At 62.9% G+C, this 54,015-nt stretch carries 61 protein-coding genes and 3 pseudogenes (1 of these 64 running past the window's edge); 46 read left to right on the top strand and 18 right to left on the bottom strand.

The features are described from left to right. Positions 1 to 163 precede the first annotated feature (163 nt). From rplJ to V6E02_RS03955, 38 genes and pseudogenes are all read left to right on the top strand, one after another. On the top strand, positions 164 to 688 hold the full coding sequence (gene rplJ / locus V6E02_RS04140; protein WP_347307436.1) for a 50S ribosomal protein L10: 525 nt from the start codon (positions 164 to 166) through the stop codon (positions 686 to 688). A 35-nt stretch (positions 689 to 723) separates the two neighbouring features. Then, positions 724 to 1,104 (top strand): 50S ribosomal protein L7/L12, encoded by a 381-nt coding sequence (gene rplL, locus V6E02_RS04135; RefSeq protein ID WP_347307435.1) that lies wholly within the window; start codon positions 724 to 726, stop codon positions 1,102 to 1,104. Between the two features lie 171 nt (positions 1,105 to 1,275). Next, positions 1,276 to 5,352: a DNA-directed RNA polymerase subunit beta gene (gene rpoB / locus V6E02_RS04130; protein ID WP_347307433.1), complete on the top strand. Its 4,077-nt coding sequence runs from the start codon at positions 1,276 to 1,278 to the stop codon at positions 5,350 to 5,352. 80 nt (positions 5,353 to 5,432) lie between these two features. Continuing rightward, positions 5,433 to 9,635 (top strand): DNA-directed RNA polymerase subunit beta', encoded by a 4,203-nt coding sequence (gene rpoC / locus V6E02_RS04125; protein WP_347307432.1) that lies wholly within the window; start codon positions 5,433 to 5,435, stop codon positions 9,633 to 9,635. Between the two features lie 183 nt (positions 9,636 to 9,818). Next, entirely contained in the window at positions 9,819 to 10,196 is a 378-nt protein-coding gene (rpsL, locus tag V6E02_RS04120; protein ID WP_347307431.1) for a 30S ribosomal protein S12, read from the top strand. 53 nt (positions 10,197 to 10,249) lie between these two features. After that, a complete protein-coding gene (rpsG, locus tag V6E02_RS04115) occupies positions 10,250 to 10,720 on the top strand; it encodes a 30S ribosomal protein S7 (RefSeq protein WP_347307430.1) in 471 nt (156 codons plus the stop codon). 110 nt (positions 10,721 to 10,830) lie between these two features. After that, positions 10,831 to 12,921, top strand: coding sequence for an elongation factor G (fusA, locus tag V6E02_RS04110; protein WP_347307429.1), 2,091 nt, complete (start codon positions 10,831 to 10,833; stop codon positions 12,919 to 12,921). A 27-nt stretch (positions 12,922 to 12,948) separates the two neighbouring features. After that, positions 12,949 to 14,139: an elongation factor Tu gene (tuf, locus tag V6E02_RS04105; protein ID WP_347307428.1), complete on the top strand. Its 1,191-nt coding sequence runs from the start codon at positions 12,949 to 12,951 to the stop codon at positions 14,137 to 14,139. Between the two features lie 78 nt (positions 14,140 to 14,217). After that, complete coding sequence (rpsJ, locus tag V6E02_RS04100; protein WP_347307651.1) at positions 14,218 to 14,526, top strand: 30S ribosomal protein S10; 309 nt, start codon at positions 14,218 to 14,220, stop codon at positions 14,524 to 14,526. 75 nt (positions 14,527 to 14,601) lie between these two features. After that, positions 14,602 to 15,261 carry a 50S ribosomal protein L3 gene (gene rplC, locus V6E02_RS04095; protein WP_347307427.1) on the top strand — a complete coding sequence of 220 codons (660 nt, stop codon included), beginning with the start codon at positions 14,602 to 14,604 and terminating at the stop codon, positions 15,259 to 15,261. Beyond that, positions 15,261 to 15,881, top strand: coding sequence for a 50S ribosomal protein L4 (gene rplD, locus V6E02_RS04090; RefSeq protein WP_347307426.1), 621 nt, complete (start codon positions 15,261 to 15,263; stop codon positions 15,879 to 15,881). The genes rplC and rplD overlap by 1 nt, the downstream gene beginning before the upstream one ends. Further along, positions 15,878 to 16,177 carry a 50S ribosomal protein L23 gene (gene rplW, locus V6E02_RS04085; RefSeq protein ID WP_347307424.1) on the top strand — a complete coding sequence of 100 codons (300 nt, stop codon included), beginning with the start codon at positions 15,878 to 15,880 and terminating at the stop codon, positions 16,175 to 16,177. The genes rplD and rplW overlap by 4 nt, the downstream gene beginning before the upstream one ends. A 35-nt stretch (positions 16,178 to 16,212) precedes the next feature. Further along, on the top strand, positions 16,213 to 17,040 hold the full coding sequence (rplB, locus tag V6E02_RS04080) for a 50S ribosomal protein L2 (protein WP_347307422.1): 828 nt from the start codon (positions 16,213 to 16,215) through the stop codon (positions 17,038 to 17,040). Positions 17,041 to 17,055: 15 nt separating this feature from the next. Then, a complete protein-coding gene (gene rpsS / locus V6E02_RS04075; protein ID WP_347307420.1) occupies positions 17,056 to 17,334 on the top strand; it encodes a 30S ribosomal protein S19 in 279 nt (92 codons plus the stop codon). Between the two features lie 13 nt (positions 17,335 to 17,347). Then, positions 17,348 to 17,680 carry a 50S ribosomal protein L22 gene (rplV, locus tag V6E02_RS04070; protein ID WP_430626763.1) on the top strand — a complete coding sequence of 111 codons (333 nt, stop codon included), beginning with the start codon at positions 17,348 to 17,350 and terminating at the stop codon, positions 17,678 to 17,680. Positions 17,681 to 17,691: 11 nt separating this feature from the next. Continuing rightward, positions 17,692 to 18,369: pseudogene (rpsC, locus tag V6E02_RS04065) on the top strand (30S ribosomal protein S3); the annotation flags it as partial. A 16-nt stretch (positions 18,370 to 18,385) separates the two neighbouring features. Further along, entirely contained in the window at positions 18,386 to 18,802 is a 417-nt protein-coding gene (rplP, locus tag V6E02_RS04060) for a 50S ribosomal protein L16 (RefSeq protein ID WP_347307418.1), read from the top strand. Between the two features lie 31 nt (positions 18,803 to 18,833). After that, positions 18,834 to 19,028, top strand: a complete 195-nt coding sequence (gene rpmC / locus V6E02_RS04055) for a 50S ribosomal protein L29 (RefSeq protein ID WP_347307416.1) — start codon at positions 18,834 to 18,836, stop codon at positions 19,026 to 19,028. Then, complete coding sequence (gene rpsQ / locus V6E02_RS04050) at positions 19,025 to 19,291, top strand: 30S ribosomal protein S17 (protein ID WP_347307414.1); 267 nt, start codon at positions 19,025 to 19,027, stop codon at positions 19,289 to 19,291. The genes rpmC and rpsQ overlap by 4 nt, the downstream gene beginning before the upstream one ends. Positions 19,292 to 19,490: 199 nt before the next feature. Beyond that, entirely contained in the window at positions 19,491 to 19,859 is a 369-nt protein-coding gene (gene rplN / locus V6E02_RS04045) for a 50S ribosomal protein L14 (protein WP_347307412.1), read from the top strand. A gap of 9 nt (positions 19,860 to 19,868) precedes the next feature. After that, positions 19,869 to 20,186, top strand: coding sequence for a 50S ribosomal protein L24 (rplX, locus tag V6E02_RS04040; protein WP_347307410.1), 318 nt, complete (start codon positions 19,869 to 19,871; stop codon positions 20,184 to 20,186). Positions 20,187 to 20,195: 9 nt separating this feature from the next. Next, entirely contained in the window at positions 20,196 to 20,735 is a 540-nt protein-coding gene (gene rplE, locus V6E02_RS04035) for a 50S ribosomal protein L5 (RefSeq protein ID WP_347307408.1), read from the top strand. A gap of 7 nt (positions 20,736 to 20,742) precedes the next feature. Then, on the top strand, positions 20,743 to 21,048 hold the full coding sequence (gene rpsN / locus V6E02_RS04030) for a 30S ribosomal protein S14 (protein ID WP_347307406.1): 306 nt from the start codon (positions 20,743 to 20,745) through the stop codon (positions 21,046 to 21,048). A gap of 11 nt (positions 21,049 to 21,059) precedes the next feature. Further along, a complete protein-coding gene (rpsH, locus tag V6E02_RS04025; protein ID WP_347307404.1) occupies positions 21,060 to 21,455 on the top strand; it encodes a 30S ribosomal protein S8 in 396 nt (131 codons plus the stop codon). Positions 21,456 to 21,467: 12 nt separating this feature from the next. Continuing rightward, the gene (rplF, locus tag V6E02_RS04020) at positions 21,468 to 22,001 is read left to right on the top strand and encodes a 50S ribosomal protein L6 (RefSeq protein ID WP_347307402.1); all 534 of its coding nucleotides are present in this window, start codon (positions 21,468 to 21,470) and stop codon (positions 21,999 to 22,001) included. 12 nt (positions 22,002 to 22,013) lie between these two features. Beyond that, the gene (gene rplR, locus V6E02_RS04015) at positions 22,014 to 22,367 is read left to right on the top strand and encodes a 50S ribosomal protein L18 (protein ID WP_347307400.1); all 354 of its coding nucleotides are present in this window, start codon (positions 22,014 to 22,016) and stop codon (positions 22,365 to 22,367) included. Positions 22,368 to 22,379: 12 nt separating this feature from the next. Further along, entirely contained in the window at positions 22,380 to 22,886 is a 507-nt protein-coding gene (rpsE, locus tag V6E02_RS04010) for a 30S ribosomal protein S5 (RefSeq protein ID WP_347307398.1), read from the top strand. A gap of 3 nt (positions 22,887 to 22,889) precedes the next feature. Next, complete coding sequence (gene rpmD / locus V6E02_RS04005; protein ID WP_347307396.1) at positions 22,890 to 23,078, top strand: 50S ribosomal protein L30; 189 nt, start codon at positions 22,890 to 22,892, stop codon at positions 23,076 to 23,078. Positions 23,079 to 23,080: 2 nt separating this feature from the next. Next, a complete protein-coding gene (gene rplO, locus V6E02_RS04000; protein ID WP_347307394.1) occupies positions 23,081 to 23,515 on the top strand; it encodes a 50S ribosomal protein L15 in 435 nt (144 codons plus the stop codon). A gap of 8 nt (positions 23,516 to 23,523) precedes the next feature. Beyond that, entirely contained in the window at positions 23,524 to 24,849 is a 1,326-nt protein-coding gene (gene secY, locus V6E02_RS03995) for a preprotein translocase subunit SecY (protein WP_347307392.1), read from the top strand. Between the two features lie 17 nt (positions 24,850 to 24,866). Beyond that, positions 24,867 to 25,085, top strand: coding sequence for a translation initiation factor IF-1 (gene infA / locus V6E02_RS03990; RefSeq protein WP_347307390.1), 219 nt, complete (start codon positions 24,867 to 24,869; stop codon positions 25,083 to 25,085). A gap of 52 nt (positions 25,086 to 25,137) precedes the next feature. After that, the gene (gene rpmJ / locus V6E02_RS03985; protein ID WP_347307388.1) at positions 25,138 to 25,251 is read left to right on the top strand and encodes a 50S ribosomal protein L36; all 114 of its coding nucleotides are present in this window, start codon (positions 25,138 to 25,140) and stop codon (positions 25,249 to 25,251) included. 84 nt (positions 25,252 to 25,335) lie between these two features. Further along, positions 25,336 to 25,698: a 30S ribosomal protein S13 gene (gene rpsM, locus V6E02_RS03980; RefSeq protein ID WP_347307385.1), complete on the top strand. Its 363-nt coding sequence runs from the start codon at positions 25,336 to 25,338 to the stop codon at positions 25,696 to 25,698. Between the two features lie 37 nt (positions 25,699 to 25,735). After that, positions 25,736 to 26,128, top strand: a complete 393-nt coding sequence (gene rpsK, locus V6E02_RS03975) for a 30S ribosomal protein S11 (RefSeq protein ID WP_347307383.1) — start codon at positions 25,736 to 25,738, stop codon at positions 26,126 to 26,128. Positions 26,129 to 26,143: 15 nt separating this feature from the next. Then, on the top strand, positions 26,144 to 26,773 hold the full coding sequence (gene rpsD, locus V6E02_RS03970; RefSeq protein ID WP_347307381.1) for a 30S ribosomal protein S4: 630 nt from the start codon (positions 26,144 to 26,146) through the stop codon (positions 26,771 to 26,773). 70 nt (positions 26,774 to 26,843) lie between these two features. Further along, positions 26,844 to 27,833, top strand: a complete 990-nt coding sequence (locus V6E02_RS03965; RefSeq protein WP_347307378.1) for a DNA-directed RNA polymerase subunit alpha — start codon at positions 26,844 to 26,846, stop codon at positions 27,831 to 27,833. Between the two features lie 26 nt (positions 27,834 to 27,859). After that, positions 27,860 to 28,258, top strand: coding sequence for a 50S ribosomal protein L17 (rplQ, locus tag V6E02_RS03960; RefSeq protein WP_347307376.1), 399 nt, complete (start codon positions 27,860 to 27,862; stop codon positions 28,256 to 28,258). A gap of 94 nt (positions 28,259 to 28,352) precedes the next feature. Then, positions 28,353 to 29,081 carry an SAM hydrolase/SAM-dependent halogenase family protein gene (locus V6E02_RS03955; RefSeq protein WP_347307374.1) on the top strand — a complete coding sequence of 243 codons (729 nt, stop codon included), beginning with the start codon at positions 28,353 to 28,355 and terminating at the stop codon, positions 29,079 to 29,081. 114 nt (positions 29,082 to 29,195) lie between these two features. Here the strand turns inward: V6E02_RS03955 and V6E02_RS03950 are convergent, their stop codons facing one another. From V6E02_RS03950 to uvrA, 6 genes and pseudogenes are all read right to left on the bottom strand, one after another. After that, positions 29,196 to 29,441, bottom strand: coding sequence for a MoaD/ThiS family protein (locus V6E02_RS03950; RefSeq protein ID WP_347307372.1), 246 nt, complete (start codon positions 29,439 to 29,441; stop codon positions 29,196 to 29,198). Positions 29,442 to 29,443: 2 nt separating this feature from the next. Continuing rightward, positions 29,444 to 30,060, bottom strand: a pseudogene (locus V6E02_RS13035) (GspE/PulE family protein). 292 nt (positions 30,061 to 30,352) lie between these two features. Next, positions 30,353 to 30,856 (bottom strand): annotated as a pseudogene (locus V6E02_RS03940) (GspE/PulE/PilB domain-containing protein); the annotation flags it as partial. Positions 30,857 to 31,074: 218 nt separating this feature from the next. Then, on the bottom strand, positions 31,075 to 31,452 hold the full coding sequence (locus V6E02_RS03935; protein ID WP_347307370.1) for a hypothetical protein: 378 nt from the start codon (positions 31,450 to 31,452) through the stop codon (positions 31,075 to 31,077). 179 nt (positions 31,453 to 31,631) lie between these two features. Further along, on the bottom strand, positions 31,632 to 31,820 hold the full coding sequence (locus tag V6E02_RS03930; protein WP_347307368.1) for a hypothetical protein: 189 nt from the start codon (positions 31,818 to 31,820) through the stop codon (positions 31,632 to 31,634). 448 nt (positions 31,821 to 32,268) lie between these two features. After that, complete coding sequence (uvrA, locus tag V6E02_RS03925) at positions 32,269 to 35,091, bottom strand: excinuclease ABC subunit UvrA (RefSeq protein ID WP_347307366.1); 2,823 nt, start codon at positions 35,089 to 35,091, stop codon at positions 32,269 to 32,271. Positions 35,092 to 35,187: 96 nt separating this feature from the next. Here uvrA and V6E02_RS03920 point away from each other — a divergent pair, with 96 nt between their 5' ends. The 3 genes from V6E02_RS03920 (at position 35,188) to V6E02_RS03910 (ending at position 38,407) form a co-directional block, all read left to right on the top strand. After that, complete coding sequence (locus V6E02_RS03920; RefSeq protein WP_347307364.1) at positions 35,188 to 36,582, top strand: MFS transporter; 1,395 nt, start codon at positions 35,188 to 35,190, stop codon at positions 36,580 to 36,582. Next, positions 36,566 to 37,021 carry a single-stranded DNA-binding protein gene (gene ssb, locus V6E02_RS03915; RefSeq protein ID WP_347307362.1) on the top strand — a complete coding sequence of 152 codons (456 nt, stop codon included), beginning with the start codon at positions 36,566 to 36,568 and terminating at the stop codon, positions 37,019 to 37,021. Before V6E02_RS03920 ends, ssb begins: the two co-directional genes overlap by 17 nt. Before the next feature lie 486 nt (positions 37,022 to 37,507). Continuing rightward, complete coding sequence (locus tag V6E02_RS03910; RefSeq protein WP_347307360.1) at positions 37,508 to 38,407, top strand: HDOD domain-containing protein; 900 nt, start codon at positions 37,508 to 37,510, stop codon at positions 38,405 to 38,407. On the opposite strand, the gene xth is transcribed toward V6E02_RS03910, so the two are convergent. The 3 genes from xth to V6E02_RS03895 are packed head-to-tail and all read right to left on the bottom strand — an operon-like array spanning position 38,397 to position 40,179. Further along, entirely contained in the window at positions 38,397 to 39,164 is a 768-nt protein-coding gene (gene xth / locus V6E02_RS03905; protein WP_347307358.1) for an exodeoxyribonuclease III, read from the bottom strand. The two genes, V6E02_RS03910 and xth, sit on opposite strands and share 11 nt — an antisense overlap. A gap of 26 nt (positions 39,165 to 39,190) precedes the next feature. Continuing rightward, on the bottom strand, positions 39,191 to 39,712 hold the full coding sequence (locus V6E02_RS03900) for a glutaredoxin family protein (protein ID WP_347307356.1): 522 nt from the start codon (positions 39,710 to 39,712) through the stop codon (positions 39,191 to 39,193). Continuing rightward, complete coding sequence (locus V6E02_RS03895; protein WP_347307354.1) at positions 39,712 to 40,179, bottom strand: SH3 domain-containing protein; 468 nt, start codon at positions 40,177 to 40,179, stop codon at positions 39,712 to 39,714. Before V6E02_RS03895 ends, V6E02_RS03900 begins: the two co-directional genes overlap by 1 nt. 157 nt (positions 40,180 to 40,336) lie before the next feature. Between V6E02_RS03895 and V6E02_RS03890 the strand changes: the two genes are divergently transcribed. Next, positions 40,337 to 43,942, top strand: a complete 3,606-nt coding sequence (locus tag V6E02_RS03890; protein ID WP_347307352.1) for a hydantoinase B/oxoprolinase family protein — start codon at positions 40,337 to 40,339, stop codon at positions 43,940 to 43,942. A gap of 57 nt (positions 43,943 to 43,999) precedes the next feature. Here the strand turns inward: V6E02_RS03890 and folE are convergent, their stop codons facing one another. The 9 genes from folE to V6E02_RS03845 form a co-directional block, all read right to left on the bottom strand. Next, complete coding sequence (folE, locus tag V6E02_RS03885; RefSeq protein ID WP_347307350.1) at positions 44,000 to 44,638, bottom strand: GTP cyclohydrolase I FolE; 639 nt, start codon at positions 44,636 to 44,638, stop codon at positions 44,000 to 44,002. Between the two features lies 1 nt (position 44,639). Continuing rightward, positions 44,640 to 45,248: a nitroreductase family protein gene (locus tag V6E02_RS03880; RefSeq protein WP_347307348.1), complete on the bottom strand. Its 609-nt coding sequence runs from the start codon at positions 45,246 to 45,248 to the stop codon at positions 44,640 to 44,642. 67 nt (positions 45,249 to 45,315) lie between these two features. Further along, positions 45,316 to 46,506, bottom strand: coding sequence for a radical SAM family heme chaperone HemW (gene hemW, locus V6E02_RS03875; RefSeq protein WP_347307346.1), 1,191 nt, complete (start codon positions 46,504 to 46,506; stop codon positions 45,316 to 45,318). A gap of 65 nt (positions 46,507 to 46,571) precedes the next feature. Continuing rightward, entirely contained in the window at positions 46,572 to 47,912 is a 1,341-nt protein-coding gene (locus V6E02_RS03870) for a nicotinate phosphoribosyltransferase (protein WP_347307344.1), read from the bottom strand. 10 nt (positions 47,913 to 47,922) lie between these two features. Further along, complete coding sequence (locus tag V6E02_RS03865) at positions 47,923 to 48,507, bottom strand: nicotinamidase (RefSeq protein WP_347307342.1); 585 nt, start codon at positions 48,505 to 48,507, stop codon at positions 47,923 to 47,925. A 99-nt stretch (positions 48,508 to 48,606) separates the two neighbouring features. Next, the gene (gene rdgB, locus V6E02_RS03860) at positions 48,607 to 49,209 is read right to left on the bottom strand and encodes an RdgB/HAM1 family non-canonical purine NTP pyrophosphatase (RefSeq protein ID WP_347307340.1); all 603 of its coding nucleotides are present in this window, start codon (positions 49,207 to 49,209) and stop codon (positions 48,607 to 48,609) included. 75 nt (positions 49,210 to 49,284) lie between these two features. Beyond that, complete coding sequence (rph, locus tag V6E02_RS03855; protein ID WP_347307338.1) at positions 49,285 to 50,001, bottom strand: ribonuclease PH; 717 nt, start codon at positions 49,999 to 50,001, stop codon at positions 49,285 to 49,287. 58 nt (positions 50,002 to 50,059) lie between these two features. Beyond that, positions 50,060 to 50,980, bottom strand: coding sequence for a PP2C family protein-serine/threonine phosphatase (locus tag V6E02_RS03850; protein ID WP_347307336.1), 921 nt, complete (start codon positions 50,978 to 50,980; stop codon positions 50,060 to 50,062). Positions 50,981 to 50,989: 9 nt separating this feature from the next. Beyond that, positions 50,990 to 51,931 (bottom strand): serine/threonine protein kinase, encoded by a 942-nt coding sequence (locus tag V6E02_RS03845; protein WP_347307334.1) that lies wholly within the window; start codon positions 51,929 to 51,931, stop codon positions 50,990 to 50,992. A 110-nt stretch (positions 51,932 to 52,041) separates the two neighbouring features. Here V6E02_RS03845 and V6E02_RS03840 point away from each other — a divergent pair, with 110 nt between their 5' ends. The 4 genes in view from V6E02_RS03840 to V6E02_RS03825 are tightly spaced (at most 39 nt apart) and all read left to right on the top strand, a layout consistent with a single transcriptional unit that may run on beyond the window. Further along, on the top strand, positions 52,042 to 52,905 hold the full coding sequence (locus V6E02_RS03840) for a YicC/YloC family endoribonuclease (protein WP_347307332.1): 864 nt from the start codon (positions 52,042 to 52,044) through the stop codon (positions 52,903 to 52,905). Between the two features lie 10 nt (positions 52,906 to 52,915). Next, positions 52,916 to 53,527, top strand: a complete 612-nt coding sequence (gmk, locus tag V6E02_RS03835) for a guanylate kinase (protein WP_347307329.1) — start codon at positions 52,916 to 52,918, stop codon at positions 53,525 to 53,527. Between the two features lie 34 nt (positions 53,528 to 53,561). Further along, positions 53,562 to 53,768, top strand: a complete 207-nt coding sequence (gene rpoZ, locus V6E02_RS03830) for a DNA-directed RNA polymerase subunit omega (RefSeq protein WP_347307327.1) — start codon at positions 53,562 to 53,564, stop codon at positions 53,766 to 53,768. Positions 53,769 to 53,807: 39 nt separating this feature from the next. Next, positions 53,808 to 54,015, top strand: partial view of a RelA/SpoT family protein gene (locus V6E02_RS03825; protein ID WP_347307325.1) — the beginning only. The gene runs 1,898 nt beyond the window's last position; only the first 208 of its 2,106 coding nucleotides appear in the window; it begins with the start codon at positions 53,808 to 53,810; the stop codon falls past the right edge of the window.

The following is a 54,015-nucleotide window of genomic DNA, read 5'->3' as shown; positions in this document are numbered from 1 at the left end:
GGTCAAGAGGTTTCTCTGCCTCGGCTTTTGGCCTCTGTCTTCTGGACCCTACGCAGATGGCGTACCCAAGACAGGATGATCGTTCTTTTACAGATGTTCTCCTATCGGAAGGTCGCCGATTCGCGGTGCAATACCGGCCGCATTCGACGTAAGGAGTAAGACCGTGGCTCTCAACATGGAGAAAAAGCAGGAAGTGGTGGCCGAGGTGAGCGCCCAGGTGGCGCGGGCCCAGGCCATCATCCTGGCTGAATACCGCGGCCTGGAAGCGGGAGACATGACCGCCCTGCGGGCACAGGCGCGCAAGGCGGGTGTCTACTTCCGCGTGCTGAAGAACACGCTGGCGCGCCGCGCCGTGGCGGACACGCCGTTTGCTCCCCTGGCGGAGAAAATGGTGGGACCGCTCGCGTTCGCGATTTCCGCCGATCCGGTGGCTGCCGCCAAGGTGCTCAACGAGTTTGCCAAGGGCAACGAAAAGCTCGTGATCAAGGGGGGTGCGATGCCCAACACGGTCATGGGCCCACGGGAGGTGGCGAGTCTTGCCGCCCTGCCCTCGCGCGAAGAATTGCTCGCCAAACTCCTGGGCACCATGCAGGCGCCGATCGCGCAGTTCGTGCGCACCCTCAACGAGGTGCCGGCGCGCTTCGTGCGGACGCTGGCTGCCGTGCGTGACAGTAAACAGGCTGCTTGAACCAACCCCTTTTCGTGTTTCGACTGGAGAACATCATGGCCGTATCCAAAGCTGAAATCCTCGATGCCATTGCCAACATGAGCGTGCTGGAGTTGTCCGAGCTCATCAAGGAAATGGAAGAAAAATTCGGCGTGTCCGCCGCTGCCACCGCCGTGGCCGTGGCCGCTGCGCCTGCTGCCGGTGGGGCCGCACCCGCCGAAGAGAAGACTGATTTCACCGTGATGCTGACCGCAGCGGGTGAGAAGAAGGTGGAAGTGATCAAGGTGGTGCGTGCCATTACTGGCCTGGGCCTGAAGGAGGCCAAGGACCTGGTGGACGGTGCCCCGAAACCCGTGAAGGAAGGGATCCCCAAGGCGGAAGCCGAAGCGATCGCAAAACAGCTCCAGGAAGCCGGCGCCACTTGCGAAATCAAGTAAGCGCGGCTTGATGGCGACTGGCTGGCAGCCCGTGAGGGCCGCCAGCCTTTTGGCGCTTCTGGAGGCCGATTCCGCAATCGAGGTCAGAACTGAGCGGATGCCGTCCGCTCACTTGTGATTTCGCCGGGCTGCCCGCCCGGGCCGATTTCCGCTTTCTAGACCGGAGATGCCATGACCTACTCATTCGCCGAGAAGAAACGTATCCGCAAGAGCTTCGCCAAGCGCGCCAGCGTGCTCGACGTGCCGTATCTGCTCGCTACGCAGCTGGATTCCTACCGCGCCTTCCTGCAGGAGGGCGTGCCCCCCGGCGAGCGCAAGGTGGAGGGTCTAGAAGCGGCGTTCCGCTCCATTTTCCCGATCGTGTCCCACTCCGGCAATGCCCGCCTCGAATACGTGAGCTACACCCTGGGCGATCCTCCGTTCGACGTGAAGGAGTGTCAGCAGCGGGGACTGACCTATGCCGCACCGCTGCGGGTTAAAGTGCGCCTGGTGATCATGGACCGCGAGGCTTCCAAGCCCACCATCAAGGAGGCCAAGGAGCAGGAAGTGTACATGGGCGAGATCCCGCTCATGACCAATAACGGCTCCTTCATCATCAATGGTACCGAGCGGGTGATCGTCTCCCAGCTGCATCGCTCGCCCGGGGTCTTCTTCGAGCACGATCGCGGCAAGACCCATTCCTCGGGCAAGCTGTTGTTCTCGGGCCGCATCATCCCGTACCGCGGCTCCTGGCTGGACTTCGAGTTCGATCCCAAGGATTACCTGTATTTCCGGGTCGATCGCCGACGCAAGATGCCGGTGACCATCCTGCTCAAGGCGCTGGGCTACACGCCGGAGCAGATCCTGCAGATTTTCTTTCAGTTCGACACCTTCCATCTCGGCAAGAAGGGCATCGAGTTCGAATTGGTGCCGGAGCGCCTGCGCGGGGAAGTGGCCCGCTTCGATATCACTGCCAAGGGCAAGGTCATCGTGCCCAAGGACAAGCGCATCACCGTCAAGCACATCCGCGAGATGGAAGCCGCGGGCCTGAAGAAGATCGTCGTCCCCGAGGACTTTTTGATCGGCCGCGTGCTCGCGACCAATGTGATAGACAAGGAAACCGGCGAGCTCATCGCTCGTGCCAACGACGAGATCACCGAGGAGGTGTTGAACAAGCTGCTGGATGCCGGCATCGACAGCATCCAGACCCTCTACATCAACGATCTCGACCACGGCCCATACATTTCTCAGACGCTGCGCATCGACGAGACCGCCGACATGATGGCGGCGCGGGTGGCGATCTACCGCATGATGCGTCCGGGCGAGCCGCCCACCGAGGAAGCGGTGGAGGCGTTGTTCAACCGCCTGTTCTTCTCCGAGGAGACCTACGACCTGTCCAAAGTGGGACGGATGAAGTTCAACCGCCGCGTGGGTCGAACCGAACTCACCGGTCCCGGCACCTTGACCCCGGAAGACATCGTGCAGGTGATCAACCTGCTGGTGGAGCTGCGCAATGGCCGCGGCGAGATCGACGACATTGACCATCTGGGTAACCGGCGCGTGCGTTCCGTTGGCGAGCTGGCGGAGAACCAGTTCCGCGCCGGCCTGGTGCGTGTGGAACGCGCCGTGCGCGAGCGTCTGGCCCAGGCCGAATCGGAAAACCTGATGCCCCATGACCTGATCAACGCCAAGCCGGTATCGGGGGCGGTGAAGGAGTTCTTCGGCTCGAGCCAGCTTTCTCAGTTCATGGACCAGACCAACCCGCTGTCCGAGATCACCCACAAGCGGCGCGTCTCCGCCCTAGGCCCGGGCGGCCTCACCCGCGAACGTGCCGGCTTCGAGGTGCGTGACGTCCACCCGACCCATTACGGCCGGGTGTGTCCCATCGAAACGCCGGAAGGTCCCAACATCGGCCTGATCAACTCGCTTGCACTCTATGCTCGCACCAACGAGTACGGCTTCCTGGAGACACCCTACCGCAAGGTGGTCAACGGCAAGGTGACCGACGAGATTGAGTACTTGTCCGCCATCGAGGAAGGCCAGTACGTGATCGCCCAGGCAAATGCCGAGCTGGACAAGCAGGGACGTTTCAAGGAGGAATTCGTCTCCTGCCGTCACTGGAACGAGTTCACCATGGCGCCGCGGGAGAATGTGCAATACATGGACGTGGCACCGGCGCAGATCGTGTCGGTGGCGGCCTCGCTGATTCCCTTCCTGGAGCATGACGACGCCAACCGCGCCCTGATGGGCTCCAACATGCAGCGCCAGGCCGTCCCCTGCTTGCGGCCGGAGAAACCGCTGGTGGGAACCGGCATCGAGCGTACCGCTGCGGTCGATTCCGGCACCGTCGTCACCGCCACGCGCGGCGGCGTGGTGGATTACGTGGACGCCACTCGTATCGTGGTGCGTGTCAACGACGACGAAACGGCGCCAGGCGAGGTGGGCGTGGACATCTACAGCCTGACCAAGTTCACCCGGTCCAACCAGAACACCAACATCAACCAGCGACCGCTGGTGAAGATCGGTGATGTGATCAGCCGCGGCGACGTGATCGCGGATGGCGCGTCCACCGATACCGGCGAGCTGGCGCTGGGGCAGAACATGTTCGTGGCCTTCATGCCCTGGAACGGCTACAACTTCGAGGACTCCATCCTGATCAACGAGCGGGTGGTGGCCGAGGACCGCTATACCTCCATCCACATCGAAGAGCTGTCCGTGGTGGCGCGCGACACCAAGCTGGGTCCCGAGGAGATCACGCGCGACATTCCCAACTTGTCCGAGCGCATGGCCTCGCGCCTGGATGAATCCGGCATCGTCTATATCGGTGCCGAGGTGCAGGCGGGGGACGTCCTGGTGGGCAAGGTCACGCCCAAGGGCGAGACCCAGCTCACGCCGGAGGAGAAACTGCTACGCGCCATCTTCGGCGAAAAGGCCTCGGACGTGAAGGACACCAGTCTGCGTGTGCCGTCCGGCATGTCCGGCACGGTGATCGACGTGCAAGTGTTCACGCGCGAGGGTATCGAGCGCGACAAGCGCGCGGCGCAGATCATCGAGGACATGCTCAAGGAGTACAAGAAGGATCTCGCCGACCGCATGCGCATCGTCGAGGAGGACACCTTCGGCCGCATTGAGCGCCTGCTGATCGGCAAGGTGGCCAACGGCGGACCGAAGAAGCTCGCCAAGGGCAGCAAGATCACCAAGAGCTACCTGTCGGAGATCGGGCGCTATGACTGGTTCGACATCCGGCTGGCCAACGAGGAAGCTGCCACCCAGCTCGAGCTGCTCAAGGAAAGTCTGGACGCCAAGCGGCGCGAGTTCGACCAGATGTTCGCCGAGAAGAAGAAAAAGCTCACCTCCGGCGACGAGCTGCCTCCGGGCGTGCTCAAGATGGTTAAGGTCTATCTGGCCGTCAAGCGGCGGCTGCAGCCCGGGGACAAGATGGCGGGCCGACACGGCAACAAGGGCGTGATTTCCAAGATCGTGCCGGTGGAAGACATGCCCTACATGGAAGACGGCACGCCGGTGGACATCGTGCTCAATCCCCTGGGCGTGCCCTCCCGTATGAACGTGGGCCAGATCCTGGAGACTCACCTAGGCTGGGCGGCCAAGGGCTTGGGCCAGCAAATCGCCAAAATGCTGGAAGATGCGCAGAACCTCACCGTGGCCCAGTTGCGCAAGTATCTGGAAAAGATCTACAACCGCACCGGCCGCCCGGAGGACCTTAATGCCCTCACCGACAAGGAGATCGTCGAGCTGGCGGTGAACCTGCGTGACGGCGTGCCCTTCGCCTCGCCAGTGTTCGACGGCGCGACCGAGGAGGAAATCAAAGACATGCTGGAGCTGGCGGGACTGCCCCGCTCCGGCCAGGTCACGCTCTATGATGGCCGCACCGGCGAGCCCTTCGAGCGGCCCGTCACCGTGGGCTACATGCACATGCTGAAGCTGCACCACCTGGTGGACGACAAGATGCACGCGCGTTCCACCGGTCCCTACTCCCTGGTCACCCAGCAGCCCCTGGGCGGCAAGGCCCAGTTCGGTGGCCAGCGTTTCGGCGAAATGGAGGTGTGGGCGCTGGAGGCCTATGGTGCTGCCTACACCTTGCAGGAAATGCTCACGGTCAAGTCCGACGACGTCAACGGCCGCACCAAGATGTACGAAAACATCGTCAAGGGTGACCACAGGATCGACGCAGGCATGCCCGAGTCCTTCAACGTGCTGGTGAAGGAAATCCGGTCCCTGGCCATCGACATCGATCTGGAGCGCGACTGATTTGGTGAGGTGACCGGGGGGCACGCGCAAGCAGCCGTCCGAAGCGAGCCAACCGGCGCCTCACTCCTCACGGAGGTTATATGAAAGCACTGCTCGATTTATTCAAACACGTCACCCAGGAAGAGGAATTCGACGCGATCCGCATCGCCCTTGCGTCCCCGGATAAGATCCGCTCCTGGTCCTATGGTGAAGTGAAGAAGCCCGAGACCATCAATTACCGCACCTTCAAGCCGGAGCGGGATGGCCTGTTCTGCGCCAAGATCTTCGGGCCAGTGAAGGACTACGAGTGCTTGTGCGGCAAGTACAAGCGCCTCAAGCACCGCGGCGTGATCTGCGAGAAATGCGGCGTCGAGGTGACCCTCTCCAAGGTGCGCCGCGAGCGCATGGGCCACATCGAGCTGGCGAGCCCAGTGGCTCACATCTGGTTTCTCAAGTCTCTGCCCTCGCGTCTGGGCATGGTGCTGGACATGCCGCTGCGGGATATCGAGCGTGTGCTCTACTTCGAGGCCTACGTGGTGGTGGAACCGGGTATGACACCCTTGAACCGAGGCCAGTTGTTGACCGAGGACGACTATCTGGCCAAGGTCGAGGAATACGGCGACGAGTTCAGGGCGGCCATGGGGGCGGAAGGCATCCGTGACCTGCTGCGCGCCATCGACATCAACAGCGAAGTGGAGAAGCTGCGCGCCGAGCTCGCGACCACTGGCTCCGACACCAAGCTGAAGAAGATCGCTAAGCGTCTCAAGGTGCTGGAGGCCTTCCAGCGTTCCGGTGTGCGCCCCGAGTGGATGATCCTCGAGGTGCTGCCGGTGCTGCCGCCGGAGCTGCGTCCCCTGGTGCCGCTGGACGGCGGCCGCTTTGCCACCTCCGACCTGAACGACCTCTACCGGCGGGTGATCAACCGCAACAATCGCCTCAAACGCCTGCTAGAGCTCAAGGCACCGGAAATCATCGTCCGCAACGAAAAGCGCATGCTGCAAGAAGCGGTGGATTCCCTGCTGGACAATGGTCGCCGCGGCAAGGCTATGACCGGCGCCAACAAGCGGCCGCTCAAGTCCCTGGCCGACATGATCAAGGGCAAAGGTGGCCGCTTCCGCCAGAACCTGTTGGGTAAGCGCGTGGATTACTCCGGCCGCTCGGTGATCGTGGTTGGCCCGCAGCTCAAGCTGCACCAGTGTGGCTTGCCCAAGAAGATGGCGCTGGAGCTATTCAAACCCTTCATCTTCCACAAGCTGGAAGTGATGGGCCTGGCCACCACCATCAAGGCCGCCAAGCGCATGGTGGAACAGGAAACCCCGGAAGTGTGGGACATCCTGGAAGAAGTGATCCGGGAGCATCCGGTGTTGCTCAACCGGGCACCCACGCTGCACCGGCTGGGCATTCAGGCCTTCGAGCCGGTGCTGATCGAGGGCAAGGCAATCCAGCTGCACCCCCTGGTGTGCGCAGCCTTCAACGCCGACTTCGACGGTGACCAGATGGCGGTGCACGTGCCCCTCTCGCTGGAGGCGCAAATGGAGGCGCGCACCCTGATGCTGTCCTCCAACAACGTGCTCTCGCCCGCCAATGGCGACCCCATCATCGTGCCTTCCCAGGACATCGTGCTGGGCCTCTACTACATGACGCGCGAGCGCATCAATGCCCGCGGCGAAGGCATGTACTTCGCCGACGTGGCGGAAGTCTCGCGCGCCTACGAAACGCGCCAGGTGGATTTGCACGCGCGCATCACGGTGCGCATCAAGGAATACGAGATCGGTGCCGACGGCGAGAAGATCGAAAAGCTCACCCGCTACAACACCACCGTAGGCCGCGCCCTGCTTTCGGACTTGCTGCCGCCGGGATTGCCCTTCGAGTTCGTCAACAAGACGCTCAAGAAGAAGGAAATCTCCAAGCTGATCAACGCCAGCTTCCGGCGGGTGGGGCTGCGTGAGACCGTCATTCTGGCCGACAAGCTCATGTACACCGGCTTTTCCTTTGCTGCGCGTGCGGGCATTTCCTTCTGCGTGGACGACATGCTGGTGCCCCAGGAGAAACAGGCCATCATCGCCGCCGCCGAAGAGGAAGTGAAGGAGATCGAGCGCCAGTACGCGTCCGGCCTCGTCACCCAGGGCGAGCGCTACAACAAGGTGGTGGACATCTGGGGCCGCGCCGGCGACCTAGTGGCCAAGGCCATGATGGAACAGTTGGGCAGCGAGGAAGTGATCGACCGCGAAGGCAACAAGGTCAAGCAGGAATCCTTCAATTCCATCTACATGATGGCAGACTCGGGCGCGCGGGGTTCGGCTGCCCAAATCCGCCAGCTTGCCGGCATGCGCGGGCTGATGGCCAAGCCGGACGGCTCCATCATCGAAACGCCCATCACCGCAAACTTCCGCGAAGGCTTAAACGTGCTGCAGTACTTCATTTCCACCCATGGGGCCCGCAAGGGTCTGGCCGATACCGCGCTCAAGACCGCCAACTCCGGCTACCTGACGCGCCGTCTGGTGGACGTGACCCAGGACCTGGTGATCACCGAGCAGGACTGCGGTACGGAAAACGGGGTGGCCATGAAGGCGCTCATTGAAGGGGGCGAGGTGGTCGAGCCGCTGCGGGAGCGCATCCTGGGCCGCGTGGCAGCGACCGACATCCTAAGCCCGGACAACGGAGCCGTGCTGGTGCGCGCCGGCACCCTGCTCAACGAGGACCTGGTGGACATGATCGAGGCGGCGGGTGTGGACGAGGTGAAGGTACGCACGCCCCTCACCTGCGAAACCCGTTGGGGTCTGTGCGCTCAGTGCTATGGCCGCGACCTGGCGCGCGGCAGCCTGGTGGCGGTAGGCGAGGCGGTGGGCGTGATCGCCGCCCAGTCCATCGGCGAGCCGGGCACCCAGCTCACCATGCGCACCTTCCATATCGGCGGCGCGGCTTCGCGTGCCGCGGTGGCCAGCCAAATCGAAGTCAAATCCAACGGCACCGTGCGCTTCGGTCCCACCATGCGCTACGTCACCAATGCCCGCGGCGAACAGGTGGTCATCTCCCGCACCGGCGAGATCCTGGTGCAGGACGATTCCGGCCGCGAGCGCGAGCGGCACAAGGTCCCCTACGGCGCGACCCTGCACGTGCTGGACGGCAACGCGGTCAAGGCGGGCAAGGTCGTGGCCACCTGGGACCCCCATACCCGTCCCATCATCACCGAGTACGCCGGCAAGGTGCGCTTCGAGAACGTGGAGGAAGGCGTCACCGTCGCCAAGCAGATCGACGAGGTCACCGGCCTGTCCACCCTGGTGGTGATCGATCCCAAGCGGCGTGGCACGGCGGCCAAGGGACTGCGGCCCCAGGTCAAGCTGATCGACCCCGAGGGCCGGGAAGTGAAGCTTGCGAACTCGGAGACGCCGGTCAACATCAGCTTCCCGGTGGGCGCCATCATCACGGTCAAGGACGGCCAGGAAGTGGCCGTGGGCGAGGTGCTGGCGCGCATTCCCCAGGAGACTTCCAAGACGCGCGACATCACCGGCGGTTTGCCGCGGGTGGCCGAACTGTTCGAAGCCCGTTCGCCCAAGGACGCGGGCCTGTTGGCCGAGGTCACGGGCACCGTTTCCTTCGGCAAGGACACCAAGGGCAAACAGCGTCTCATCATTACCGATCTGGATGGCGTGGCCCACGAGTACCTGATTCCCAAGGACAAGCACGTCACCGTCCATGAAGGTCAGGTGGTTAACAAAGGCGAGACCATCGTCGATGGCCCGGCCGACCCCCACGACATCCTGCGTCTGCTGGGCGTGGAAGCGCTCGCCCGTTACATCACGGACGAGGTGCAGGACGTCTATCGCCTGCAGGGCGTGCGCATCAATGATAAGCACATCGAGGTGATCGTGCGGCAGATGCTGCGCCGGGTGAACATCACCGATCCAGGCGATACTCGGTTCATTCAGGGCGAGCAAGTGGAACGAGCCGAGGTGCTGGAGGAGAACGATCGCGTCATCGCCGAGGGCAAGCGTCCGGCGAGCTTCGAGTACGTGCTGCTGGGCATCACCAAGGCCTCGCTGTCCACCGACTCCTTCATCTCGGCGGCCTCCTTCCAGGAGACCACTCGTGTGCTTACCGAGGCGGCGATCATGGGCAAGCGCGACGAGCTGCGTGGCCTCAAAGAGAACGTCATCGTGGGCCGCCTCATCCCGGCGGGCACTGGGCTCGCCTACCACAACAACCGCAAGCGTCAGAAGCTTGGGTTGGATGCCGCTAGCGGCACCACCGAAATCACCCTGGCCGAGGAGGGCGGCGGTGCCGGCCAGGAGGAGGTGGCGTAAGCGCCCTGGTGGTTGACAACCGTCCGGGGGCTCTCTAGAATCCACCGTCTTTTCAGCAGCCCGGAACATAAACCGCCCCGCCGCAAGCCAAACGGGGACGGCTCGGGCGATGGATCAACGGACGTTGGGACGGCGCAGATCGGCGCGCCGTCCCTTCGTTTTTAGCCAAAGGAACACGTATTTATGCCAACGATCAACCAACTGGTGCGCAAGGGACGCAAGGCGCCCGTGTCCAAGAGCAAGGTGCCTGCGCTGCAGGGTTGCCCGGCCAAGCGCGGGGTGTGTACGCGCGTGTACACCACCACCCCGAAGAAGCCGAACTCGGCGCTGCGCAAGGTCGCCAAGGTGCGTCTGACCAATGGCTTCGAGGTCATCAGCTACATCGGCGGCGAGGGCCACAACCTGCAAGAGCACTCGGTGGTGTTGATCCGCGGCGGCCGCGTCAAGGACCTACCGGGCGTGCGCTACCACATCGTCCGCGGCAGCCTGGATACCGCTGGCGTCAAGGATCGCAAGCAGGGTCGTTCCAAGTACGGCGCCAAGCGCCCTAAGGCGGCCTGACGCCTTGCCCCGCGGCCTTGAGCGAACAGAGAATCTGACAGACCGAGGAAAGCATGCCACGTCGTAGAGAAGTTCCCAAACGCGAGATCCTTCCCGATCCCAAGTTCGGCAGCGCGGAAGTGTCAAAATTCATCAACGTGCTGATGATCGGCGGCAAGAAATCGGTTGCCGAACGCATCATGTACGGCGCGTTGGAGCAGATCGCCAAAAAGAGCGGCAAAGACCCGGTGGAGGTGTTTTCCCAAGCGCTGGCCAATGCGCGCCCCATGGTGGAGGTGAAGAGCCGGCGTGTTGGCGGTGCCAACTACCAGGTGCCGGTGGAGGTGCGTCCCTCCCGCCGCATGGCGCTGGCGATGCGCTGGCTACGTGATGCGGCGCGCAAGCGTGGCGAGAAGTCCATGGGCATGCGCCTGGCCAACGAGCTGATGGACGCGGCGGAGGGGCGTGGTGGCGCCGTCAAGAAACGCGAGGAAGTGCATCGCATGGCGGAGGCCAACAAGGCATTCTCTCATTTCCGCTTCTAAGAGCGATTGGATTAAACGCAAACACGCAAAGTACGCAAAACCAGGCAAAGCGACTGAGACCTTTGCGACGGCTGCGCGCTTTGGGTTGAAAAATCTGGGACCTATTCAAAGTGGCACGTAAAACACCCATCGAGCGATACCGCAACATCGGTATCTCGGCGCACATCGACGCCGGCAAGACCACGACCACCGAGCGCATCCTGTTCTATACCGGGGTGTCCCACAAGATCGGCGAGGTGCACGACGGCGCCGCCATCATGGACTGGATGGAACAGGAGCGTGAGCGTGGCATCACCATCACATCCGCCGCGACCACCTGCTTCTGGAAGGGCATGGATGGCAGCTTCCCGGAGCATCGCATCAACATCATCGACACGCCCGGCCATGTGGACTTCACCATCGAGGTGGAGCGTTCCATGCGTGTGCTGGACGGCGCGTGCATGGTCTATTGCGCGGTGGGTGGTGTGCAGCCCCAGTCGGAAACCGTGTGGCGCCAGGCCAACAAGTACAAGGTGCCGCGGCTGGCCTTCGTCAACAAGATGGACCGCACCGGCGCCAATTTCTTCCGCGTGGAAGAGCAGATGCGTAGCCGGCTCAAGGCCAATCCGGTGCCCATCCAAGTGCCCATCGGCGCCGAGGAGAACTTCAAGGGCGTGGTGGACCTGATCCGCATGAAGGCCATCATCTGGGACGAGGCCGCCCAGGGCACGCGCTTCGAGCTGACTGACATCCCAGCAGATCTCATGGAGACCTGCAAGAAATGGCGGGAGAAGATGGTGGAGTCGGCCGCGGAAGCCTCCGAAGAGCTGATGAACAAATATTTGGAAGAGGGCGATCTGTCCGAGGCGGAAATCAAGCAGGGCTTGCGTGCCCGCACCATTGCCTCCGAGATCGTGCCCATGTTGTGCGGATCTGCCTTCAAGAACAAGGGCGTGCAGGCCATGCTGGATGCGGTGATCGAGTTTTTGCCCTCGCCGGTGGACATTCCTGCGGTCAAGGGTGAAACCGAGAACGGGCAGCCCGCGGAACGCAAGGCCTCCGATGATGAGCCCTTCTCGGCGCTGGCATTCAAGATCATGAGCGACCCTTATGTGGGTCAGCTCACCTTCTTCCGCGTCTATTCTGGAGTGGTCACCTCCGGCGACACCATCTACAACCCGGTCAAGGGGCGCAAGGAGCGTATCGGCCGTCTGTTGCAGATGCACGCCAACCAGCGGGACGAAATCAAGGAAGTGCGCGCCGGTGACATCGCCGCTGCGGTGGGTCTCAAGGAAGCCAGCACGGGTGACACCCTGTGCGATCCGGCCAATCCCATCATCCTGGAACGCATGGAATTCCCGGAGCCGGTCATCCACGTAGCGGTAGAACCCAAGACCAAGGCCGATCAGGAGAAGATGGGCATCGCCCTGAGCCGTCTGGCCCAGGAGGACCCCTCCTTCCGAGTGCGCACCGATGAAGAATCCGGCCAGACCATCATCTCCGGGATGGGTGAGCTGCACCTGGAGATCATCGTCGATCGCATGAAGCGGGAGTTTGGCGTCGAGGCTAACGTGGGCGCGCCGCAGGTTGCTTACCGCGAAACCATCCGCAAGTCGGTGGAAGTGGAAGGCAAGTACATCAAGCAGTCTGGTGGCAAGGGCCAGTATGGCCACGTGGTGCTGGTGTTGGAACCCCAGCCCGAAGGCGGTGGCTACCAGTTCGTGGATGAGATCAAGGGTGGGGTGATTCCCAGGGAATTCATTCCCTCCGTGGACAAGGGCATCCAGGATGCCATGAAGAGCGGCGTGCTCGCCGGCTTCCCGGTGGTGGACGTCAAAGTTCGGCTGATCTTCGGTTCCTACCACGAGGTGGACTCCAGCCAGATCGCTTTCGAGATGGCCGCGTCCATGGCCTTCAAGGATGGCATGCGCAAGGCCAACCCGGTGCTGCTCGAACCCATGATGGCGGTGGAAGTGGAGACGCCGGAGGAATACATGGGCGACGTGATGGGCGATCTCAACCGCCGCCGCGGCATCATCCAGGGCATGGAAGACATTCCCACTGGCAAGGTGATCAAGGCGGAAGTGCCCTTGGCGGAGATGTTCGGCTACTCCACGGACCTGCGTTCCATGTCCCAAGGGCGGGCGACCTACTCCATGGAATTCAAGCACTACGCCGAAGCGCCGAAGCACGTGGCCGACGCAGTGATCAACAAAAAATAGTCTCAACCCTTTTCGAGAGGATCGATCATGGCAAAGGAAAAGTTTGAGCGTAAGAAGCCGCATGTGAATGTGGGGACGATTGGTCATGTGGACCATGGCAAGACCACTTTGACGGCGGCGATCACCACGATTTTGGCGAAGAAGTTTGGTGGTGAGGCGAAGAAGTATGATGAGATTGACTCGGCGCCGGAGGAGAAGGCGCGTGGTATTACGATCAACACGGCGCATGTGGAGTATGAGACGGCGAAGCGGCACTATGCGCATGTGGACTGTCCGGGTCATGCGGACTATGTGAAGAACATGATTACGGGTGCGGCGCAGATGGATGGTGCCATTTTGGTGGTATCGGCGGCGGATGGTCCGATGCCGCAGACGCGGGAGCATATTTTGTTGGCGCGTCAGGTGGGGGTGCCGTACATTGTGGTGTATTTGAACAAGGCGGACATGGTGGACGATCCCGAGCTTTTGGAGCTGGTTGAGATGGAAGTGCGGGAGTTGTTGTCCAAGTATGATTTTCCTGGGGACGACACGCCGATTATTGTGGGGTCGGCGCTGAAGGCGTTGGAGGGGGATCAGAGCGAGATTGGTGAGCCGTCGATTTTGAAGTTAGCGGATGCGCTGGACAATTATATTCCGGACCCGGTGCGAGCGATTGACCAGCCGTTTTTGATGCCGATTGAGGATGTGTTTTCGATTTCGGGTCGTGGCACGGTGGTGACGGGGCGTGTGGAGCGTGGTGTGGTCAAGGTGGGTGATGAGGTGGAGATTGTGGGTTTGCGTCCGACCCAGAAGACCACGGTGACGGGTGTGGAGATGTTCCGCAAGCTGTTGGACCAGGGACAAGCTGGGGATAACGTGGGTGTGCTGCTGCGTGGGACGAAGCGTGAGGAAGTGGAGCGTGGTCAGGTGTTGGCCAAGCCTGGGACGATTACGCCGCACACCAAGTTTACGGCTGAGATTTATGTGTTGTCGAAGGAAGAGGGTGGGCGTCATACGCCGTTTTTCAATGGTTATCGTCCGCAGTTTTATTTTCGGACGACGGACGTGACGGGTGCAGTGGAGTTGCCGGCGGGTGTGGAGATGGTGATGCCGGGTGACAACGTGCAGATCACGGTGAGCTTGATCCAGCCGATTGCCATGGAAGAGGGGTTGCGTTTTGCGATTCGCGAAGGCGGCCGCACCGTGGGCGCCGGCGTGGTGTCGAAGATCATTGAATAAGCGGTGCGGGGTGAGGTGCAAGGGTAAGGCACAAGCTTACCTTCATACCGCGCCCCTGACGCTTCACAGGAACTCATGATGCAAAGCCAAAAAATCCGCATTCGGCTCAAGGCGTTCGACTACCGTCTCATCGACCAGTCGGCGCTGGAGATCGTGGAAACCGCCAAGCGTACCGGCGCGGTGGTCAAGGGCCCAGTGCCGCTGCCCACGCGCATCGAGCGCTTCGACATTCTGCGTTCTCCCCACGTCAACAAGACCTCGCGCGATCAGTTCGAGATCCGCACCCATCTGCGGCTGATGGATATCATCGACCCCACGGACAAGACCGTGGATGCGCTGATGAAGCTCGACCTGCCCGCGGGCGTGGACGTCGAAATCAAACTGTAAGGATTGCGCAGGCGATAGTGCGCAAGGGAAAACGAGCCGGTCAATTGCAACCGGCCTGGTTAAAAGGAAACGAAAATGAGCCTCGGACTTGTCGGTCGCAAGATTGGCATGACCCGCCTGTTCACCGATGATGGCCGCGCCATTCCGGTGACGGTGGTGGATGTGTCCAACAACCGTGTGACCCAGATCAAGACGCCCCAGACGGACGGTTACGCCGCGGTGCAAGTCACCTATGGCAAGCGTCGTCCCACGCGCGTGACCAAGCCCATGGCGGGTCATTTCGCCAAGGCCGGCGTCGAAGCGGGCCATGTGGTGCGTGAATTCCGCGTCAGCGAAAACGAGGTGTCGGCGTTCACCCTCGGCAAAGTGATTGGCGCCGACCTGTTTCAGCCCGGCCAGCTGGTCGATGTTACCGGCATCACCAAGGGCAAGGGGTTCGCCGGCACCATCAAGCGCCACAACTTTGGCTCGCAGCGTGCGTCGCACGGTAACTCCCGTTCCCACAACGTGCCGGGTTCCATCGGCATGGCGCAGGATCCCGGCCGGGTGTTTCCGGGCAAGCGCATGTCCGGCCACATGGGCGCGGTGCAGCGTACGGTGCAGAAGCTGGAAATCGTGCGCGTGGACACGGAAAAACAGGTGCTGCTGATCAAGGGGGCGGTGCCCGGCTCGAAGGGTACCGATGTGATCGTGCGTCCCAGCGTCAAGGCGGGTGCTGTCAAGGCGGGTGCGTGATGGAACTGAAACTGATCAACGAACAAGGCGCCCAGGTCGCTAGCGTGCAGGCTTCCGACGCCACCTTCGGTCGCGAATACAACGAGGCCTTGGTGCACCAGGTGGTGACGTCCTATCTCGCCAATGCGCGCACGGGCACGCGGGCTCAGAAGGATCGCTCTCAGGTGTCCCATAGCACGCGCAAACCATGGCGGCAGAAGGGCACCGGTCGTGCGCGCGCGGGCATGTCCTCGAGCCCGCTCTGGCGCGGGGGTGGCAAGGTCTTCCCCAGCACGCCGGACGAGAATTTCTCCCACAAGATCAATCGCAAGATGTACCGCGCCAGCATGCGCGCCATCTTGTCGGAACTGGCGCGTCAGGGGCGCCTGGCCGTGGTGGAAGACCTCAAGGTGGAAGCGCCCAAGACCAAGCTTCTGGCGCAGAAACTCAAAGGCATGGGCTTCGACAAGGTGATGGTGGTCACCGACACCATGGACGAAAACCTCTATCTCTCCTCGCGCAACCTGGCCGATGTCCTGGTGGTCGAGGCGCAATACGCAGACCCGTACAACCTGGTGCGTTACCCGAACGTGCTCCTCACCAAGAGCGCGGTCAAGAAATTCGAGGAGCTCTTGGCATGAATCCCGATCGTCTGATGCAAGTGATCCTGGCCCCGGTGATTTCCGAGAAAGGCACCTTCGTGGGTGATCTCAACAACCAGGTGCCATTCCGCGTCGCTGCGGACGCCACCAAACCCGAGATCAAGGCAGCGGCCGAGCTCCTGTTCAATGCCAAGGTGGACTCGGTGCAAGTGGTGAACGTGAAGGGCAAGAGCAAGCGGTTCGGTCGCACCATGGGACGTCGCCGCAATTGGAAGAAGGCCTACGTCTGCTTCGCGCCGGGCCAGGAAATCAATTTCGTCGGTCCCCAGGCGTGAGCGGCGCCCCACAACAGCAGCCAGGAGAATAGAAAGTGCCACTGGTCAAAGTCAAACCCACATCCCCCGGCCGTCGTGCCGTGGTCAAGGTCGTCAATCCCGACCTCTACAAGGGCCGTCCGTTCGAGGGCTTGGTCGAGCCGAAGCCGAAGAAGGCGGGCCGCAACAACAACGGCCACATCACGACCCGGCACCAGGGCGGCGGCCACAAGCATCATTACCGAATCATCGACTTCAAGCGCAACAAAGATGGCATTCCGGCCAAGGTGGAGCGTCTGGAGTATGACCCCAACCGCAGCGCCCACATCGCCCTTTTGTGTTACCGCGATGGCGAGCGCCGCTACATCATCGCCCCCAAGGGCGTGACGCCCGGCATGGAGCTCATGAGTGGCTCGGAAGCGCCGATCAAGCCGGGCAACGCGCTGCCGCTGCGCAACATTCCCGTTGGTACCACCATTCACTGCGTGGAAATGCAGCCGGGCAAAGGCGCCCAGCTCGCGCGCTCTGCGGGTGCGGCGGTCCAGCTTTTGGCGCGGGAAGGCAGCTATGCCCAGATCCGCCTGCGTTCCGGGGAGATTCGGAAGGTGCACGTGGATTGCAAGGCGACCATCGGTGAAGTGGGCAATGCCGAGCACAACCTGCGTTCCATCGGCAAGGCCGGTGCCAACCGCTGGCGTGGCATTCGTCCCACGGTGCGTGGCGTGGCGATGAACCCGATCGACCACCCGCACGGTGGTGGTGAGGGCAAGACGGCCGCCGCGCGGCCGCCGGTCAGCCCCTGGGGTGTGCAGACCAAGGGCTATCGCACGCGGCGCAACAAGCGCACCAGCAACATGATCGTGCGTCGTCGTTACCAGAAATAACCGAGGTTTCAGAATATGGCTCGTTCCATCAAGAAAGGTCCATTCGCCGACGCCCACCTGCTGAAGAAGGTGGAAGCGGCCAATGCTACCCGCGACAAGAAGCCGATCAAGACCTGGTCGCGCCGCTCCACCATACTGCCCGATTTCGTCGGGCTGACCATCGCGGTGCACAACGGTCGCCAACACGTGCCCGTCTTCATCACGGAAAATATGGTGGGGCACAAGCTTGGCGAGTTCGCGCTGACCCGGACCTTCAAGGGCCACGCCGCGGACAAGAAAGCCGGCAAGAAGTGACTAGGAGAGCATCATGAGAGTGACTGCTATTATGCGTGGCCAGCGTCTTTCCCCGCAGAAGGGGCGGCTGGTGGCCGACCTGGTGCGCGGCAAGCCGGTGGAACAAGCGCTGAACATCCTGACGTTCTGCCCCAAAAAGGGGGCCAAGCTGATCAAGAAAGCGCTCGAGTCCGCCATTGCCAACGCCGAGCACAACGAGGGCGCCGACATCGACGAGCTGAAAGTGACCAGCATTTGCGTGGACAAGGGACCGGTGCTCAAGCGCTTTGCCGCTGCGGCGAAGGGGCGGGGCGTGCGCATCACCAAGCCCACCTGCCATATCACCGTCACCGTCGGTGACAAGTAAAAGGGACGATCATGGGACAAAAGATCAATCCGATTGGCTTCCGGCTGGCCGTCCAGAAGAACTGGGCGTCCAAGTGGTATGCCAACAGCCGTAACTTCCCGGTGATGCTAAACGAGGACATCAAAGTGCGCGACTTCCTGAAGAAGAAGCTCGCTCATGCCATGGTGTCCAAGATCGTGATTGAGCGGCCGGCACGTAACGCCCGCATCACCATCCATAGCGCCCGTCCCGGTGTGGTGATCGGCAAGAAAGGCGAGGATATCGAAAAGCTGCGCGTCTCCCTGCAGAAGATGATGGGCGTGCCGGTTCACGTCAACATCGAGGAAGTGCGCAAGCCGGAGCTAGATGCGCAGATTATCGCCGACAGCATTGCCCAGCAACTGGAAAAGCGCGTCATGTTCCGCCGCGCCATGAAGCGTGCCATGCAGAACGCCATGCGCCTTGGCGCACAGGGCATCAAGATCATGAGCTCGGGCCGCCTCAATGGTATCGAGATTGCCCGTACCGAGTGGTATCGCGAAGGTCGGGTGCCGTTGCACACGCTGCGCGCGGACATCGACTATGGCTTTGGCGAGGCGAAGACCACCTATGGGGTGATTGGCATCAAGGTTTGGGTGTTCAAGGGTGAAAACGTGGGTCGCAACGAGGTGGCCGCGCCAGCCGAGGCGGCGCCCGAGCGCAAAGCGCGCAAAGCAGGAGTAAAACATGCTGCAGCCAGCTAGAAGGAAATATCGCAAGGAGCAGAAAGGCCGCAACAAGGGTGTGGCCACGCGCGGCAACAAGGTGAGCTTCGGCGACTTTGGCCTCAAGGCCGTTGGCCGCGGCCGACTCACCGCGCGCCAGATCGAGGCTGCGCGCCGTGCCATGACCCGTCACATCAAACGGGGCGGCCGCATCTGGATCCGCATCTTCCCGGACAAACCCATTTCCCAGAAGCCTGCGGAAGTGCGCATGGGTAACGGCAAGGGCAATCCCGAGTACTGGGTGGCGGAGATCCAGCCGGGCAAAGTGCTGTATGAGATGGATGGCGTGAACGAGGAACTCGCGCGCGAGGCCTTCCGTCTAGCCGCTGCGAAACTGCCCATCGCCACCACCTTCGTCACCCGTCAGGTGGGTGCCTGAGGCTGGGCCCGACGTGGCTAAAAGGTGAATCATGAAAGCAAGCGAATTGAGAAGCAAATCCGTGGACGAGCTCAAGGCCGAGCTGTCTTCCCTGCTCAAGGCCCAGTTTAGCCTGCGCATGCAGATCGCGACCCAGCAGTCCACCAAGACCGACCAGTTGCAGAAGCTGCGCCGCGACATCGCCCGCGTGCGCACGCTACTCACGGAAAAAGCGAGGCAAGCATGACTGACGCGCCCAAAAACCGCCGCACCCTCACCGGTCGGGTGGTGAGCGACAAGATGGACAAGACGGTGACCGTGCTGGTGGAGCGCCAGGTGAAGCACCCCATGTACGGCAAGGTCGTGCGTCGCTCGAAGAAATATCACGCCCACGACGAGAACAACGAGTATCACGTTGGGGATGTGGTGGAAATCCAGGAGTCCGCGCCAATCGCCAAGACCAAGGCGTGGCGTGTGACGCGGCTCATCGAAAAAGGGCGAGAGATCTGAATTCTTGCGTGGCTAATTTCGCCGCGCTATAATTTCGCCCTTTCGCTGGCGCGCCTCGGCCGCCCCCCTGCCATGATGGGGACGCAACGGGGCCGGAGGCGGGCCACCAAAACTGACCGTCGGCAGGTTGTGCCGCTTGCTGGGCCCGCTGCTTCCGCCCCCGCCGCGACACGAGACGGATTAAGTTGGAGAACAGACCATGATTCAAACCGAGTCCATGCTGGACGTCGCCGACAACACGGGTGCGCGCACCGTGATGTGCATCAAGGTGTTGGGTGGCTCCAAGCGTCGTTACGCCAACATTGGCGACATCATCAAAGTCAGTGTCAAGGATGCTGCGCCCCGCGGGCGCGTCAAAAAAGGCGAGATCTACAACGCCGTGGTGGTGCGCACCGCCAAGGGTGTGCGCCGTCCCGACGGCTCGCTGATCAAGTTCGACGGCAACGCGGCTGTGCTGCTCAACAACAAGCTGGAGCCGATTGGCACGCGCATTTTCGGGCCGGTGACGCGTGAGCTCAGAACTGAGCGCTTCATGAAGATCGTCTCGCTCGCGCCGGAAGTGCTGTAAGGAGCAAACATGCGCAAGATCAGGAAAGGGGACGATGTCATCGTCCTCACCGGCAAAGACAAAGGGCGGCGCGGCATCGTGCTGCGCGTGGTGGATGACGAGCGCGTGGTGGTGGAGGGCGTGAACCGGGTCAAGAAGCACCAAAAGCCCAATCCCCTGCGTGGCGTGGCCGGCGGCATTGTGGAAAAGGAAATGCCCATCCACATTTCCAACGTGGCGCTGTTCAATCCGGTGACCCAGAAACCCGATCGGGTGGGCTTTCGCGTGCTGGAGGACGGACGCAAGGTCCGTTACTTCAAGTCCAACGGCGAAGTGGTCGACGCATAAGGAAAAGCCATGGCTCGCTTGCAAGATTTCTACAAGGAACAGGTCGTGCCCCGGCTCATGAAGGAGTTCGGGTACAAGTCCGTGATGGAAGTGCCGCGCATCGAAAAAATCACCCTGAACATGGGTGTGGGCGAGGCCGTCGGCGACAAAAAGGTGCTGGAGCACGCGGTGGGTGATCTGGCAAAGATCGCCGGGCAAAAGCCGGTGATCACCAAGGCGCGCAAATCAATCGCCGCCTTCAAGATTCGCCAGGGCTACCCGATCGGTTGCATGGTCACGTTACGTAAGGCGCGCATGTATGAGTTCCTGGATCGGCTGATCAACATCGCCATTCCACGCATCCGCGACTTCCGTGGTATTTCCGGGCGTTCGTTCGATGGACGCGGCAATTTCAACATGGGCGTGAAAGAGCAGATCATCTTCCCGGAAATCGAATATGACAAGATCGACGCGCTGCGTGGCCTGAACATCACTATCACCACCACCGCCAAGACCGACAAGGAAGGCCGTGCTCTGCTGGCGGCTTTCAGCTTCCCGTTCAAGAACTGAGGTTGCTATGGCCAAGTTAGCACTCAAGAACCGCGAACAGAAGCGCCGCAAGCTGGTGGCTAAATACGCCGCCAAGCGCGCTCAGCTGCTCGCCATCGTCAACAATGGCAAAGCCTCCGACGAAGAGCGCTATGAGGCGCGCATGAAGTTGCAGCAGTTGCCGCGCAATGCCAGTCCGGTGCGCCTGCGCAATCGCTGCGCGCTGACCGGTCGTCCGCGTGGCTATTTCCGCAAGTTCGGTCTGTCCCGTAACAAGGTGCGCGAGTTTGCCATGGCCGGTGAGATCCCGGGTGTGGTCAAGGCCAGCTGGTGAGGGCGTGAAACATGAGCATGAGTGATCCCATTTCCGACATGCTGACCCGCATCCGCAACGCCCAGCGTGCGGAAAAGGCCAGTGTCTCAGTACCCTCGTCCAAGCTCAAGGTGGCGATTGCCAAAGTGCTCAAGGACGAAGGCTACATCCAGGATTTCCTGGTGCGCGACAACGACGGCAAGCCGCAGCTCGACATCAGCCTCAAGTATTACGCAGGGCGGCCGGTGATCGAGCGCATCGAGCGTGTCTCCCGTCCTGGTTTGCGCATTTACCGTGGCGCCAAAGATTTGCCACGGGTAATGAACGGCCTCGGTATCAGCATCGTCTCGACGCCCAAAGGCGTGATGACCGATCGCCAGGCGCGTGCGGCCGGCGTGGGCGGTGAAGTCCTCTGTATCGTGGCATAACGGGGAACGAACATGTCTCGCGTGGCAAAAAATCCGATTCAAGTTCCAGCCGGGGTGGAAGTGACCCTTGGCGCAGAGGAGATCGTAGTCAAGGGCCCCCTCGGCACCCTCAAGCAGCGCCAACACCCCGCCGTCAAAGTCGTGCGCGAAGGCGAATGGCTCAAGGTGGAGCAGGTGGCCGAGGGGCACGCGGCCCACGCCATGTCTGGCACCATGCGCGCGCTGCTCGCCAACATGGTGCATGGCGTGAGCAAGGGTTTCGAGCGCAGGCTGGCGCTGGTGGGGGTGGGTTACCGTGCCCAAGCGAAAGGGGATGTGCTGTCCCTCGCGCTGGGATTCTCTCATCCGGTGGAGCACAAGATGCCACTGGGCGTTAAAGTGGAAACCCCCAGTCAGACCGAAATCATCCTCAAGGGGGCGGACAAACAGGTGGTCGGCCAGGTCGCCGCGGAGATTCGCGCCTACCGTCCGCCCGAACCCTACAAGGGCAAGGGCGTGCGCTATGCGGACGAAGTGGTGGTCCTGAAAGAGACCAAGAAGAAGTAAGAGGCATACATCATGGACAAAAAACAGGCTCGTCTGCGTCGCGCACGCAAAACCCGTGCCAAAATCGCCGAGCTCAAGGCGGTGCGGCTGGCGGTGCATCGCACCAATTGTCACATTTATGCGCAGATCATCGATCCCAGTGGTGGCAAGGTGCTGGCATCGGCCTCCACCCTCGACAAGGGCTTGCGCAGTGAGCTGTCCAACGGGGGCAACATCGCTGCGGCTGCCCGTGTGGGCAAGCTGATCGCGGAACGGGCCAAGCGACTCGGGATCGAGAAGGTGGCATTCGACCGCTCCGGGTTCCGCTATCACGGGCGTGTCAAGGCCTTGGCGGAAGCGGCCCGCGAAGGCGGCCTGCAGTTCTAATCGAGGTAGAACATGGCAAAAATGGAAACGGAAGAGCGCGGCGACGGCCTGCGGGAAAAAATGATCTCGGTCAACCGCGTCACCAAGGTGGTGAAGGGCGGTCGCATCCTAGGTTTTGCGGCGCTGACGGTGGTCGGCGATGGCGATGGCGGTATCGGCATGGGCAAGGGCAAGGCCAAGGAAGTCCCGGTGGCGGTGCAGAAGGCCATGGAAGAGGCGCGACGCAACATGGTCAAAATCCCCCTCAAGAAAGGGACGCTGCAGCATGCCGTGATCGGTCATCATGGCGCTTCCAAGGTAATCATGCAGCCTGCCTCCGAAGGTACCGGCATCATTGCGGGCGGTGCTATGCGAGCGGTGTTCGAAGTGATGGGCGTGACCGACGTGATGTGCAAGTGCATCGGCTCCACCAATCCATACAACGTGGTGCGCGCCACTCTGGATGGCTTGCTCAAGCAGTCCACGCCGGCGGAGGTGGCGGCAAAACGCGGCAAGCGCGTGGAAGAGATCGTGGGATAAGCCATGGCGAATACTCCTAAGAAAATCAAAGTCACGCTGGTGAAAAGCACGATCGGCACCATCCGGTCCCATCGTGAGTGCGTGCGCGGTCTGGGTCTGCGCCGCCTCAATCAGACAGTGGAACTGGAGGATACACCGGCGGTGCGCGGCATGATTAACAAGGTGTCGTATCTGGTGAAGTGTGAGGGCTGAACATGCGACTGAACACCATCAAACCCGCCGCGGGCGCCACCCACGCCAAGAAACGTGTCGGTCGAGGCATCGGCAGCGGTTTGGGCAAGACCTGCGGCCGCGGGCACAAGGGTCAGAAGTCGCGCGCCGGTGGCTTCCACAAGGTGGGCTTCGAAGGCGGGCAAATGCCGTTGCAGCGTCGCCTGCCCAAGCGGGGTTTTGTCTCCCCTAGCAACGGTGAGGTCGCCGAAGTGATGCTCTATGCGCTGAAACAACTGCCCGGCGACCAGGTGGACTTGCTGAGTCTGAAACAAGCGGGCTTGGTGCCGGCGCGAGCGTCGGCGGCCAAGATCGTGCTATCCGGTCGCATCGACCGCGCCCTCACCGTGCAGGGCGTGGGTGTTACCAAAGGTGCGCGCGCGGCCATCGAGGCTGCGGGCGGCAAGATCGTCGAATAGGAGCGCCCTTGGCCCTCGCCAGTGGTGTAGCCGGCGCCCTCGCGGGTGCCAAGCTGGGCGACCTGAAGCGGCGCCTGCTGTTCCTTTTGGGCGCGCTGGTGGTGTTCCGTATCGGCACCCATATCCCGGTACCGGGCATCGATCCGGAACAACTCAAAGCCCTGTTCGAAGGCCAGCAAAGCGGCATCCTGGGTATGTTCAACATGTTCTCCGGGGGCGCGTTGTCACGCTTTTCGGTGCTGGCACTGGGCATCATGCCCTACATTTCGGCGTCCATCATCATGCAGCTTTTGACGGTGGTGTCGCCGCAGTTGGAAGCGCTCAAGAAAGAAGGAGAAGCGGGTCGGCGCAAGATCACCCAGTACACCCGCTATGGTACGGTGGCGCTGGCTTTCTTTCAGTCGCTGGGGATAGCCATCGCCCTGGAATCGCAACAGGGGCTGGTGCTGGAACCGGGGTTCATGTTTCGCATCACCACCGTGATCACGCTTACTGCTGGGACCATGTTCCTGATGTGGCTGGGGGAACAGATCACCGAGCGGGGGATCGGCAATGGTATTTCGCTGATCATCTTCGCGGGCATCGTTGCCGGCCTGCCGCGGGCTATCGGCGGTACGCTGGATCTCGTGCGAACCGGAGCCTTCTCCATCCCGCTGGCGTTGTCGATCTTCGCCGGCGTGGTGCTGGTCACTTACCTCGTGGTGTTCGTGGAACGGGGCCAGCGCAAGATCACGGTGAACTATGCCAAGCGCCAGGTGGGCAACCGGATCTATGCCGGCCAGAGCACGCATCTGCCGTTGAAGCTGAACATGTCGGGGGTGATCCCGCCGATTTTCGCGTCCAGCATCATTCTGTTTCCGGCGACGCTGGCAGGCTGGTTCGGTCAGAGTGACAAACTGCTCTGGCTAAAGGACATCGCCGGCGCGCTATCGCCGGGGCAACCGTTGTACGTGATGCTGTATGCCGCGGCGATCATCTTTTTCTGCTTCTTCTACACGGCCTTGGTGTTCAACCCCAAGGAGACCGCGGAGAATCTGAAAAAGAGTGGCGCCTTCCTGCCTGGTATCCGGCCGGGCGAGCAGACCGCGCGCTACATCGAGAAAATCACCATGCGGCTGACCCTGGTGGGGGCGCTCTACATTACCCTGGTGTGCCTGCTGCCCGAATTTTTGATCCTGAAGTACAACGTGCCCTTTTATTTCGGTGGCACGTCGCTTCTGATCATCGTGGTGGTGACCATGGACTTCATGGCCCAAGTCCAGGCCTACATGCTGAGCCACCAGTATGAAAGCCTGCTCAAGAAGGCCAATTTCAAGGGTGGTCTGGTGCGCTAGGCGATAGCGGCGGTTGTATGGCCAAGGAAGACACGATCGAGATGCAGGGTGAGGTGCTGGAGAACCTCCCCAACGCGACGTTCCGGGTCAAACTGGAAAACGGCCACGTGATACTGGGCTATATCTCGGGCAAGATGCGCATGCATTACATCCGCATCCTGCCCGGGGACAAGGTGACCGTGGAGCTCACACCCTACGACCTGACCCGCGGCCGCATCATCTACCGCGCCAAGTGAATCGGGCCGGTTCGCCCAAGCGGCCCGGCAGGAACGAAACAGGAGAACCAACATGCGAGTGCAAGCATCGGTCAAGAAAATTTGCCGCAAATGCAAGATCGTGCGGCGCAAGGGCGTGGTGCGGGTGATCTGCGCCGACCCCCGTCACAAGCAGCGTCAGGGCTGATGCCGGTTGCTTGATAGGCCTCTGCTTTATTGTTAAACTTAGCAGTTTTCGGTTTGCGGAAAGCTTTCTGCAAGGAGTAACGGAATGGCCCGTATCGCCGGGGTAAACATCCCCAACCACCAGCACGCCGTGATCGCGTTGACCGCGATCTATGGCATCGGCCGCTCGCGCGCGCGCAAGATTTGTGAGGCGGCGGGCGTGAATCCCGCCACCAAGATCAAGGATCTCAACGACAGCGACTTGGATCGTCTGCGTGACGAGGTGGGCAAGTACACGGTGGAAGGCGACCTGCGGCGCGAAGTGACTATGAACATCAAGCGTTTGATGGACCTCGGCTGCTACCGTGGCCAGCGGCACCGGCGCGGCCTGCCGGTGCGCGGGCAACGTACGCGCACCAACGCGCGCACTCGCAAGGGTCCACGCAAGGCCATCCGTGCCAGCAAGTAACGCCAGCCGCAGCCAGCACTAAAGGACGATTTCAGCCATGGCAACCAAGACCACCACCCGGGTGCGCAAGAAGGTCAAGAAAAACGTGGCCGAGGGCATTGCCCACATCCACGCTTCCTTCAACAACACCATCGTGACTATCACCGACCGTCAAGGCAATGCCTTGGCCTGGGCCACCGCCGGCGGTGTCGGCTTCAAGGGCTCGCGCAAGAGCACGCCCTTTGCTGCCCAGGTGGCGGCCGAGGCGGCCGGCAAAGCGGCCCAGGAGTACGGCGTGAAGAATCTGGAGGTGCGCATCAAGGGGCCGGGGCCCGGGCGCGAATCTGCGGTGCGTGCGCTCAATGCCGTCGGCTTCAAGATCACCCAGATCGCGGATGTGACGCCGGTGCCGCACAATGGCTGCCGTCCTCCGAAGAAGCGCCGCATCTAAGCTAGGAGAATCACCGTGGCCCGTAATACCGATCCCAAGTGCCGCCAGTGCCGCCGCGAGGGCGAAAAGCTGTTCCTTAAGGGTGAGAAGTGCTTCACCGACAAGTGTGCCATCGAGCGCCGGAGCTACGCCCCCGGTCAGCATGGTCAGCGCAGCGGCGCGCGCCTGTCCGACTACGGCAAACAGCTGCGCGAGAAGCAGAAGATGCGTCGCGTCTACGGCGTGCTGGAACGCCAGTTCCGCGGCTATTATTTCGAGGCCGACCGGCGCAAGGGCATCACCGGCGAGAACCTGCTGCAGCTACTGGAGAGTCGCCTCGACAACGTGGTCTATCGCATGGGTTTCGGCGCCTCCCGTGCCGAGGCGCGCCAGGTGGTGCGGCATAACGGCATCCTGGTGAACGGCAAGCGCGTGAACATCCCCTCCTATCTCGTGCGTCCGGGTGACGTGATCGAGGTGGCGGATCGTGCCAAGAACCAGCTGCGCATCAAAGCCGCCGTGGAAGCCGCGGAGGGCCGAGGCTTTCCGGAGTGGGTGTCGGTGGATACTAAGGCGCTGAAGGGCACGTTCAAGTCGCTGCCCGCCCGTTCCGATCTGCCGGCCACCATCAATGAGCATCTCGTGATCGAGCTTTACTCGAAGTAACCGCTTCTCAGGACATGGCTTCCCGGGCCTAGAGTGTCCGGGAGCTCGCTAAAGCTACGAGGACCCATCCATGCAAAGCAGCGCTACCGAATTCCTGAAGCCGCGTGTCGTCGATGTGGAGCAACTGTCGCCGCTGCGCGCCCGCGTCGTGATGGAGCCGTTCGAGCGCGGTTACGGGCATACGCTGGGCAACGCCCTGCGCCGCATCCTGCTCTCCTCCATGCCCGGTTATGCCATCACCCAGGTGAGAATCGATGGCGTGTTGCACGAGTATTCCGCCATCGAAGGCGTGCAGGAGGACGTGGTCGACATCCTGCTCAACCTCAAGGGGGTGGCCCTCAAGCTGCACAATCGTAGCGAGGCGACGCTGCGCCTGATGAAGAAAGGCAAGGGTGTAGTCACTGCTGGCGACATCCAGGCGACCCACGACGTGGAAATCATCAATCCAGACCATGTCATCGCTCACATTACAGGCAACACCGAGCTTAGCATGGAGCTCAAGGTGGAGCAGGGGCGGGGCTATCAGCCCGTGGCGTCGCGCCGTATCGAGGAGCAGGAACACACCATCGGCACCATCATGATGGATGCGTCCTTCAGCCCGGTGCGTCGCGTGAGTTACTCCGTGGAAAGCGCGCGTGTGGAACAGCGCACCGACCTGGACAAGCTGGTCATGGACATCGAAACCAACGGCGTGGTGGATCCGGAGGAAGCCGTGCGCTACGCCGCGCGCATCCTCATGGACCAGCTGTCCGTGTTTGCCGAACTGAAGGGCACGCCCAGCGTCACCGAGGCGCCCCGTGCGCCGGCCATCGATCCCATCCTGCTGCGTCCGGTGGACGATCTGGAGCTCACCGTGCGTTCCGCCAATTGTCTGAAGGCGGAGAACATCTACTACATCGGTGATCTGATCCAACGGACCGAGACCGAACTGCTCAAAACGCCCAACCTAGGCCGCAAGTCCCTCAACGAGATCAAGGACGTGCTTGCTTCCAAAGGGCTCACCCTCGGCATGCGCCTAGAGAATTGGCCGCCGCCTGGGCTTGAGCATCACGGCAAGTAAGCAGATACCCACAAGGATAGGCAATCATGCGTCACCGTCTAGGCAACCGCAAACTGAACCGAACCAGCAGCCACCGCCTGGCCATGCTGCGCAACATGACTAACTCGCTGCTGCGGCACGAGGTCATCAAGACCACGCTGCCCAAGGCCAAGGAACTGCGCCGCGTGGCCGAGCCGCTCATCACCCTCGGGAAGAAGCCGACGCTAGCCAATCGCCGCCTGGCTTTCAACCGCCTCCGTGACCGGGAGATGGTGGTGAAGCTGTTCGATGAACTGGGGCCGCGCTATCGCAACCGCCCGGGCGGTTATCTGCGCATTCTCAAGTGTGGCTTCCGCCAGGGAGACAATGCGCCCATGGCTTACGTAGAGCTTCTGGACCGGCCCGAGACGGCGGCCAAAGCCACGCCGGAAGGCGCTGCCGAGTAAAAGGGGCCCACGCAGGGCCGGTCAGGAAAAAACCGGGTGTAAGCCCGGTTTTTTTCATGGGTCCTCGCCGGCGCGTGCCTTGCAGGAGCTGAGCATGAGTGTGTTTCTGTTCACGGATTTCGGTGCCAGCGACCTCTACGTGGGGCAGGTCAAAGCGGTGTTTGCCCAGCAGGCGCCTGGCATTCCCGTGATCGACCTGCTCCATGAAGTGCCCGCCTATGACATCGAGGCCGGCGCCCATTTGCTCGCCGCCCTGGCGTCACGCTTTGCCGTGGGCGATGTCTGTCTGGCGGTGGTAGACCCGGGTGTAGGGGGCAGTCGCCGGCCAGCGGTGGTGCAGGCGGATGGCCGCTGGTTCGTCGGGCCCGACAATGGCCTAATGTCCGTGGTGATGAGCCGCGCGCGGGAACGGCGCATCTGGCACATCACCTGGCAGCCATCGCAACTCTCGGTGAGCTTCCATGGCCGTGATCTGTTCGCGCCCATGGCCGCGCGCCTGGCACGTCAGACCCTGGCCACAGAAGACCTGCAACCCGCGCCCACCCTGGACGTGCTGCTCGCGCCCGGGCCTGTCGCGCGCGTGATCTACGTGGACCATTACGGCAACTGCTTCACTGGCTTGCCGGCGGCCGGCCTGTCTGCCAAGAACTGGGTCGAATGCGGCCCGCACCGCATTCCTCACGGGCGCACCTTCTCGGCGGCGCCGTCTGGTCGCCCCTTCTGGTATGGCAACAGCATTGGTCTAGTGGAAATCGCGGTGCCCAAGGGACATGCTGCCCAGACCCTGGGCCTCAAGGTGGGCAGCGTGGTGCGCGTGCTGTAGGCGCTCACGCTCAGGGCGATGGGCCGAGCCAGCGCATCAAGGGCAGCGTGTTCGTCCCTTCACCCGCCCCCCCACTTTCAACGCGGCATCCCCCTGACTTGCGCGAAGTACAGCCTAACAGCGCACCGACACGAAGGCGATTTCGTCACCGTCGGCGATGGGCGTGCCCGTTTCGGCGAACCGCTTGTTGACGGTGATGCGCATGAGTCCAGTGGCAAAGGTCTTTTCCCACTGCCCGCCCCGGGCCCGCAACAGGGCCAGCAGGTCGGCCACGGTGGCAGTTTTGGGCGGTAGTTCGATTTCCTCGTAGGCCGTTCCCAGCTCGTCCACCAGGGCGGCGAAGTAATACAGTTTGATCATCGTCATCCCTCGAATGGTGGTGGTGTCACCTTGAGCACTTCTTCCGCCGTGGTGAGGCCGGCGGCCACCTTGGCCGCGCCGGCGGCGCGCAGGGCAGGCATCCCCTCGCGGTAGGCCGTCTCGCGCAGCCGGGGGAGATCGGTCTGAGGCGTCACGAGACGATCGACGGCCGGGCTCATGGTGAGGATTTCATAGACGCCAACACGACGGCGGTAGCCGGTCATGCGGCATGCCAGGCAACCATTGGGGCGGAACACGCGCACAGGCCTGGCGGCCTTCCAGGGGCGCGTGAGCTCGCTCCAGGTTTCGTCTGCAATGGTTCCCGGCTGCTTGCAATTGGGGCAGAGGGTGCGCACCAGCCGCTGGGCGAGCACCCCAGCAGGGTGGACTTGATGAGATAAGCGGGCACGCCCAGATCGAGCAGGCGGGTGATGGCGGAGGCCGCGTCGTTGGTGTGCAGGGTGGAAAGCACCAAATGCCCGGTGAGCGCCGCCTGAACCGCCATTTCTGCCGTCTCCAGATCCCGGATCACGCCCACCATGATGATGTCCGGATCCTGCCGCAGCAAAGTGCGGATGCCGGAGGCGAAGTTTAGGCCGATGGCTGGCTGCACCTGCATCTGATTGAACTGGGGCACCACCATCTCGATGGAATCTTTCACCGTGCACACGTTCGTCGATGCGGAAACGGACATGGGCGGCCTTGCGCCGGGGCTCGATGTGCATGTGGCTGGCACGCTGCTCGAAGGCATATTGCAGTAGCCAGTGGACGATGGGCACCACGCTCTGGCCGTTGGCGTCCGAAGTGCCCATGCGGCCCAGCGCCACTGGTTGTTCGAAGCCGGTGATGCCGCTGGCTGCGCCTTCATGGTCCTTGAGGCCGTGCTTGACGGACTGCACCAGGCTGTAGAGATCAGCAATGTAGCGCAGGATGTCGAGGGAATTGGCCACCACCCGCCGGATAGTCTTGCGCACCGCTTGTTCTACGCTGTTTTCCCACGCCCGCCACCAGGGCTCGGCTGTGCCGATTACCACCTCGCTGGCGCGGATCTCTACTGGCAGCACGCGGTCGCGTGAGGCATAGGCATGGGACATCACCTCGCTCACCGCCGCCACGTCCACCTTGAGCGGATCGATGGGGTAGTGTCCTGCCTTGGCCGCCGGCCATTGCGTGAGGAACGCAAGGCTTAGCGGCGTGTCGGCGGTGGCGCTGCGCCATTTCTGGGTTGCGATCACCACCAGCGCATGCCAGTCGCCTCGGGCGGCCCGGTGGGCCGTCGCCCGCTCCTGTGCCCGCTCGGGGGTGACGTGTCCGTCGGCGCGTAGCTCGTTAAGAACGGCGGCAAGGGTGAGTGGGCCCGGGGAAAAGGTGGACGCCGGCGCTGCGGCTTCGTGCTCGGATGCAGGAAGGCTCATGGCCTGCCTACGCTACGCAGGGGAGGTGGGCCTGTCAACCCGCCGCGAACATGGTGGCTTCTTGAGCTTTCCGAAAGTGGTTGACAGGCTGGGTCAGTCAAAGGTCATTCCCGCGCAAGCGGGAATCCAGAGTATTCTTGGCCATTTTCCGGACTCCCGCTTTCGCGGGGAAGACACAAAGGTGTCGCCTACTTGCGTCATGCTCAACAGGCGGCGCTTTAGCGCACGCCGGCAGGGGGTCTGGGACGTGTCGGCTCAGCGGCCGGCACTGGTCGGTCGGCGGGCTTGACGTCTCTTACCGTGGCATCCGGCTGGCTCCCGGGCGGGATGACGCGGGCCTCTCCCACGTACTCGCAATCCCGTGGCGTTCCGTTTCCGCCCGTGCAGCAAAACATCTCTCGCCGACGGCACAGAAGATAGTGAGTCTGCGCATCGGGTTTGCCAGCGAGGATGTCCGCCTGCATCCTGTCGATACAGGCTTTGGCCTTCTCGGAGCGCACCTGCTTGGGCGTGCAGCCATTGACCAGATCCTTGTTGGGTTTCGCCTCGACGAAACAGGGTGTGAGCGCCACCAGTAAGGCCCCGGTGAGGCCCAAGCCGGGCTTTTTGCCGAGGGCTGGCCAGATACGGTGTAAGCGGCCTGCTGGCAACGCTGTTGGCGGCGGTGCTTTCCAGGAACCGGTGTTCGGGCATGGGGCTCATGGATGTTCTCCCTTTGGCGACGTTGGCAACGGCCGCCGCTGACGGAGCGGCTTACGCGCCCCGTCGACGGGTATCAGGGGCAATCTCCGTTGATGAGATAGGGCAACGCGAGCGGCTCTGCATTGGTACCGGCGGGCGTAGGTGGCAGAGCGTTCCATGCCGCGACCCGGGCATCGGCCATGGCGGCGAGGTTACCGGCACAGACCGCGGTTGCACCTCGGGTGGTCGTGACAAGGGTGGCGATAAATAGAAGCTGGTTCATGGCAAACTCCTTTCTTGGTGGATCCGGCATTCCGGAACCTCGAGAGTGGCTCACTCGCCCGACGTCTCTGCATTGATGTCGGGCAGTTGCTGCGGATCCGGGACATTGGCCGCTTGCATCGCATCTTGGTCCGGTGCGCTTTACTTCGACTCGGCCCGAACCTGGGAATCGGATGGACGGTGAGTGGTTGGCGATTGGAAAGCGAGCTCGTCGTCCGACCCGCAGGCTTGGTTATCGATGGGCAGGATCAGAGCGGCGAGTGTCAGTGCAAGAAGCAGCGGTCTCATGGCGGGGCCCTCCATTCGCGGTTGCGATCCGCAATGGCAGTGTGGTGCACGCGCAGTGAAAAAACATCTGCCAAACGGCCAAGCCAAAAGGCAGAGCGCCCAGGGGGACTGCGCGTTGCATAGTGCCTCTGGCATAGGCCGGAGGCGAGATGCGCGCTCGGTCAGCGGCGCGCCAATACCTGCCGCAGATAGTGGCCGGTGTGGCTACCGGGTGTGTCGGCCACCTGCTCCGGCGTGCCTTCGGCGATGATGCGGCCGCCACCCTCGCCGCCTTCCGGGCCGAGGTCTATGATCCAGTCCGCGGTTTTGATCACGTCCAGGTTGTGCTCAATGATCACCACGGTGTTGCCATGGTCGCGCAGCCGGTGCACCACCGACAGGAGTAGTTCGATGTCCTGGAAATGCAGCCCGGTGGTGGGCTCGTCCAGAATGTAGAGGGTGCGGCCGGTATCGCGCTTGGATAGTTCTAGCGCCAGTTTCACACGCTGTGCCTCGCCGCCGGAAAGCGTGGTGGCGGACTGGCCCAGTGTGATGTAGCCCAGTCCCACGTCGAGCAGGGTCTGCAGTTTCTTGGCCACGGCAGGCACCGCCGCGAAGAAGTCATAGGCCTGCTCCACTGTCATTTCCAGCACGTCGTGGATGGTCAAGCCCTTGTAGCGGATCTCCAGCGTCTCGCGGTTGTAACGCTTGCCATGGCAGACATCACAGGGCACGTAAATGTCAGGCAGGAAATGCATCTCCACCTTGATCACGCCATCGCCCTGGCAGGCCTCGCAGCGCCCGCCCTTGACGTTGAAGGAGAAGCGACCGGGACCGTAGCCACGTTCACGCGCCTCGGGCACACCAGCGAACAACTCACGGATGGGCGTGAACAGACCGGTATAGGTGGCCGGATTGGAGCGCGGCGTGCGGCCGATGGGGCTCTGGTCGACGTCGATCACCTTATCGAAAAACTCAAGTCCGGCGATTTCATCGAAGGGTGCAGGCTCCAGCGTGGACCCATATAGATGCTGCGCAACTGCCGGATAGAGGGTGTCGTTGATGAGCGTGGATTTGCCCGAGCCGGACACGCCCGTGACGCAGGTGAGCACACCGACCGGCAGTTTTAGGGTGACGTTCCTCAGGTTATTTCCCCGTGCGCCCTTCAGCATGAGCCAGCGTTTGGGGTCTGGCTTGTGGCGCTTTTGCGGAATCGGGATGCACTTGCGCCCCGAGAGATATTGGCCGGTGAGGGAGTTGGGGTTGGCCTTGATTTCCTCTGGCGTGCCTTGGGCCACCACCTCCCCGCCATGCACGCCTGCGCCCGGGCCGATATCGATCACATGATCAGCGATGCTCATGGCTTCCTCGTCGTGCTCCACCACGATCACCGAATTTCCCAGATCGCGCAGATGGCGCAAGGTGGCCAATAGCCGACCGTTGTCCCGCTGGTGCAGGCCGATGGATGGCTCGTCCAGAACATACATCACCCCGGTGAGGCCGGAGCCGATCTGGGAGGCCAAACGAATGCGTTGCGCCTCTCCACCGGAGAGGGTTTCCGCCGAGCGGTCCAGCGACAGATAGTCGAGACCGACATTGGTGAGAAAGCGCATGCGTGCCACGATCTCTTTGATGATTCTGTCGGCGATGGCCTGGCGTGCGCCGGCAAGCTGCAGGTTTTCGAAGAACGGCAGCGCTTCCTTCAAAGGCATGCGGCTCACCTCGTAAATAGCCTTGCCTGCTACTTTGACGTGGCGTGCCTCGCGGCGCAGGCGCGTGCCGCCGCACTCGGGGCAGGGCTTGGTGTTGAGATACTTGGCGAGTTCCTCGCGCACGGTGAGCGAGTCGGTTTCCCGGTAGCGCCGCTCGAAGTTGTGCAGGATGCCTTCGAAGGGATGTTTGCGGGTGGTGAAACCACCGCGCTCCGCCAGATACTTGAAGGGGATCGCCTCCTGGCCGCTGCCGTAGAGCAGGATGTTCTGGATGCGCTTGGGTAAATCCTCGAAGGGCGTTTCCAGATCGAAACCGTAGTGCATGGCCAGGCTTTGCAGCATCTGGAAATAAAACTGGTTGCGCCTATCCCAGCCCTTGATCGCGCCAGAAGCCAGCGAGAGATGGGGAAAGGCTACCACCCGCTTGGGATCGAAGAAGCTGACGCTGCCCAGCCCATCGCACTTGGGGCAGGCACCCATGGGGTTGTTGAAGGAGAATAGACGCGGCTCCAGTTCCGCCAGCGCGTAGTCGCAGATGGGGCAGGCGAACTTTGCCGAGAACAAATGTTCCCGCCTGCTGTCCATTTCCACGGCGATGGCACGGCCATCGGCGTGGCGCAGCGCGGTCTCGAAGGATTCCGCCAGGCGTTGCTTCACCTCTGGGCGCACCTTGAGCCGGTCCACCACCACCTCGATGGTGTGTTTCTTGTTTTTGTCCAGCTTGGGCAGGGCGTCGATCTCGTGGGTCTTGCCGTCGATGCGCAGGCGCACGAAGCCCTGGGCGCGTAGCTCGTCGAAGAGCTCCACATGTTCGCCCTTGCGGCCGGTGACCACCGGTGCCAGGATCATGAGCTTGGTGTCTTCCGGCAGGGCGAGCACGTGATCCACCATCTGGGACACGGTTTGGGCCGCCAACAGCACGTCGTGTTGGGGGCAGTAGGGATCGCCCACGCGGGCGTAGAGCAGGCGCAGATAATCGTGGATCTCGGTGACCGTTCCCACCGTGGAGCGTGGGTTGTGGGAGGTGGCCTTCTGCTCGATGGAGATTGCGGGTGACAAGCCCTCGATCAGGTCCACGTCCGGCTTTTCCATCATCTGCAGGAACTGACGCGCGTAGGCTGAGAGGGATTCCACGTAGCGGCGCTGCCCCTCGGCGTAGAGGGTATCGAAGGCCAGTGAGGACTTGCCGGATCCCGATAGCCCTGTGATCACCACCAGACGGTTGCGTGGAATATCGAGATTGATGTTTTTCAGGTTGTGGGTGCGGGCGCCACGAATCTTGATGAATTCCATGACAGGTCGTGTTCTCGCTGACGTGAGCGCCCGGAGCGCGCGGGCGAACCTGCTAATATACGCACTTTTTCCGCCTCTCTCCATTCCGGATCAGCCATGACCGATAGCGAACGCATGTCTGCCTTCGAGCTGAAGTCGGCAGTGAGTCTCGCCAGCATCTACGGGCTGCGCATGTTGGGTATGTTCCTCATCCTGCCCGTGTTCGTGTTCTATGCGGAGCACGAACTGGCGGCGAACCACACCCAGGCGGGGCTTGCGTTAGGTATCTATGGTCTCACCCAGGCCGCGCTGCAACTGCCCTTCGGCATGGCCTCGGACCGCTGGGGACGCAAGCGGGTGATCTACTTCGGGCTCGCCCTATTCGCTCTGGGCAGCTTCATCGCAGCTATCTCCCATGACATACGCCTCACCATCCTAGGACGCGCCATCCAGGGTTCAGGCGCCATTTCCGCAGCCGTCACGGCCTTGCTCGCCGACCTCACCCGGGAGGAACACCGCACCAAAGCGATGGCCATGATTGGCGGCACCATTGGCGTCACCTTCGCCGTCTCCCTGATCGCCGGCCCGGCCTTCTACCACTGGATCGGCGTGCCAGGCATCTTCGCCATGACCGGTGTGCTCGCCCTGCTGGCCATGGCCGTGGTGCGCTTCGTCGTGCCCAATCCTCGCATCACGCGCTTCCACTCCGACACCGAGGCCACCCCTGCTCGGCTCAAGGACGTGCTGAAAAACGTGGAGCTGTTGCGCCTCAACTTTGGCATCTTTGCCCTGCATGCCGCGCAGATGGCGCTGTTCGTGGTGATTCCCTTGGCCCTCAAGAAGGCCGGCAACATCGACCAAAATCACCACTGGATGATCTATCTGCCCATCATGGTGCTGTCCTTCGTGCTCATGGTGCCGGCGATCATATACGGCGAGAAAAAGTTCAAGCTCAAGGAAATCTTCGTCGCTGCCATCGCCCTGATGCTGGTCACGCAACTATTCCTCGCGGGCTTGATCGACGACTTCCGAGCGCTGCTCGTCTTGCTCACCGCCTACTTCGTCTCTTTCAACCTGCTGGAAGCTACCCTGCCTTCCCTCATTTCCAAGATCGCTCCGGCTTCGGCCAAGGGCACGGCAATCGGGGTGTATAATGCTGCCCAATCCTTTGGCATGTTCCTCGGCGGCGCGATGGGCGGTGCCCTCTCTCAGCATTATGGCCCTTCCGCTGTGTTCCTGTTCTGCAGCCTGCTGATCGGCATTTGGCTGATCGCTGCCAGTCGCATGCAGCGTCCTCCCGCGGTGCGCACCCGCTTGTTCCACGTGCGGGAGATGGAGCCCGTGCAAGCCGCCGAGCTGGCCCGGCGCCTGGCTGCGCTGGGGGGCGTGGCGGAAGCCGTGGTGGTGGGCGAGGAAGGCGTGGCCATCCTCAAGGTGGACCAGCGCGGTTGGGATGAAGCGGGCGTGATGAAATTGATCGAGGAGGAACGAGAGCATGGCGTCAGTCAATAAAGTCATCCTGATCGGCAACCTGGGAGCCGATCCGGAAGTGCGCTACATGCCCAGCGGCGATGCCATCACCAGCATCCGGGTGGCCACCACCGACACCTGGAAGGACAAGAACGGCGAGAAGCAGGAACGCACCGAGTGGCACCGGGTCGTATTTTTCGGCAAGACCGCCGAGATCGCGGGTGAGTATTTGAAGAAAGGCAGCCAGGTCTATGTCGAGGGCCGGCTGCAAACCCGCAAGTGGCAAGACAAAGATGGGCAAGACCGCTACACGACCGAGATCGTCGCCGACCGCATGCAGATGCTGGGCTCGCGCGGCGCGGCCGGCGGCGCAAGCCTTGAGGCGCAAGACCGTCCGCCAGCGGCGGCCCAGGCCGCTGCCAGCAAGCCCGCGAAAAAAGGCGGTGACTTCGAGGACTTCGAGGACGACATTCCCTTCTAGGGACGGTTGCCTGGCCCGCGTGCCGTCCCGTTGGCCGTCCAGCCAGCGCTTGAGCGCGCGCCATGGGCGGCGCTTGGGCAGCGATCCGCGCGGTTGCCGTGAAGTGATCGCGGCTAAAGCCGCTCCCACAAGCTCATCTCACAACTTGCTTCCACAGGACTTTCCGAGCAAAGGCTCTTGCCATCCGTCATTCCCGGTGCCGTAGGCGGCCCGGAATTCAGTAAAGCGGCGCGTGGGGGCGGGATTTCCGCTTGCGCCGGCGGAAGCTGATCCAGGCCCGTTGGATGGGATTCTCTCTCTTCGCAGGAAAGGCGCCTTGCTGGCCACCCGCACAAAGCCGGCCATCCGTGGGCGTTGTCCCCGCTGCCATAGCGCCCAAGGACGAAGACCTAACGGCTCGGCGTCTGGCCTTGCCTTTCTGCCCCTGCGGTAAAGTTGGCGCCGACCACGCCGATATAGTGATCAGGCGTGTCGTGGCGCAAAAGCATGATCGAGCGGCCTCTCAAGGATGTCACCGCCTGGGTGCAGTATTTCGAACAGGTGGACGTGCCGGTGCTGAAACGCACCGTGGAGACGCTCGCCCATTTCCAGGCCCATGAGGATGATCTGGATGCGCGGGAGCTGGCCGATGCGATCATGCACGATCCCCTGATGACCCTGCGGGTGCTGCGCTTCCTGCAAGTGCACCACAGCCGGCGCGTAAGCCGCGAGATCACCACTATCGCCCATGCGCTCATGATGGTGGGCACCACGCCCTTCTTCCAGCATTTCTCGAAGCTACCGGTGGTGGAAGATGTGCTCAAGGATCAGGTGGCGGGGCTCACCGGATTGCGCCGCGCCATGAGCCGCGCGCGGCATGCGGCGCTGTTTGCCCAGGATTGGGCGGTGCTGCGCCACGACATCGAGTCGGACGAGGTGATGATCGCGGCCCTGCTACGGGATCTGGCGGAGATGCTCATGTGGTGTTTCGCGCCGCGTCTGATGATGACGGTACGAGCGCTGATGCAGCGGGAGAAGGGAATGCGTAGCGCTGATGCGCAGAAGCGGGTGTTGGGCTTTCGCGGTATCGAGCTGCAGCTGGCATTGGTCCGTGCCTGGCATCTGCCGCAGCTTTTGCAGACCCTGATGGATGAGGACCACGCCGATCATCCGCGGGTGAAGAACGTGGCCCTGGCGGTGCGGCTTTCGCGGCATCTCGCCAATGGCTGGGATGATCCGGCGCTGCCGGACGATTATCGGGACATCGCCGAGTTCCTCCACCTGCCGGAGGAAGCGGTGCGCGCACGCATCCTCAAGACCGCGCTGTTGGCGGCGCGCAGCTGGACCTGGTATGGGGTACCTCCGGTCGCGGCGGGCCTGCCCCTGATCGCGGCCGCTAAGTCTTGAGTTCGGCGATCACCGGGGCGTGGTCGGAGGGACGTTCCAGCTTGCGCAGCTCGCGCTCGATGCTGCAGCTCGCGCAGCTTCGCGCCAAGGGTTCCGACAGGAGGATGTGGTCGATGCGCAGCCCATGGTTTCGGCGGAAGGCCATCATCCGGTAGTCCCACCAGGTGAAGGACTTTTCGGGCTGCTCGAACAGCCGGAAGGCGTCCTTGAAACCCAGCGCCAGAAGATCGCGGAAAGCGGCCCGCTCCGGCTCGGAGAATAGGACATGGCCTTCCCACAGGGCTGGGTCATGCACGTCCCGCGGCTCCGGCGCGATGTTGAAATCGCCTAGCAGGGCCATGTTCGGGTGGCGTGCCAATTCCAGGCGCAGCCACTGGGCGAGGGCCGCGAGCCATTTTAGCTTGTAGGCATACTTGTCGGAGCCCACCGCCTGACCGTTGGGCACGTACAGGCAGACGAAGCGGATGCCTGCTATCGTGCTCGCCAGCACCCGCTTCTGGTCGTCGCTAAAGCCCGGGATGCCGACGCTGACGTCGGACTGGGGCGTGCGGCTCAAGATGGCCACGCCGTTGTAAGTCTTCTGGCCGGCGAACACCGACTCGTAGCCGGCCTCCTGCAGAGCCTTTACGGGAAAGGCATGATCCTCCAGCTTGGTTTCCTGCAGGCAGACGACGTGCGGGGCCGCGCGCTCGAGCCAGTCCAACAACTGGGGCAGGCGAACCTTGAGGGAGTTGACATTCCAGGTGGCGATCTTCATGGGGAAGGCGGCATGCACCGCCCCGGTCAAGGGGCCGGCTGGGTGGCGGCTGGGGCGTCCTTGGGTAGGGGCGGTTCCTTGTAGCCGTGGGGTCGGCTCTTCGGGTAGCCGGCGGCGTCCAGGGCGACGTCCCAGGCCGCGGCGTCATAGCCCGTGAGCCGGCGCTTGCCCACCACCAGCACCGGCACCTGGGGCGAGCCCACCAGCTTGGAGAGGGCCTCGGCATCCGCCTGGTTGGCCGCCGGATTGCGCACGGTGTAGGGAATCCCCCGCCGGCTCAGATGGGCACGTGCCTGGTTGCAGGGGTCGCCGCAGTCGGAGACGAACAGGGTAACGGGAAAGGCTGCGGCGGCGCGCCGGGTGGCATAGGGCAGGTCGCCCCCCGAGGCCGTGTTGGTGGGCATGCGCTTTTCTTCCACCTGGCGTGCGTTGGGGGGCGGCGGGGCGTCGCTGTAATGCACGCGGCCTTCGCGGTCCACCCAGCGGTAGAGCTCGCCGGCGCTGACCGCAGCCGCTGCGAAAAAGAAGAGAACAAGCAAGGATCGCATCAAATGCGGAGTCCGTTTAGACGCTTCCGATAATACGCTTCATGGACGCCGATGCCCACCAGGGCGCCCAGCAGGAAGCCGAGTCCACCCGCCACCCAAACCTGGGGGAAAGCCCTTTTCGCCTCTTGCGGCGCGGCCTTGGGCGTGCTTGGCTCGCCAGGGGACAGGGGCTCGGCAGGGGCCGGGTGGGGCGCGGACTGCGGGCTCGCCGGCAGGGGCGCAGGCGCAACCACCAGCAGGCGCAGGGGCAGCCAGCCCGTCTCCCCAGTCTGGGTGCGCACGTGGGCGAGGGAGCCTTCGGTTTCCAGTACCTCGATGGGCGCGGCCGGTGGCAGCACGCGCACGACGCGAGCCCCTTCCGTCTTGTCGGCTCGTAGATTCACATGGCTGCCTGGCGCGACCTTGGCCTCTATAGCCCACAGGCTCGGGGCGACGCTCAAAAGCAGGGCAAGGACAATGCACCGCATATGCGAAAATCCCCCTTTTCTCGGGCCAGGCCTAGGCCGGATTTTCCACGAGCTGGGCTCTGGGTTCAATGACGACGTCACGGGGACGACGTCTCGGCCCACCGGGCGCCCATGTCCAGGGAATCGGCGACCTGGCGCATTTTCTTGAGACTTCACGATGCAAAGCGGACGCTGGGAATTCTGGATCGACCGCGGCGGCACCTTCACCGACATCGTCGCGCGCCGTCCCGATGGCACCCTGGTGACTCACAAGCTTCTGTCCGAGAACCCGCGCCAGTACCGCGACGCGGCCTTGGCGGGGATCCGCCAGCTGATGGGCCTCACGCCGGATGCGCCCCTGCCCCAGGAGGCCATCGGCGCGCTCAAGATGGGTACCACCCTGGGCACCAATGCCCTGCTCACGCGGCGCGGGGCGCGGGTGGCACTGGTGATCACGGCGGGTTTCGGCGATGCCCTCATCATTGGCGACCAGAGCCGGCCCGACATTTTCGCCCTGCGCATCGAGCGGCCAGCGCCCCTGTTTGAGCGGGTGATCGAGGCTCGGGAGCGTGTGGCGGCCAGCGGGGAGGTGGTCGTGCCCCTGGACGAAGCGCAACTCGCCGACGAGCTCAAAGAGGCGCGCGCGGCGGGCATCGAGGCGGTGGCCATTGTATTCGCCCATGGCTATCGCCATCCCGCGCATGAGGCCCGCGCCGCCCGCATTGCCCGGGCGCTGGGCTTTTGCCATGTGGCGGTGTCCCATGAGGTGAGTCCCGTGATCAAGCTGGTGGCACGCGGCGACACCACACTAGTGGACGCCTATCTGACGCCGGTGCTCGCCCACTACGTGGCGAGCATACGCACCGCCCTGCCAAAGACACAGGTGCTGTTCATGCAATCCCATGGCGGACTCGTTCAGGCGGAAGCCTTCCGTGGTCGGGACTGCTTGTTGTCGGGGCCGGCGGGGGGCATCGCCGGGGCAGTGAAAACCGCGGCCCAGGCGGGTCTGGCCAAACTCATCACCTTCGACATGGGGGGCACCTCCACCGATGTGGCCCATTACGACGGGCAGTTGGAACGTGGTTTCGAAACGGAAGTGGCCGGCTACCGGGTGCGGGTACCCATGTTGGCGATCCACACGGTGGCGGCGGGGGGCGGTTCCATCCTGCATTTCGATGGCCGACGCCTTCTGGTGGGCCCGGATTCCGCGGGTGGGAAGCCCGGTCCCGCCTGCTACCGGAACGGCGGCCCGCTGACGGTGACCGACGCCAACTTGTTCCTCGGGCGGCTGCAAGCGCGCTATTTCCCCCGGGTGTTCGGGCCGGACGGTGATGGGCCCTTAGACGAGGACGTGGTGCGCCGGGGCTTCGCGGCCCTCGCCGAACGGGTGAGTGCCAGTGGCACTACGCGCAATCCCGAAGCAGTGGCCGAGGGTTTTCTCGCGGTGGCGGTGGAGAACATGGCCCAGGCGATTCGACGCATCACCCTGGAGCGGGGCCATGATCCCGCTGAGTACACCCTGTGCTGCTTCGGGGGCGCAGGGGGTCAGCTGGTTTGCCGGGTGGCAGATGCGCTGGGGATGACCCGCGTTTTCCTGCATCCCTTGGCCGGGGTGCTCTCCGCCTATGGCATGGGGTTGGCGGACCAGCGCCTCGTGCTGGAGCGAGCGGTGGAAGTGAAGCTTGAAGAAGCCATACTGCCTGAGCTTGGCAACACGATCGCCACCCTGGCGCAGCGGGGCCGGGACGCGCTCGCAGAGCAGGGCGTACAAGCTGTTCGCATCCTGAGCGAGGCGCAGCTCGCCCTCAAGTATGCCGGCACCGACACTACCCTGCCGGTGGCCTGGGGAACGCTTTCTGCCATGCGCGCGGCCTTCGAGGCGGCTTATCGGCGGCTGTTCGGTTTCGTTGAGACTGACGCCCCCATCCAGGTGGAGGCGGTGCGGGTGGAAGTGGTGGGCGAAGTGCCGCCGCCCGCGCTGGCGGTGGCAGCGCCGGCGGGCAACGGTCGCGCCCATGCAAACGCCCGTCTTTACACGGACGGGCGCTGGCAGACGGTGCCTCTCTACTCTCGAGAAGACCTTTGTGCCGGGCAGCACATCGCGGGGCCGGCACTTTTGATCGAACCCACTTCCACCCTGGTGATCGAGGCGGGTTGGCAGGTCGCGGTGGGGATGGGGGGCGAACTTATGCTGACGCGCGTGGCGAGTCGGCAAGACGGTGGTGGCGCGCCTGCCCTGAGCGGCCCTGATCCGGTGGCGCTGGAACTCTTCAACCGGCGCTTCATGGCCATCGCCGAAGAGATGGGGGTGGCGCTCAAGCAAACCGCCCATTCGGTGAACATCAAGGAACGGCTGGATTTCTCCTGTGCCATCTTCAACCGCAGAGGCGAACTGATCGCCAACGCCCCTCACATTCCGGTGCATCTGGGCTCCATGGGGGATGCTGTGTGTGCGGTGCGGGAACGCTTTGCCACCAGCATGCGTCCGGGGCAAGTGTTCCTAATCAACTCGCCCTACCACGGCGGCACCCACCTGCCGGACATCACTGTGGTCACGCCGGTATGGGACGATGAGGGGCGAGAAGTGTGGTTCTACACCGCTTCCCGTGGCCATCATGCCGACGTGGGCGGGATTACGCCCGGCTCCATGCCGCCGACGAGCCGCAGAATCGAGGAGGAAGGCGTGTGGACGCCGGGCCTGACCATCGTCGCCGATGGCCGTTTCTTGGAGGAGGACGTGCGGGCCTGGCTCACCGGCGCGTCCTATCCCGCGCGCGATCCGGCGCAAAACCTGGCGGATCTCAAGGCGCAAATCGCCGCCAACGAGAAGGGCGCGCAAAAGTTGCGGGCGCTGGTGGCACGCCATGGGCTGGAAATGGTCGAGGCCTACATGGAGCACACCCTGGACCTGGGCGAGGCGGCGGTGCGCGAAGCCATTGCTGGGCTCAATTGCGGCCGTTTTGAACTCATGATGGACAGCGGCGCGCGCATCGTCGTGAGTATCACCATCGACCGAGCGCGAGGCGAGGCGATGATCGACTTCACCGGTACTTCGCGCCAGCAACCGGACAATTTCAACGCGCCCGCCTCGATCGTGCGCGCGGCGGTGCTCTATGTGTTCCGTACCCTGGTGCGCCGCGCCATTCCCTTGAACGCAGGCTGCCTGCGGCCGCTGACGCTGCGCATCCCGGCGGGTTCCCTGCTTGATCCGCGTCCGCCCGCGGCGGTGGTGGCGGGCAACGTGGAGACCTCCCAGGCCATCGTCGATGCGTTGCTTAGCGCCTTGGGCGTGCTTGCCGCTTCCCAGGGCACCATGAACAACCTGAGCTTTGGTGATGACAAGCGCCAGTATTACGAAACCATCTGCGGCGGGGCCGGTGCGGGCCCCGATTTCGACGGCGCGCATGCGGTGCAGACCCACATGACCAATTCCCGTATGACGGACCTGGAAGTGCTGGAAAACCGCTTCCCGGTGCGGGTGGAAACCTTTGCCATCCGCCGCGGAAGCGGCGGCGTGGGACGCAATCGGGGTGGCGATGGCGTGTTGCGACGCATCCGCTTTCTTGCCCCCATGCAGGCGGCGATTCTTTCCCAGCGCCGGGGCATCCCGCCCTTTGGCCTCGCCGGTGGCGGTGCGGGACGGGTGGGAGAGAACCGTTTGATCCGCGCCGATGGCCAGGTGGTGACGCTTGCGGCCTGCGCCGAGGTGAGTGTCGCCGCGGGTGATTGCTTGGAAATTGCCACGCCAGGCGGCGGGGGCTATGGCCTATGCGCGGGCGAATGAGCGCGCCAAGCCGTGATTGGCGACTGCTGTCCCCGCGTGCGACGGGGTGACCGGGAATCAGGGTCGGCGGGCGTCCAGCGCGCGCAGGAATTCGTTGCGCAACTGATCGCTGTTGCGGAACACGCCTTCGAACGCTTGCGTATAGACGCGTTCGTCACCGCGCCGATCTTCGCCTAGCAGCAGGCAGAGCTGCTCGGCCTCGATCACGCAGGCCGCGCCCTTGGCGTGGCCATGTACCACCAGCGCTTCGGCGATGTCGCGGGTCATCCATTCCTGATAGGTGAAGCGGTGGCCGATAGCGTCCACCATGCGGGCGATACGCCCGAAGCCGTGCAGGCGCCCGCCCGGCACATAGGCCACATGGGCGAGGCCACGGAAAGGCACGAGGTGATGGGGACAGACGCCATGGATGGCGATGCCGCGCACCACCACCATGTCGTCGCGGGGGTCGGCAAAGCCTTCACCGAGCGCTTGGGCAGGATCCAGGCCGTAGCCACCGAGCAGGCGCTTTTCCCACAATTCGCGCACGCGTCTGGCCGTCTTGCCCGTGTGCGGGGAAGCGGGGTCGATGCCGGCGGCGAGGAGTAGATCGGTGACCGCGCGTTCGAAGGCGGCACCATCGAAGGGGCGTAGCTGGGGAATGCCGATGCCAGGCGGGCGTGGAACCGGCGCCTCGTCGGCACAGCAGAGGACCATGTCAGCCTCCAAAACGATCGGTGATGAGCACTTCCGACAGGGGAAGTTGTCCGCCACGCGGCCAGGGTTCCTTCACGGCCTTGCCCACGGCGATCATGAAGGAAATCACGTGGTCCCGCGGCAGCTTGATGAGCCGCGCCACGGCCTCGAAATCGAAACCGTCCATGGGGCAGGTGTCATAGCCCATTTCCTTGGCCGCCAGCATCAGGGTCATGCCCGCCAGGCCGCAGGATCGCATGGCTTCGTCCCGCTCCACTTGCTCGCGGCCCGCGTAATACTGGTGGATGGCGGGGACGACGAAGTCTCGGACTGCTTCAGGGGCGTTGCGCCAATAGCGCGCGGGGTCCTTCTGCCAGGCCTTGAGGTCCGCACACAGGATGACGAGCAGCGAGGCATCCGTCACTTGGGGCTGGTCCCAGGCCAGCTTGCGAATCTCAGTCCGGAGCACCGGGTCGCGCACCAGCACGAAGCGCCAGTGCTGGATGTTGAAGGCTGTGGGGGAGAGGATGGTGAGCCCCATCAGGGTTTCGATCTCCTCCTCCGTCATGCGGTGCTGGGGGTCGAAGCCCTTGATGGAGCGGCGCATTTCGATGGCGGTGCGGACGTCCATGGCTTTCCTCCTGAGTGTTATCTGCCCATGGTAGGCCACGACTGGGGCGCGCAACAAGGGCGATGACTCACTCCGGCAAGAACAGGGTGAGCAGATCGTTCAGAAAGCGCTGACCCAGGGGCGTGGCCCGAATGCGGTGCGCGTCCCATTGCAGAAGCCCACGTGCCTGTGCCTGCCGCAGGATGGGTTCCACGACCGTGAGCGAAAGCCCGGTGCGCTCGGCAAACAACGCAGGCTCGAAACCTTCCCTCAGGCGTAGGGCGTTCATCATGAATTCGAAGGGCAGCGCCCGTGGGGCAACCGGTTCTCTGGCCTGTACGGCATCGCCCCGATAAGCCGCCTCCATGTAGGCGCGGGGCTGTTTGAACCGGATCTCGCGCGTGATGCCCTGCTGCGTGCTCAGTTTGCCGTGGGCGCCGGCGCCGATGCCGAGATAATCGCCGAACAGCCAGTAGTTCAGATTGTGCTGACAGGCGTGGCCAGGGCGTGCCGCCGCCGAGGTCTCGTAGCGGAAAAACCCCGCAGCTGCGAGGCGCGCATCGATTTCCTCCTCTATTGAGGCGGTGCTGTCCTCATCCGGTTGCTTCGGCGGCCGCGCATAAAACAGGGTGTGGGGCTCGATGGTGAGGTGGTAGGTGGAGACGTGGGAGAGGCCGGTGGCAAGCGCGGTCTCCAGATCCGCCACCGCCTCGGCCACGCTTTGGCCCGGCAGGCCATACATGAGATCAACGTTGACGCGGGGAAACAGGGTCAGGGCGCAGTCCAGGGCGGCGCGCGCCTCGCGGCCATCGTGGATGCGGCCCAAGGCGCTGAGATGCCGGTCGTTGAAGCTCTGCACGCCCAGGGACAGGCGATTGATGCCAGCATCGCGAAAGGCGCGGAATTTTTCCACTTCGAAGGTGCCCGGGTTGGCTTCCAGGGTGATTTCCGCCTGGGGATCCAGGGGAAGCAGGGTGTGCACGGTGGAAAGCAGCCGGTCCACGGCGGCCGCCGACAGGAGACTGGGCGTGCCACCCCCGATGAATACCGTGTGCACGCGCCGGCCCCGGACACATGACAGGGCCGCTTGCAGGTCACGGGTGAGGGCTTCCAGGTAGTCCTGTTCCGGCAACGGCGTGCGCAACGGGTGGGAGTTGAAATCGCAATAGGGGCACTTGCGCACGCACCAGGGGATGTGGATGTAGAGGGAGAGCGGCGGCGGCACGGGCAGGCACACAGCCGATGTTTCTGCCTTGCTAGAAGAAAGCGTCTGGGACATGGCATTCACCCTCGGAGAGGGGCGCAGCCCATGCGCACCTGACCTGCTCCCATCCTGGGACTGCCTTAGGCGCGATGTTCATCCACCGCGGCGGCCATCTCCTTAAGGCCGCGGGAGACGGTGACAGGATAGGGAGGCGCGCCGTCCAGACTTTTCAGTGCCTCGGGTAGGCGCAAAAGATCCTGGGCACACAGCTTGCGCGCCTCGGCGAGTCCAGGCAGATGCGCGGTGCGCTTGCCCTCCTTCATCACCATTTGCAGTAAGGGCTCGCCCGTATAGCCCTCGCTATCGAGGCAGAGGGTATCGCCCGCCATGCGCCCTTCACCATCGTATGTTCGATAAACCTGCTTGCGGCCAGGCCAGGTGGCCTTGCCCTCGGAACGCTTGCGTCGCGCGTGGCCGGCATATTCCATGAGCTTGTAGGCACAGTCGAGATAGGGCGCATCGCTGGAGGTGAGCATGCGCGTGCCCACGCCGAAGCCCGTGATGGGCGCATCTTGGGCGAGCAGGCGTTGGATCTCGTATTCGTCGAGGTTGCCGCTGGCGAAGATGCCGGTGTCTTTGAGTCCGCCGGCATCCAGGATTCTGCGCACCTTCTTGGCATGGTCAGCGAGGTCGCCGCTGTCAATGCGTACCGCGCGGATGGCGATGCCGGCGGCCTTCAACCTGGGTGCAAGGCGCACCACTTTTTCCGCCGCGGCTTCCGTGTCGTAGGTGTCGATGAGCAGCACCACGTTGCCAGGCTGGGCGTGGGCGAAATGCTCGAAGGCGGCCGCCTCGTCGTCATGGGCCTGGATGAAGGAGTGGGCCATGGTGCCGTAACTGGGAATGCCGAACAAATGCTCGGCCAGCACGTTGGAGCTGCCATGGAAACCGGCGATGAAGGCCGCCCGCGCGCCCAACAGCGCCGCCTCGGCGCCGTGGGCGCGGCGCAGGCCGAAGTCGACCAGCAGACGATTCGGAGCGGCGAGCACCACGCGCGCGGCTTTCGAGGCCACCAGGGTCTGGTAGTGCAGCAGGTTGATAATGCGCGTCTCTATAAGCTGCGCTTCCAGAATGGGCGCGGTGATGCGCAGGATGGGTTCATCCGGGAAGAATACCCGGCCCTCCGGCATGGCGTACACGTCGCCGCTGAAGCTGAAATTTTCCAGATAGTCGAGGAAGCGCCGGTTGAAGCGGCCGGTTTTTTCCAGGAAGCGGATCTCGTCCGGAGCGAAGCGGACCGTGAGCAAATAATCGAGAACCGATTCCAGCCCGGCCGCCACCAGGAAGTTGCGCCGGGGCGGCAGCTTGCGCACGAAGAACTCGTACACCGCCACCTCGTCCATGTGGCTCTCCAGATAGCCCTGAAGCATGGTGAACTGGTAAAGGTCGGTGAGAAGCCCACTCACCTGGGTGCTGCGCATGGCATCGACCTCACTGGATATCGTGGCTTTCGGCTTCCGTCACGCCGAGCGCCCGCATTTCGGCAAGCGCCTTCTTTCCATCGCCCGGATGCACGTTCACCGCGCGGATGGCATCCGTGAGCAGCACTACGGCAAAGCCGTTCTTCACCGCATCCTTCACGGTGTTGAGCACGCAGTAATCGGTGGCCAGCCCGCCCACCAGCACCCGTTTGACGCCATACATCCTGAGCTGCATGGTCAGCGGCGTATCTTCGAAGGCGGAATAGGCATCCTTCTCGGGCGTGGTGGCCTTGGAGATGATGGCGGTGAAGGCGGGTAGCTTAAGCGCCGTGGGGAACTGCGCACCTTCCGTGTCGGCGATGCAGTGGGGCGGCCAGGGCCCGCCCCGCTCACGGAAGGAGCAATGGTTGGGCGGATGCCAGTCGCGGCTCGCAAAAATGGGCAAGCCCCGGGTATGGAAGATGTCCAGCACCCGGTTTAAGGGTTCGATGACTGCATCGCCTTCCGGCACGGCCAGCGCGCCACCTGGAAGGAAGTCGTTTTGCACATCGACGATGAGGAGGGCGTCGCCGTCGGCGGGCTTAATGGGGTTCATGGGTTTCCTCGCATCTTTACTCGTGTCATACGCGCAAGGGAAGGATGCGGCAAGGACACCTGGAAAGCCTGCCTTGACCCTCGGCGTCAAAAGGCTTTTTCAGGGCTGCCAAAGACCGCTGGATTTCAGTTTTTCCACCAACGCGGCGAGTGCCTTGCCGCGGTGGCTTATGCGGTTTTTCACGTCCATGGGCAGCTCGGCGCCCGTCTTGCCCAAGTCCGGGATCAGGAAATGGGGATCGTAACCGAAACCGCCGCTGCCCCGCGGGTGATCGATGATCTCCCCATCCCACCGGCCTTCGGCGATCAGTGGCTCCGGGTCGTGGGGATGTCGCACCAGCACGATCACGCAGTAGTAGTGGGCCTTGCGGTTGGGTTCGTTTTTGAGCAGGGCAACCAGCTTTTCGTTATTGCGTTGGTCGGACTTGGGCTCGCCGGCGAAGCGAGCGGAATACACGCCAGGCGCGCCGTTGAGCGCATCCACGCAGATGCCGGAATCATCGGCCAGGGCCGGCAGCCCGGCGTGCTCTGCCGCATGGCGCGCCTTGGCAAGGCAGTTTTCGATGAATGTGCAATGGGGCTCTTCCGCTTCCGGAATGTTGAATGCCGACTGGGGCAGTACCTCTAGCCCCAGGGGCTCTAGGATGCGGTGAATCTCCTTGAGCTTGCCAGTATTGTTGGAGGCGATGACGAGTTTTTTCATATGTCCACGAGTCTTGGGCACAGACGGTGCAAGGAAACTCCAGCATCTCGCACTGGGCCTTATGGCTGACGACGCTCAGCCTTTCAAGGCCGCCTTCTGCGCCGCGATCAATTCGCGGATGCCTTTCTCGGCCAAATCCAGCAGGGCATTCATTTCCCCCCGGGTGAAGGGGCTACCCTCCGCCGTGCCCTGCACCTCTACGAAACCCCCGCTGCCGGTCATCACCACGTTCATGTCGGTGTCGCAATTGGAATCCTCGGCATAGTCCAAATCCAGCACCGGCACGCCCTGGTAGATGCCCACCGACACCGCCGCCACGAAATCGCGGATCGGCGATTCTGCAATCAGGCCCCGGGCGATAAGCCAGCTCACCGCATCGTGCACGGCGACGAAGGCGCCGGTGATGCTGGCGGTGCGCGTGCCGCCGTCGGCCTGGATCACGTCGCAATCGACGTGCACGGTGCGCTCGCCCAGTTTGGCGAGATCCACCACCGCCCGCAGGGCGCGACCGATCAAGCGCTGGATCTCTTGGGTGCGCCCTGACTGCTTGCCGCGCGCCGCCTCGCGGTCGGTGCGGGTGCCGGTGGAGCGGGGCAGCATGCCGTATTCGGCGGTGAGCCAGCCGCCGCCGCTGGCCTTGACGTGGGGGGGCACCTTGTCCAGAACGCTGGCGGTGCAGATCACGCGGGTATCGCCGCACTCGATCAGCACTGCCCCTTCGGCGTGCTTGGTGTAATTGCGGGTGATGCGCACGGGGCGCAACTGGTCGGGCTGGCGTTGGCTGGGACGCATGGGCGCTCACAAGGCAGGAAAACCAAGCGTGATTATCCCAGATTCCGCCTGTGTGGGCCTACTTGGAATATTTGCGGATGGCTTCCTGGATTTCCGCGATGGCCCTTTCGATGTCCGCCTCGGTGATGGGCGTCTTGCCGGCAGGATCGCGCGCCACGCTGAAGGGATCGAGCTGGGTGCTCACCTCGTCCATGGGCATGGCATGGGTGGTGACCAGCTCCTCGATTAAGCCGCGCTTCACCGGCTCGCCCCAGGTCATGCCCACGGCGGAGAGGTTGTCTCCGTCTTCGCCGCCGCGGAATTCGGCGTGATCCAACAGTTCCGGCACCGCGCTGGTGATGGTGTAGGTGTCCAGGATGGAGGCGATCTCCGTTTCCGAAAGCACGCTCCAGACGCCGTCTGTGCAAAGCAGGATGGTGTCTCCTTGCTGGATGGGCACGCGGCGCGACAGCTCCACCTCGGGCGGCAGCAAGCCTCCCAGGCAGTTATAGATCTTGTTGCGCTCTGGATGAGTGAGCATCTCGGCCTCGCTGATGCGCCCCTGATCGAACAGCTGCTGCACCTTGGAATGATCATGGGTGCGAGCGATCAGCTTCATGCCGCGGAAGAAATACAGGCGCGAATCGCCGACGTGGGCCCAGCAGGCGGTGTTGTTTTGCACCACGCAGGCGACACAGGTGGTGCGCGGCGATTCCAACAGCCCATGCTTGTCGGCATAGTCAGTGATGGCCTTGTGGGCCGAATGCAGGGCGTGGTTCAGGAACGCCAAGGGGTCCTTGAGCTGAGGCCGCGCGTGCTTCTGGAACAAGTCGGTGACCATTTGCACGGTGAGCTGGGCCGCCACCTCGCCATGGAAATGCCCGCCCATGCCATCCGCTACCACCATGAGCAGCGCGTCCTTGCTATAGGAATACGCCACGCGATCCTGGTTGTATTTGCGGCCCCCCTGGCGGCTGGCCTGTGAAATGGAAAATTTCATGCTGGCTGGTCAGAAGATTTCTTTGGTGAGCGTGGTCTTGATGCTATCAATGAGGGATTTTTTCTTTTCCGGCGTGGGCACCACTTCCAGCAGCGCCTTCTGCAGCTGGAAGACGCTTTGCGGGCGGTCCATATAGTTGAGCTGTAAGCACCAGTCGATGATGTCCAGCAATTGGTCCGAATACTGACCACCCCACAGCTTGCGCGCCGAGGCGAGCTTGTCGTTAACCAGGCGCTGGTCCGCAGCCTGGGGCGCGAAACCGGCCAGGCAGGCGAACATGCTGGCGCCGACACTGTAGATGTCGGTCCAGGGGCCGAGGATGTCCCGGTTCTTGTATTGCTCGGGGGCGGCGAAGCCCGGCGTGTACATGGGCGAAAGCCGGCTCTTTTCACTGGTGAGGGTTTGGCGTGCCGCGCCGAAATCCAGTAGCACGGGCGAGCCGTCGATGCGGATGTAGATGTTGGCGGGCTTGATATCCAGATGCAGGATCTTGTGGGTGTGGACTTCGCGTAGGCCGTTGAGCATCTCCGCGAACACGCGGCGGATAAAGGTCTCCTTGACGGTGCGCTTGCGGGACTGGATTTCCTCTTGCAACGTCTTGCCGCGCTCGTACCGCATGACCATATAAACCGTCTCGTTGGCGCGGAAAAAGTTGATCACGCGCACCACATTGGGGTGGTTGATCTTGGCCAGCGCGCGCCCTTCCTCGAAGAAGCATTTCATGCCGTAGCGGAAGGTGGCCAGGTTCTCTGCGGTGGTGGCTTGCACCACGGACCCCTCCTCGCGCAGCACGAGTTGGCTGGGTAGGTATTCTTTGATCGCTACCGGCACGCCGTTCTCGTCGTGGGCGAGATAGACGATGGAAAAACCGCCGCCGGAGAGTTGCTTGGCGATCTTGTAATTCAGCAGCTGATAGCCATCCGGAAGCGCCCGGTTGGGTTGCGTTGCCATTATCGAGAGCCCAAGTGTGTGCTTCTGTTTGACAAACCGCCGGTTTGTTGCCATTTTCGACATTTGCCCCGGGGAAGTCAAAGGGCGGGGCTTGTTTGGGAAGAGCGTCGATGATCTACAGCATGACCGGCTATGCCACGGCGAGCCGGGAGTTGCCCAACGGCACCCTCAACCTGGAACTCAAGTCGGTCAATAGCCGCTATCTGGATCTCCAGTTTCGCATCGCAGAGGAGCTGCGCGCGCTGGAGCCGCTGCTCAGGGAGATTCTTGTGGCAGGGCTGTCGCGAGGCAAGGTGGAATGCCGGCTTTCCATCACGCCCAGAACTGGCGAGGCCTCCCTGCACGTGAATCACGCCTTGCTTGAGTGCCTGCTGGCGCTGGATCAGGAAATTCGCCAGCGTGCGCCCCAAAGCCCGCCTCTTTCAGTGGCAGACATGCTGCGCTGGCCCGGCATGATCGCGGTGGAGGAAGTGTCGCGGGAAACCGTGCGCGAGGCGGTGCTGGAGTTGGCGACCCGGGCGCTTAATGAACTCAATGCCAGCCGGGCGCGGGAAGGAGAAAAACTGCGCACGCTGATCGAGACGCGGGTGGCGGCCATGCGCCAACTGGCGGAACAGGTGCGGCCGCGTCTGCCGGCCGTGGTCGCGGCCCTCAAGGAAAAGCTGGCGGCGCGCCTGCGTGAGGCCGGTGCCGTGGCCGACGATGAGCGTCTGCGTCAGGAAGTCGTCCTGTTCGCCCAGCGTGTGGACGTGGACGAGGAGCTCTCGCGCCTTTTGACTCATCTTGCCGAGGTGGAGCGGGTGCTGGCCAAGGGCGGAGCAGTAGGCAAGCGCCTCGACTTTCTGATGCAGGAGCTCAACCGCGAGGCCAATACCCTGGGATCCAAGTCCATGGACGCAGAAGTCTCTCAGATCGCCATGGAACTCAAGGTGCTCATCGAGCAGATGCGCGAGCAGGTGCAGAACATCGAGTGAGGAAAAAGACATGTCGGGAAATGTCTTCGTGGTGTCGGCGCCTTCCGGCGCCGGCAAGACCAGCCTGGTGCGGGCGCTGCTGGAGGCGGACCCGCAGGTGAAGCTCTCGGTGTCCTATACCACGCGGCCGCCTCGTCCGGGCGAGGTGGATGGGGTGCACTACCACTTCGTCTCGGTGGAGCGCTTCCTGGAGATGTTGAACCGCGGCGATTTCCTGGAAAGCGCCCAGGTCTATGGCAACTATTACGGCACCTCCCAGCGCTGGATCGAGGAGCAGCTGGCGGCGGGCACCGACATCCTGCTGGAGATCGACTGGCAGGGCGCGCAGCAGATCCGGCGTCTAATGCCCCAGGCGGTGTCCATCTTCATCCTGCCGCCTTCACTGGAGGCCTTGCGCGCGCGTCTCAATGGTCGTGGGCAGGATCCAGAAGAGGTGATCGAGCGGCGGCTGGCGGCCGCACGGGAGGACATGAGCCACGTGGGAGAATTCGATTATGTTATCATCAACGACGATTTCGCCACGGCCAGCCTCGATCTCCAGGCCGTCGTGCGCGCTAAGCGCCTGCGGGTTGAGGCCCAACTGGTCCGTCACGCCGCCCTACTTAAGGATTTGCTGGGCTGACCGCAACATTTCCAAGCATTCCCGTGAGGTCATCATGGCACGCATCACCGTTGACGATTGCCTGAAACACATTCCCAACCGCTTTGAGCTGGCGCTCGCCGCCACCGCGCGCGCGCGCCAGATCGCCAACGGCGCCACGCCGCTGGTGGAGCCCAACCGCGACAAGCCTACGGTGATCGCCCTGCGCGAAATCGCCGCGGGCAAGGTGGGGCTGGAAGTGCTCAACAAGGGGCAGGCCTGATCTCGGCACCCCGGCTGCCACGCAGCGTCATGATCGCCCATGCACCTGATCGAGCTTCGTGAGCAGCTAACCTACCTCAAGCCAGAAGACGTCGCTCTCGTCGAAAAGGCTTACCAGTTCAGCAGAGAGGCCCACGACGGCCAGTTCCGCAAGAGCGGCGAACCCTATATCTCGCATCCCGTGGCGGTGGCCAGCCTGCTGGCCAAGTGGCACCTGGATGCCCAGGCCCTGTGCGCCGCCCTGCTCC

This window comes from Thiobacter sp. AK1, assembly GCF_039822265.1.
Lineage (GTDB): Bacteria > Pseudomonadota > Gammaproteobacteria > Burkholderiales > Thiobacteraceae > Thiobacter > Thiobacter aerophilum.
Note: the sequence above shows the minus strand (reverse complement) of the source record. Positions and strands in the feature narration are given on the sequence as shown.

Excerpts from the sequence above, each read along its gene's own strand:
- V6E02_RS03850 (WP_347307336.1), bottom strand. The coding sequence starts at position 50,980 with ATGAAATTTTCCATTTCACAGGCCAGCCGCCAGGGGGGCCGCAAATAC.
- V6E02_RS03880 (WP_347307348.1), bottom strand. The coding sequence starts at position 45,248 with ATGGACGTCCGCACCGCCATCGAAATGCGCCGCTCCATCAAGGGCTTC.
- rplD (WP_347307426.1), top strand. The coding sequence starts at position 15,261 with ATGGAACTGAAACTGATCAACGAACAAGGCGCCCAGGTCGCTAGCGTG.
- rpoZ (WP_347307327.1), top strand. The coding sequence starts at position 53,562 with ATGGCACGCATCACCGTTGACGATTGCCTGAAACACATTCCCAACCGC.
- rplR (WP_347307400.1), top strand. The coding sequence starts at position 22,014 with ATGGACAAAAAACAGGCTCGTCTGCGTCGCGCACGCAAAACCCGTGCC.
- infA (WP_347307390.1), top strand. The coding sequence starts at position 24,867 with ATGGCCAAGGAAGACACGATCGAGATGCAGGGTGAGGTGCTGGAGAAC.
- rpsS (WP_347307420.1), top strand. The coding sequence starts at position 17,056 with ATGGCTCGTTCCATCAAGAAAGGTCCATTCGCCGACGCCCACCTGCTG.
- rplQ (WP_347307376.1), top strand. The coding sequence starts at position 27,860 with ATGCGTCACCGTCTAGGCAACCGCAAACTGAACCGAACCAGCAGCCAC.
- ssb (WP_347307362.1), top strand. The coding sequence starts at position 36,566 with ATGGCGTCAGTCAATAAAGTCATCCTGATCGGCAACCTGGGAGCCGAT.
- rplE (WP_347307408.1), top strand. The coding sequence starts at position 20,196 with ATGGCTCGCTTGCAAGATTTCTACAAGGAACAGGTCGTGCCCCGGCTC.
- V6E02_RS03845 (WP_347307334.1), bottom strand. The coding sequence starts at position 51,931 with ATGGCAACGCAACCCAACCGGGCGCTTCCGGATGGCTATCAGCTGCTG.
- rpsG (WP_347307430.1), top strand. The coding sequence starts at position 10,250 with ATGCCACGTCGTAGAGAAGTTCCCAAACGCGAGATCCTTCCCGATCCC.
- tuf (WP_347307428.1), top strand. The coding sequence starts at position 12,949 with ATGGCAAAGGAAAAGTTTGAGCGTAAGAAGCCGCATGTGAATGTGGGG.
- rpoC (WP_347307432.1), top strand. The coding sequence starts at position 5,433 with ATGAAAGCACTGCTCGATTTATTCAAACACGTCACCCAGGAAGAGGAA.
- rpsE (WP_347307398.1), top strand. The coding sequence starts at position 22,380 with ATGGCAAAAATGGAAACGGAAGAGCGCGGCGACGGCCTGCGGGAAAAA.
- gmk (WP_347307329.1), top strand. The coding sequence starts at position 52,916 with ATGTCGGGAAATGTCTTCGTGGTGTCGGCGCCTTCCGGCGCCGGCAAG.
- V6E02_RS03870 (WP_347307344.1), bottom strand. The coding sequence starts at position 47,912 with ATGCGCAGCACCCAGGTGAGTGGGCTTCTCACCGACCTTTACCAGTTC.
- rpoB (WP_347307433.1), top strand. The coding sequence starts at position 1,276 with ATGACCTACTCATTCGCCGAGAAGAAACGTATCCGCAAGAGCTTCGCC.
- V6E02_RS03895 (WP_347307354.1), bottom strand. The coding sequence starts at position 40,179 with ATGCGGTGCATTGTCCTTGCCCTGCTTTTGAGCGTCGCCCCGAGCCTG.
- rpmJ (WP_347307388.1), top strand. The coding sequence starts at position 25,138 with ATGCGAGTGCAAGCATCGGTCAAGAAAATTTGCCGCAAATGCAAGATC.
- V6E02_RS03930 (WP_347307368.1), bottom strand. The coding sequence starts at position 31,820 with ATGAACCAGCTTCTATTTATCGCCACCCTTGTCACGACCACCCGAGGT.
- rdgB (WP_347307340.1), bottom strand. The coding sequence starts at position 49,209 with ATGAAAAAACTCGTCATCGCCTCCAACAATACTGGCAAGCTCAAGGAG.
- rpsH (WP_347307404.1), top strand. The coding sequence starts at position 21,060 with ATGAGCATGAGTGATCCCATTTCCGACATGCTGACCCGCATCCGCAAC.
- rpsJ (WP_347307651.1), top strand. The coding sequence starts at position 14,218 with ATGCAAAGCCAAAAAATCCGCATTCGGCTCAAGGCGTTCGACTACCGT.
- rplX (WP_347307410.1), top strand. The coding sequence starts at position 19,869 with ATGCGCAAGATCAGGAAAGGGGACGATGTCATCGTCCTCACCGGCAAA.
- rplW (WP_347307424.1), top strand. The coding sequence starts at position 15,878 with ATGAATCCCGATCGTCTGATGCAAGTGATCCTGGCCCCGGTGATTTCC.
- rpmC (WP_347307416.1), top strand. The coding sequence starts at position 18,834 with ATGAAAGCAAGCGAATTGAGAAGCAAATCCGTGGACGAGCTCAAGGCC.
- V6E02_RS03865 (WP_347307342.1), bottom strand. The coding sequence starts at position 48,507 with ATGAACCCCATTAAGCCCGCCGACGGCGACGCCCTCCTCATCGTCGAT.
- rpmD (WP_347307396.1), top strand. The coding sequence starts at position 22,890 with ATGGCGAATACTCCTAAGAAAATCAAAGTCACGCTGGTGAAAAGCACG.
- rph (WP_347307338.1), bottom strand. The coding sequence starts at position 50,001 with ATGCGTCCCAGCCAACGCCAGCCCGACCAGTTGCGCCCCGTGCGCATC.
- V6E02_RS03900 (WP_347307356.1), bottom strand. The coding sequence starts at position 39,712 with ATGCGATCCTTGCTTGTTCTCTTCTTTTTCGCAGCGGCTGCGGTCAGC.
- V6E02_RS03910 (WP_347307360.1), top strand. The coding sequence starts at position 37,508 with ATGATCGAGCGGCCTCTCAAGGATGTCACCGCCTGGGTGCAGTATTTC.
- rplN (WP_347307412.1), top strand. The coding sequence starts at position 19,491 with ATGATTCAAACCGAGTCCATGCTGGACGTCGCCGACAACACGGGTGCG.
- rpsN (WP_347307406.1), top strand. The coding sequence starts at position 20,743 with ATGGCCAAGTTAGCACTCAAGAACCGCGAACAGAAGCGCCGCAAGCTG.
- hemW (WP_347307346.1), bottom strand. The coding sequence starts at position 46,506 with ATGTCCCAGACGCTTTCTTCTAGCAAGGCAGAAACATCGGCTGTGTGC.
- rplF (WP_347307402.1), top strand. The coding sequence starts at position 21,468 with ATGTCTCGCGTGGCAAAAAATCCGATTCAAGTTCCAGCCGGGGTGGAA.
- V6E02_RS03920 (WP_347307364.1), top strand. The coding sequence starts at position 35,188 with ATGACCGATAGCGAACGCATGTCTGCCTTCGAGCTGAAGTCGGCAGTG.
- rpsQ (WP_347307414.1), top strand. The coding sequence starts at position 19,025 with ATGACTGACGCGCCCAAAAACCGCCGCACCCTCACCGGTCGGGTGGTG.
- rpsL (WP_347307431.1), top strand. The coding sequence starts at position 9,819 with ATGCCAACGATCAACCAACTGGTGCGCAAGGGACGCAAGGCGCCCGTG.
- rplP (WP_347307418.1), top strand. The coding sequence starts at position 18,386 with ATGCTGCAGCCAGCTAGAAGGAAATATCGCAAGGAGCAGAAAGGCCGC.
- rplO (WP_347307394.1), top strand. The coding sequence starts at position 23,081 with ATGCGACTGAACACCATCAAACCCGCCGCGGGCGCCACCCACGCCAAG.
- folE (WP_347307350.1), bottom strand. The coding sequence starts at position 44,638 with ATGGTCCTCTGCTGTGCCGACGAGGCGCCGGTTCCACGCCCGCCTGGC.
- rplL (WP_347307435.1), top strand. The coding sequence starts at position 724 with ATGGCCGTATCCAAAGCTGAAATCCTCGATGCCATTGCCAACATGAGC.
- uvrA (WP_347307366.1), bottom strand. The coding sequence starts at position 35,091 with ATGGAATTCATCAAGATTCGTGGCGCCCGCACCCACAACCTGAAAAAC.
- V6E02_RS03965 (WP_347307378.1), top strand. The coding sequence starts at position 26,844 with ATGCAAAGCAGCGCTACCGAATTCCTGAAGCCGCGTGTCGTCGATGTG.
- V6E02_RS03840 (WP_347307332.1), top strand. The coding sequence starts at position 52,042 with ATGATCTACAGCATGACCGGCTATGCCACGGCGAGCCGGGAGTTGCCC.
- V6E02_RS03890 (WP_347307352.1), top strand. The coding sequence starts at position 40,337 with ATGCAAAGCGGACGCTGGGAATTCTGGATCGACCGCGGCGGCACCTTC.
- xth (WP_347307358.1), bottom strand. The coding sequence starts at position 39,164 with ATGAAGATCGCCACCTGGAATGTCAACTCCCTCAAGGTTCGCCTGCCC.
- rplC (WP_347307427.1), top strand. The coding sequence starts at position 14,602 with ATGAGCCTCGGACTTGTCGGTCGCAAGATTGGCATGACCCGCCTGTTC.
- rpsM (WP_347307385.1), top strand. The coding sequence starts at position 25,336 with ATGGCCCGTATCGCCGGGGTAAACATCCCCAACCACCAGCACGCCGTG.
- rpsK (WP_347307383.1), top strand. The coding sequence starts at position 25,736 with ATGGCAACCAAGACCACCACCCGGGTGCGCAAGAAGGTCAAGAAAAAC.
- V6E02_RS03950 (WP_347307372.1), bottom strand. The coding sequence starts at position 29,441 with ATGATCAAACTGTATTACTTCGCCGCCCTGGTGGACGAGCTGGGAACG.
- V6E02_RS03955 (WP_347307374.1), top strand. The coding sequence starts at position 28,353 with ATGAGTGTGTTTCTGTTCACGGATTTCGGTGCCAGCGACCTCTACGTG.
- rplV (WP_430626763.1), top strand. The coding sequence starts at position 17,348 with ATGAGAGTGACTGCTATTATGCGTGGCCAGCGTCTTTCCCCGCAGAAG.